At 43.7% G+C, this 57,671-nt stretch carries 52 protein-coding genes, 1 tRNA gene, 1 pseudogene and 1 other annotated feature (2 of these 55 cut by a window edge); of the genes and pseudogenes, 14 read left to right on the top strand and 40 right to left on the bottom strand.

All coding sequences use genetic code 11. From position 1 onward, the window contains the following. On the top strand, positions 1–221 hold the 3' end of the coding sequence (locus tag V3C97_RS02180; protein WP_338434368.1) for a VTT domain-containing protein. Its footprint begins 418 nt before the window's first position; 221 of the gene's 639 nt are visible here — the last part of the coding sequence; its start codon lies beyond the left edge, outside the window; it ends in the stop codon at positions 219–221. Positions 222–269: 48 nt separating this feature from the next. Here V3C97_RS02180 and V3C97_RS02175 read toward each other — a convergent pair whose 3' ends face one another. From V3C97_RS02175 to ccpA, 17 genes are all read right to left on the bottom strand, one after another. Beyond that, complete coding sequence (locus V3C97_RS02175; protein ID WP_338434367.1) at positions 270–899, bottom strand: TIGR01906 family membrane protein; 630 nt, start codon at positions 897–899, stop codon at positions 270–272. A 13-nt stretch (positions 900–912) separates the two neighbouring features. Continuing rightward, entirely contained in the window at positions 913–1,686 is a 774-nt protein-coding gene (locus V3C97_RS02170; RefSeq protein ID WP_009552993.1) for a TIGR01457 family HAD-type hydrolase, read from the bottom strand. An 11-nt stretch (positions 1,687–1,697) separates the two neighbouring features. Next, positions 1,698–2,252, bottom strand: coding sequence for a YutD family protein (locus V3C97_RS02165; protein ID WP_338434366.1), 555 nt, complete (start codon positions 2,250–2,252; stop codon positions 1,698–1,700). Between the two features lie 67 nt (positions 2,253–2,319). Next, on the bottom strand, positions 2,320–2,922 hold the full coding sequence (locus V3C97_RS02160) for a metallophosphoesterase family protein (protein ID WP_338434365.1): 603 nt from the start codon (positions 2,920–2,922) through the stop codon (positions 2,320–2,322). 118 nt (positions 2,923–3,040) lie between these two features. After that, on the bottom strand, positions 3,041–4,405 hold the full coding sequence (locus V3C97_RS02155; protein ID WP_027826674.1) for an amino acid permease: 1,365 nt from the start codon (positions 4,403–4,405) through the stop codon (positions 3,041–3,043). A gap of 354 nt (positions 4,406–4,759) precedes the next feature. Further along, positions 4,760–5,767, bottom strand: a complete 1,008-nt coding sequence (locus V3C97_RS02150) for a class I SAM-dependent methyltransferase (RefSeq protein WP_338434364.1) — start codon at positions 5,765–5,767, stop codon at positions 4,760–4,762. Positions 5,768–5,985: 218 nt separating this feature from the next. Continuing rightward, entirely contained in the window at positions 5,986–6,270 is a 285-nt protein-coding gene (locus V3C97_RS02145; protein WP_216543568.1) for a hypothetical protein, read from the bottom strand. Continuing rightward, positions 6,257–6,736 carry a prepilin-type N-terminal cleavage/methylation domain-containing protein gene (locus V3C97_RS02140; RefSeq protein ID WP_268889048.1) on the bottom strand — a complete coding sequence of 160 codons (480 nt, stop codon included), beginning with the start codon at positions 6,734–6,736 and terminating at the stop codon, positions 6,257–6,259. The genes V3C97_RS02145 and V3C97_RS02140 overlap by 14 nt, the downstream gene beginning before the upstream one ends. Beyond that, the gene (locus tag V3C97_RS02135; protein ID WP_180849393.1) at positions 6,705–6,938 is read right to left on the bottom strand and encodes a hypothetical protein; all 234 of its coding nucleotides are present in this window, start codon (positions 6,936–6,938) and stop codon (positions 6,705–6,707) included. Before V3C97_RS02135 ends, V3C97_RS02140 begins: the two co-directional genes overlap by 32 nt. Then, entirely contained in the window at positions 6,919–7,347 is a 429-nt protein-coding gene (locus V3C97_RS02130) for a prepilin-type N-terminal cleavage/methylation domain-containing protein (protein WP_027826677.1), read from the bottom strand. The genes V3C97_RS02135 and V3C97_RS02130 overlap by 20 nt, the downstream gene beginning before the upstream one ends. Next, the gene (locus V3C97_RS02125; protein ID WP_338434363.1) at positions 7,337–7,639 is read right to left on the bottom strand and encodes a prepilin-type N-terminal cleavage/methylation domain-containing protein; all 303 of its coding nucleotides are present in this window, start codon (positions 7,637–7,639) and stop codon (positions 7,337–7,339) included. Before V3C97_RS02125 ends, V3C97_RS02130 begins: the two co-directional genes overlap by 11 nt. Further along, positions 7,636–8,754 (bottom strand): competence type IV pilus assembly protein ComGB, encoded by a 1,119-nt coding sequence (gene comGB, locus V3C97_RS02120; RefSeq protein ID WP_338434362.1) that lies wholly within the window; start codon positions 8,752–8,754, stop codon positions 7,636–7,638. Before comGB ends, V3C97_RS02125 begins: the two co-directional genes overlap by 4 nt. After that, positions 8,690–9,661, bottom strand: coding sequence for a competence type IV pilus ATPase ComGA (comGA, locus tag V3C97_RS02115; RefSeq protein ID WP_338434361.1), 972 nt, complete (start codon positions 9,659–9,661; stop codon positions 8,690–8,692). The genes comGB and comGA overlap by 65 nt, the downstream gene beginning before the upstream one ends. Positions 9,662–9,786: 125 nt before the next feature. Next, the gene (locus V3C97_RS02110) at positions 9,787–10,515 is read right to left on the bottom strand and encodes a YebC/PmpR family DNA-binding transcriptional regulator (protein WP_009553016.1); all 729 of its coding nucleotides are present in this window, start codon (positions 10,513–10,515) and stop codon (positions 9,787–9,789) included. Between the two features lie 94 nt (positions 10,516–10,609). After that, entirely contained in the window at positions 10,610–11,116 is a 507-nt protein-coding gene (locus tag V3C97_RS02105) for a VanZ family protein (RefSeq protein WP_338434360.1), read from the bottom strand. A gap of 190 nt (positions 11,117–11,306) precedes the next feature. After that, positions 11,307–12,497, bottom strand: coding sequence for an RNA-guided endonuclease TnpB family protein (locus tag V3C97_RS02100; protein WP_338434359.1), 1,191 nt, complete (start codon positions 12,495–12,497; stop codon positions 11,307–11,309). Positions 12,498–12,665: 168 nt separating this feature from the next. Continuing rightward, on the bottom strand, positions 12,666–13,673 hold the full coding sequence (gene ccpA / locus V3C97_RS02095) for a catabolite control protein A (protein ID WP_338434358.1): 1,008 nt from the start codon (positions 13,671–13,673) through the stop codon (positions 12,666–12,668). Positions 13,674–13,855: 182 nt separating this feature from the next. Here ccpA and V3C97_RS02090 point away from each other — a divergent pair, with 182 nt between their 5' ends. After that, positions 13,856–14,959, top strand: a complete 1,104-nt coding sequence (locus V3C97_RS02090; RefSeq protein WP_009553022.1) for a M24 family metallopeptidase — start codon at positions 13,856–13,858, stop codon at positions 14,957–14,959. A gap of 176 nt (positions 14,960–15,135) precedes the next feature. Here the strand turns inward: V3C97_RS02090 and V3C97_RS02085 are convergent, their stop codons facing one another. Both V3C97_RS02085 and V3C97_RS02080 read right to left on the bottom strand, forming a co-directional pair. Continuing rightward, positions 15,136–15,588 (bottom strand): hypothetical protein, encoded by a 453-nt coding sequence (locus V3C97_RS02085; RefSeq protein WP_027826683.1) that lies wholly within the window; start codon positions 15,586–15,588, stop codon positions 15,136–15,138. Between the two features lie 5 nt (positions 15,589–15,593). Beyond that, complete coding sequence (locus tag V3C97_RS02080; protein ID WP_338434357.1) at positions 15,594–16,028, bottom strand: DUF948 domain-containing protein; 435 nt, start codon at positions 16,026–16,028, stop codon at positions 15,594–15,596. Between the two features lie 132 nt (positions 16,029–16,160). Here V3C97_RS02080 and V3C97_RS02075 point away from each other — a divergent pair, with 132 nt between their 5' ends. Continuing rightward, positions 16,161–17,042, top strand: coding sequence for a mechanosensitive ion channel family protein (locus tag V3C97_RS02075; protein WP_338434356.1), 882 nt, complete (start codon positions 16,161–16,163; stop codon positions 17,040–17,042). Positions 17,043–17,229: 187 nt separating this feature from the next. Here the strand turns inward: V3C97_RS02075 and V3C97_RS02070 are convergent, their stop codons facing one another. Next, complete coding sequence (locus V3C97_RS02070) at positions 17,230–18,387, bottom strand: N-acetyldiaminopimelate deacetylase (protein ID WP_216543581.1); 1,158 nt, start codon at positions 18,385–18,387, stop codon at positions 17,230–17,232. 154 nt (positions 18,388–18,541) lie between these two features. Beyond that, positions 18,542–18,774, top strand: a binding site (T-box leader). A 49-nt stretch (positions 18,775–18,823) separates the two neighbouring features. On the opposite strand from V3C97_RS02070, the gene V3C97_RS02065 reads away from it, so the two are divergent. Genes V3C97_RS02065 through V3C97_RS02055 form a run of 3 tightly spaced genes read left to right on the top strand, consistent with a single transcriptional unit; the run spans position 18,824 to position 20,980 of the window. Beyond that, positions 18,824–19,471: an amino acid ABC transporter permease gene (locus tag V3C97_RS02065; protein WP_009553033.1), complete on the top strand. Its 648-nt coding sequence runs from the start codon at positions 18,824–18,826 to the stop codon at positions 19,469–19,471. Positions 19,472–19,483: 12 nt separating this feature from the next. After that, positions 19,484–20,119, top strand: a complete 636-nt coding sequence (locus tag V3C97_RS02060; protein ID WP_338434355.1) for an amino acid ABC transporter ATP-binding protein — start codon at positions 19,484–19,486, stop codon at positions 20,117–20,119. A gap of 12 nt (positions 20,120–20,131) precedes the next feature. Beyond that, positions 20,132–20,980 (top strand): amino acid ABC transporter substrate-binding protein, encoded by an 849-nt coding sequence (locus V3C97_RS02055; protein ID WP_338434354.1) that lies wholly within the window; start codon positions 20,132–20,134, stop codon positions 20,978–20,980. 312 nt (positions 20,981–21,292) lie between these two features. Here the strand turns inward: V3C97_RS02055 and dapD are convergent, their stop codons facing one another. From dapD to V3C97_RS02040, 3 genes are all read right to left on the bottom strand, one after another. Continuing rightward, a complete protein-coding gene (dapD, locus tag V3C97_RS02050; RefSeq protein WP_009553038.1) occupies positions 21,293–22,006 on the bottom strand; it encodes a 2,3,4,5-tetrahydropyridine-2,6-dicarboxylate N-acetyltransferase in 714 nt (237 codons plus the stop codon). A 13-nt stretch (positions 22,007–22,019) separates the two neighbouring features. Beyond that, a complete protein-coding gene (cbpB, locus tag V3C97_RS02045; protein WP_278838434.1) occupies positions 22,020–22,508 on the bottom strand; it encodes a cyclic-di-AMP-binding protein CbpB in 489 nt (162 codons plus the stop codon). Positions 22,509–22,634: 126 nt separating this feature from the next. Further along, positions 22,635–23,987: a glucose-6-phosphate isomerase gene (locus V3C97_RS02040; protein WP_009553045.1), complete on the bottom strand. Its 1,353-nt coding sequence runs from the start codon at positions 23,985–23,987 to the stop codon at positions 22,635–22,637. Positions 23,988–24,251: 264 nt separating this feature from the next. Here V3C97_RS02040 and V3C97_RS02035 point away from each other — a divergent pair, with 264 nt between their 5' ends. Further along, a complete protein-coding gene (locus V3C97_RS02035; protein WP_338434353.1) occupies positions 24,252–26,414 on the top strand; it encodes an LTA synthase family protein in 2,163 nt (720 codons plus the stop codon). A gap of 41 nt (positions 26,415–26,455) precedes the next feature. On the opposite strand, the gene V3C97_RS02030 is transcribed toward V3C97_RS02035, so the two are convergent. The 3 genes from V3C97_RS02030 to map form a co-directional block, all read right to left on the bottom strand. Continuing rightward, positions 26,456–27,967, bottom strand: coding sequence for a sensor histidine kinase (locus V3C97_RS02030; RefSeq protein ID WP_180849379.1), 1,512 nt, complete (start codon positions 27,965–27,967; stop codon positions 26,456–26,458). Between the two features lie 3 nt (positions 27,968–27,970). Next, complete coding sequence (locus V3C97_RS02025) at positions 27,971–28,693, bottom strand: response regulator transcription factor (protein WP_009553052.1); 723 nt, start codon at positions 28,691–28,693, stop codon at positions 27,971–27,973. A 166-nt stretch (positions 28,694–28,859) separates the two neighbouring features. After that, on the bottom strand, positions 28,860–29,663 hold the full coding sequence (gene map, locus V3C97_RS02020; RefSeq protein WP_027826690.1) for a type I methionyl aminopeptidase: 804 nt from the start codon (positions 29,661–29,663) through the stop codon (positions 28,860–28,862). A gap of 161 nt (positions 29,664–29,824) precedes the next feature. On the opposite strand from map, the gene V3C97_RS02015 reads away from it, so the two are divergent. The 4 genes from V3C97_RS02015 to V3C97_RS02000 all read left to right on the top strand — a co-directional run bounded on the left by V3C97_RS02015 (position 29,825) and on the right by V3C97_RS02000 (position 35,217). Beyond that, complete coding sequence (locus tag V3C97_RS02015) at positions 29,825–30,274, top strand: flavodoxin (RefSeq protein WP_027826691.1); 450 nt, start codon at positions 29,825–29,827, stop codon at positions 30,272–30,274. Positions 30,275–30,281: 7 nt separating this feature from the next. Next, complete coding sequence (locus V3C97_RS02010; RefSeq protein WP_009553058.1) at positions 30,282–30,704, top strand: GtrA family protein; 423 nt, start codon at positions 30,282–30,284, stop codon at positions 30,702–30,704. 70 nt (positions 30,705–30,774) lie between these two features. Further along, entirely contained in the window at positions 30,775–33,693 is a 2,919-nt protein-coding gene (locus V3C97_RS02005; RefSeq protein ID WP_338434352.1) for a YfhO family protein, read from the top strand. Positions 33,694–33,984: 291 nt separating this feature from the next. Further along, entirely contained in the window at positions 33,985–35,217 is a 1,233-nt protein-coding gene (locus tag V3C97_RS02000) for an aminopeptidase (RefSeq protein WP_338434351.1), read from the top strand. 58 nt (positions 35,218–35,275) lie between these two features. On the opposite strand, the gene V3C97_RS01995 is transcribed toward V3C97_RS02000, so the two are convergent. The 7 genes from V3C97_RS01995 to ppsA all read right to left on the bottom strand — a co-directional run bounded on the left by V3C97_RS01995 (position 35,276) and on the right by ppsA (position 42,005). Beyond that, positions 35,276–35,911 carry a class I SAM-dependent methyltransferase gene (locus V3C97_RS01995; RefSeq protein WP_338434350.1) on the bottom strand — a complete coding sequence of 212 codons (636 nt, stop codon included), beginning with the start codon at positions 35,909–35,911 and terminating at the stop codon, positions 35,276–35,278. A gap of 76 nt (positions 35,912–35,987) precedes the next feature. Next, positions 35,988–36,061, bottom strand: a tRNA-Arg gene (locus V3C97_RS01990). Positions 36,062–36,133: 72 nt separating this feature from the next. After that, complete coding sequence (locus tag V3C97_RS01985; protein WP_338434349.1) at positions 36,134–36,532, bottom strand: DUF3284 domain-containing protein; 399 nt, start codon at positions 36,530–36,532, stop codon at positions 36,134–36,136. A gap of 76 nt (positions 36,533–36,608) precedes the next feature. Then, positions 36,609–37,844 (bottom strand): DEAD/DEAH box helicase, encoded by a 1,236-nt coding sequence (locus V3C97_RS01980; protein WP_338434348.1) that lies wholly within the window; start codon positions 37,842–37,844, stop codon positions 36,609–36,611. An 11-nt stretch (positions 37,845–37,855) separates the two neighbouring features. Continuing rightward, a complete protein-coding gene (locus V3C97_RS01975) occupies positions 37,856–38,863 on the bottom strand; it encodes a Gfo/Idh/MocA family oxidoreductase (protein ID WP_338434347.1) in 1,008 nt (335 codons plus the stop codon). 89 nt (positions 38,864–38,952) lie between these two features. Further along, complete coding sequence (locus V3C97_RS01970; protein ID WP_338434346.1) at positions 38,953–39,486, bottom strand: methylated-DNA--[protein]-cysteine S-methyltransferase; 534 nt, start codon at positions 39,484–39,486, stop codon at positions 38,953–38,955. A 128-nt stretch (positions 39,487–39,614) separates the two neighbouring features. Next, a complete protein-coding gene (gene ppsA / locus V3C97_RS01965) occupies positions 39,615–42,005 on the bottom strand; it encodes a phosphoenolpyruvate synthase (protein WP_278838425.1) in 2,391 nt (796 codons plus the stop codon). 350 nt (positions 42,006–42,355) lie between these two features. On the opposite strand from ppsA, the gene V3C97_RS01960 reads away from it, so the two are divergent. Next, positions 42,356–44,308, top strand: a complete 1,953-nt coding sequence (locus V3C97_RS01960; protein ID WP_338434345.1) for a fructose-1,6-bisphosphatase — start codon at positions 42,356–42,358, stop codon at positions 44,306–44,308. Positions 44,309–44,369: 61 nt separating this feature from the next. Further along, positions 44,370–44,963, top strand: coding sequence for an ECF transporter S component (locus V3C97_RS01955; protein WP_278838423.1), 594 nt, complete (start codon positions 44,370–44,372; stop codon positions 44,961–44,963). A gap of 80 nt (positions 44,964–45,043) precedes the next feature. Here the strand turns inward: V3C97_RS01955 and V3C97_RS01950 are convergent. The 5 genes and pseudogenes from V3C97_RS01950 to V3C97_RS01930 form a co-directional block, all read right to left on the bottom strand. Continuing rightward, a pseudogene (locus V3C97_RS01950) lies at positions 45,044–45,545 on the bottom strand (GNAT family N-acetyltransferase). A 320-nt stretch (positions 45,546–45,865) separates the two neighbouring features. Further along, positions 45,866–46,222, bottom strand: coding sequence for a DUF1304 domain-containing protein (locus tag V3C97_RS01945; protein ID WP_268889066.1), 357 nt, complete (start codon positions 46,220–46,222; stop codon positions 45,866–45,868). Positions 46,223–46,286: 64 nt separating this feature from the next. Beyond that, positions 46,287–50,324: a mucin-binding protein gene (locus V3C97_RS01940; protein ID WP_338434344.1), complete on the bottom strand. Its 4,038-nt coding sequence runs from the start codon at positions 50,322–50,324 to the stop codon at positions 46,287–46,289. Positions 50,325–50,630: 306 nt separating this feature from the next. Next, entirely contained in the window at positions 50,631–51,416 is a 786-nt protein-coding gene (locus V3C97_RS01935) for a hypothetical protein (RefSeq protein WP_338434343.1), read from the bottom strand. A 106-nt stretch (positions 51,417–51,522) separates the two neighbouring features. Next, a complete protein-coding gene (locus V3C97_RS01930; RefSeq protein ID WP_009553091.1) occupies positions 51,523–51,975 on the bottom strand; it encodes an ASCH domain-containing protein in 453 nt (150 codons plus the stop codon). A gap of 243 nt (positions 51,976–52,218) precedes the next feature. Here V3C97_RS01930 and V3C97_RS01925 point away from each other — a divergent pair, with 243 nt between their 5' ends. Next, positions 52,219–55,728 carry a Cna B-type domain-containing protein gene (locus V3C97_RS01925; protein WP_338434342.1) on the top strand — a complete coding sequence of 1,170 codons (3,510 nt, stop codon included), beginning with the start codon at positions 52,219–52,221 and terminating at the stop codon, positions 55,726–55,728. Positions 55,729–56,003: 275 nt separating this feature from the next. Here the strand turns inward: V3C97_RS01925 and V3C97_RS01920 are convergent, their stop codons facing one another. Then, a complete protein-coding gene (locus V3C97_RS01920) occupies positions 56,004–56,570 on the bottom strand; it encodes an NADPH-dependent F420 reductase (RefSeq protein ID WP_009553094.1) in 567 nt (188 codons plus the stop codon). A gap of 171 nt (positions 56,571–56,741) precedes the next feature. Then, positions 56,742–57,671, bottom strand: the 3' portion of a protein-coding gene (locus V3C97_RS01915) for a hydantoinase/oxoprolinase family protein (RefSeq protein ID WP_338434341.1). 642 nt of this gene lie beyond the right edge of the window; 930 of the gene's 1,572 nt are visible here — the last part of the coding sequence; its start codon lies off the right edge, out of view — the gene reads right to left on this strand; the stop codon is at positions 56,742–56,744.

The raw sequence follows: 57,671 nt of genomic DNA, 5'->3' as shown, positions 1-57,671 counted from the left end.
TTCCGTTTGTAGCTGCTAGCAGCGGTTTCCCCTACAAAACCTTCCTTCATTACAATCTTTTAGGGAACGTCCTGTGGGTAATCATCTGTTGTAGCGGAGGTTACTTCTTTGGTAACTTCACGATCGTTAAGGAACATTTTTCCCTGATCATTTTGGGCATCATTGTTGTTTCCTTAATTCCAGCAGTGGTTGGTGCGCTCAAGGCGCGCTTGAGTAAATAATTGATATAAAACAAAAGGATCGCGGTTTGAAGCCACGATCCTTTTTTCTTATTCACGTTGTCGTTGAGTAAATAACACCCAGATTCCCAGCAAGATCCCCCCAATAATGAGCGCAAAGAATAATCCAAAGCATATAGCAAAATAATAGCTCGGCAATAAATTAATGATCTGATCTCGTCGTGGATCAAACAGCCAATCCTGATTACGGAACAATAGTTGATGAAAAATGACAAAGAAATCATTAAAATCAACTATTGCTAAACTTGCTAAACAAATGCTAATACCAGCAACACCACGCAATACCAGCCGGGCGAGCCACAGCGAGTATGCATCATGACTCCACCGCCATACTGGTTTAATGAGCGCTGTCATCCCGATAAAACCAATATACACTCCCCAAACTAGGTGTTTAACATCCTGAAAATGGGTCTGTGCTGGTACAGATAAAGCCAGGTGACCGCCGATTGTTGTCCGGGTAGGAAAGTTAAGGAATTGCCACACCCGCAAGTATTCTCGGAAAGCAGCTTGGTCATTAAGTCCCAAGCTTTGGCCCCAGTGATAGTGGCGAACCAAGACCCAATATAAGGGCAGACAATTTACCGTAATAATAATTGCCCCTAGTAATATCCAGCCACTAATAACTAGACCACAGATTATTCCCCGCTTTTTACTTGGCATAATCTGGTCATCCTTATTCAATCACCCAATCATCCAGCGTATCCAACTCAATCGTTGGCTGTTGCGGCTTTTGGGCTACCTGCTCTTTAGTAGAAACCCCGGTATAAACCAACATCGTGTCAATCCCAAAATTGATCCCTGCCGAAATATCCGTCATGTAGTTATCACCAACCATTACTACTTCGTCTTTGGCTAACCCTAACCGCTTCAATGCTTTTTCCATAATAATGGTCTCAGGTTTGCCAATATAAGTTGCTTTTTGTTGGGTAGCTCGTTCTACCAAGGCGATGATTGAACCTGCTCCTGGAACTAAGCCCCGTTCATTGGGCAAGTTAGTATCTGCATTGGTTCCGATAAACTTAGCCCCACGCTTGATTGCTAAAGTAGCTAGTTCAAACTTGTGGTAAGTCACATCATAATCCAAACCTACCACTGCATAATCTGGGGTAGTTTCTTCAAACTGAAAACCCTGGTCCAACAAAGCCTGTTTTAGGCCTAATTCACCAATTGCGTATACAGATCGTTTTTTAGGATCCAAGTCAGCCAGATAATCCGCTGTTGCTAATGCACTAGTATATACCTGGTCAGGGGTAACATGGATATCGAAGTTGTCCCCTAAGTTAGCAACCACCTTTTCTGGTGTCTTGGTACTATTATTAGTCACAAATAGGATCTGCTTACCTTTCTCTTGAAGTCGTTTAATAAACCGTTGGGCCGCCGGGATCTTTTCTTTTCCCCGATACATCGTCCCATCTAAATCAATCATATATCCTTGATAACTCTTCACTATCTCTTACCTCACTTCTGCCTAATTGTAAAACCACGATTTGTCTTATTATCGTGTGAACGCTTTTTATTATAATTTTTATGCTTAGGGTTCCGCCGCCGGGATCGGTACGTTTTTTCGCCATTAGCATTCCGCTTTTCTGCAGAATGATAACCTCTTTTGTTATTGCGCCGGGGTTTACGTCCTGGTTTGGATTCTCCAAGGTTTTGGAGGATAAAGTATGCACAACCGAAATTACAGTATTCGTCCAGGTAATCTTGAATGTGGTCAATGTTTTGTCCTGAACTTCCCTGCTTACTATTGCTGGCATAAAATCCCCGCAACCGTAATTGGTCATAACCCCAATCACCCAGAATATAGTCGTATTTGGTTAAAATACTGCTAAACCGTTCTTCCAATTTTTCAATATTAAACCCCTCACGGTAGTTACTGATTAACCGATACGGATGACCATCAATCGTTAGTTCCGTCGCATTTTTCATCTTAATATGACTAGCAAAAGCCTTGATCGTTTCGGCCTTTTTAGCCAATTGTTCTTGACGTCGCTCTTTTTTCTCGCTATTCACTAGCTCCCCTCCATCAAACAATATACTTCAATTATAAACAGAAATCTTATTTCAATGCTATTTTTCTTTATCGCCGCTTTTGATAATCAATTTTCTTTTCTGTCACCATCATCACAATATCATCCCGGCTAAAAGGTGTGCCAAAAGGGATGGACCGGTGCAGATAATCCTTCTCAGGGCTATCCACACCAACGTTGATATTTTCTGCCATGTTGACAGCACGGTTATGAATATGCCCGTGTAAATTGATCCGATTTTTGGCCGGGCCCACGATCATTGGGTAGTGGGTCAAAAAGAACTGATACTTGGCAAATTTAAGACGAATCCCTACTTCATGAAAGGTAAACTTGGGCTTACCATTGACAGTTATATTATGCTTGGCAAGATACTTAAACAGTGTTTGGTTGTCATGGTTTCCCTTAATAAAGCAGATGTTACCATTGAGGCGCAATAACAAACTTAATAACCGGGCTAATTCCGCTGCCTTAGTACTAATGAGAGCAATATCGCCCAAATGATACACCTGATCAGTTGGTGCTACCGCAGCATTCCAGCTATTAACAATTTGCTCATTCATCTCGCCAATAGTCAAGAAATGGCGGTCAGCAAACCTGGCATTATGCACGATCCCTGGATGAAAGAAATGAGTATCCGCAGTAAAAAAGTCCATTTTTTCACTTCCTTGTTTATTTGACAAATAATAAAGAGGTGGGCCACACCAACTAGATTAGTTAGCACTTCCCACCTCAGATTAAACGACCAGGTTCTCCTATTCCCGGTCAATGATATTAATTATTTTCACGATGACGCATCCGGATGGCTACATAAAGGGCAATAAACCAAATGATCGCAGCAATCAGTGCGTATAAGGTGGTCTTTTCCAAGCATAATACTACCGCAATAAAGACCAAAAATGCCAATACCAAGTAGTTGGAAAGAGGATACAACGGCATTTTGAACGTTAATTTTTGTTCTGCTTGCGCTGAGAGTGACTTCCGGTACTTGATATGGGCAACAACAATTGCTCCCCAAATGAACAAGAAGCACGTCGTTGCGACACTCGAAACAAAGTTAAATAAGGATGTATTAGGAATGATGAAGTTAGCAATAACTGAAATTGCGATTACCATTGCAGAGAAGATCAAGCCGTTAGCTGGGACCTGGGTCCGTGAGAGCGTGCTCATCTTCCGGGCAAATTTTGATTTGCCATGGTAATTCAAAGAAAATAACATCCGTCCGGTTGTAAACAAGGAACTGTTAGTTGCTGAAGCAGCAGCCGTCAGGACAACAAAGTTGATGATTCCTGCAGCCATAGTCACCCCAATATTTTCAAACACCTGAACAAAGGGACTGGAAGAAGCAGTAATGTAATTCCATGGATAAATACACATTAATGCCAGCAACGATCCAACGTAAAACAAGATTACCCGCGTAGGAATCTCGTTGATTGCCTTAGGAATAACTGTTTCTGGATCTTCAGCTTCAGAAGCAGTTACCCCAACCATTTCAATCCCAATGAAACCAAACGTTACCATTTGGAATGAAAGAACGAAGCCTTTCCACCCCTGGGGTAAAAAGCCCCCTTCGCTAAAGAGGTTACTCAAGCTGGCATGTCCCACTGGTGTTTGGTAGTTGACTGCAACTAAAACGATTCCCGCGATGATGAGCGCAACAATCGCAACAATCTTGATCAAAGCAAACCAAAACTCCATCTCCCCGAATAACCCGACCGTGATCAGGTTAATTAACAGCAACAACCCGATCAATATCAGCCCGGGTAACCACTGGGGAATATGGGGGAACCAGTATTTGATATACATCCCACTCGCCGTAACATCAGCCATAGCGATGGTAATCCAGCACACCCAATAGGTCCAACCGGCAATAATACCGACATCTTTCCCGAGGTACTTGGCGATAAAATCAATAAACGAATGCGTATCCAGGTCAGAGAGTAGCAACTCCCCCATGGCCCGCATCAGTAAAAAGCAAATCGCACCAGTGATCAAATACGCTAGGACAATTGCCGGCCCCGCTGAGTGAATCGACTTACCAGACCCTAGGAATAACCCAGTTCCGATCGTGCCCCCCAGCGCAATCAACTGAACGTGACGACTTTTCAGACTTCGGGCATATTCTTTTTTCTCGGACATATCGTAACTCCTTCAATAATGTTTGACACTGTTTCTAATTATTACATAAATGTGTTTCAAATGTTACATTATTTTTAATTTATAGTAAATTCATCGTTTGCCCTTTAAAAAAACTTTAATAAGTGCACTTCTTTTTCATGAAAAAAAGCAACTAAGCACTCCCCAGGGCAAAGTTCGTTTTTATGAGCATAAAATGTGAATAATATGAATACGGACGGAAAAGAATGTTCAACTCATGCGGTCATTCTTTTCCGTCCGTATTCCTGCTAGCGTCTGCGGAAGAAAAAATCCTTCCCAGGCACTATCAATCCTGCGGCAAGTTCCCCTAGTAACTATACCGCCTAAAAAACCACACTATTTCACTACAACATTGGCTACCAGAAATGCTTCCAATTCATGCACAAACTTGGCAAATTCGTCTTGATTCTTAATCTCAGGGAAGTCCCCCAACAAAACTTGGCTAGCTTGCTGGGCATTGCCCCCCTGCTTTTGTACTAGCAAAATAGCTTTGCGTGCTTGCGTATTTCCAAATAAGCCTTGAGGTAAATTTAGTAATGCTTGCAAATATCCAACCTGTTGGATGTACTTCACTAATGGGAGTCCGGCCGGTGTCTGGAATAAACCAGCTGGAACAATAAACACCCCTACACCACCGGGTTTGAGCGTATTCAAACTTTGCTCAATCAGTAAGTGATGCGCAAACGAATGCCCTTCTTGGTTATGAGTTGCAAATTTTTGTGCTTTTTCATCAATCGGATAGTACCCAACCGGTAAATCACTGACAACAGCATCGACCGCTGGAACCAATAATGGATCCAACCCATCCTGGTGGAATAAGTCCACTTTGATTTGTTGTAACTGGCCACTCAAGCTTGCCAACGTCAACAGTGTATCATCGTTGTCAACTCCCATTCCCGTTACATCTTGGTCAGGCAGGTGGTTCAACAAGGTAAACAATAAATTACCTGTTCCTACCCCCATATCCAGCAAGCTGAGCTGGTGATGATTACGGAAAATCACTGTTAGGATATTAGCCAGTAACAACCCGATTGTATCTGGCGTCATCTGGTGGTTAGGTTGAATTACTTCTTGCTTATAACCTTTAAGAATCAATAATTGCACTAACAAACGAACATCATCCGCTGCTAAGGTAGTTAGATCGACTTGGTCATACAGGTCCTGTAATTTAGCAACAGTCGCTGGCTTGGGATGCCCATCTTCAACCTGGATCTCCCCTGTCAGGAGGTTGTCCCCTGTTTCAATCAAGGCATCAAAATAATCGAGGTCCATATCTTCTTGCAGTAAAGCAATTGTTTGCCCTAGGACCTGCAAATTAGGTTCAACTTTGGGATTAAGTGCCATTTTCCTTCCTACTATAATAGTTGCTTGGCCCAGATGTGGCTTTAAATGAGCAACTATTTAGCTTTTCCTTTCTATATCTTCTTACCGTGGATACTACTTGGTCCAATAAACATCCTGCTTCAAGGCTGCTATTCCGGTAAGCTCAACTAAAACTAGTCCTTTTATGGATCACTTTTTCAATTCTATATAGATTTAAGCATGATTTCAAGCTACCCGCCTTATTTTTCAAAGCAATACTGCTGGTTATTGGACAAAGTTACAACATAATGTCCCCCTTGCCAGACAACCTTTCCTTCCGGATAAGTCCCTGCATGGCGCTGGTCGTAACGCAAGCGGTTCATTACCGTTTGTGCTTGGTTGGTATTGATCATTTCCTGATAACTCATGATTCGGGCGTAATAACACAAACTCTGTCCGACTGCCACCATTCCCAAAATTCCCAACAACAATAAGCATGTAACCATCGTATAAGCCTTAGTCCGCCGGTATCTAACTTTCAGCATATGGAGCCATCACCACCCTTCGTTGGTACTGCCTGCCACTGATGGTGGCTTTTATAGTCAAAATGCCCGCCTGGTATGTATAGTGAATTTGATCGACATGATATAACAACGGAATCCGTCCCTTAAAGTCACTTGGTCGGGCAGGCGTGAGGGCTTTTTTCATAATTAGTTCTTTTTTATCAGGTTTATGAAGTAAACAGTAATATGCTTTTTCTGGCGGCGAATAAAATACCATTAACGAATCTGACTCAGAACAAGGTTGTAGCTGCAGGCGGTCCATTGTCAGAACTGTAATCAGGTGTTCCCACATCACTCTGTCTTGTTGCTGCGTAGTCCGTTGCGGTGAATAGAGTATCTGGGCTAATCCATTAATCAAAAGAATAGTCACAGCTGTAATCCCTAGGGCAATGATCGTTTCAAGTAAAGTGAATGCTTTACTCTTGGGGGACTTTTGGCGGTAGTTCATCTTCTTTCACCTCATACAAGCGCTGACGACTCCAATTGAGCTGCTGGTAAGACTGGTTTAATTGAGCATATACTTGCCGTTCACGGCGGACTAAAACCTGTTGATTGCATGCAACAAGCATGATCCCTAAACTGATGAAAGTTAGGCCTAACAAAGCTTCAGCTAGCACAAAAGCTTTATGTTTAGGTTTGATAAATTGCATAACGTCCTCCTACTCCCAACTGAAAAGCCACACGATAACCGGGTCCTGGTTGCCTAGCGTCCAAGTATACTGACTGAGGCATCACATTGCCGGTCGCGGTCAGCTTGATTTCATAGTAAGTCCGCGGTCGGAGACGGTGGGGGTAGGGCAAATGTCCCCAACTATTACGCTCCCCCCGCATAAAAACAACTTCATCGCGATAAAAACATAAGCGCGCACTTTTATTAGCAGTCATGTATTGGACAGTTCGATCCCACTCCGTATCGAAGCGGTGCCAAAATATTCGTTCCTGCGTACTTTGCCACGTCTGGCGTGCCGGCGGAAACCCCAAAAGTATTAATGCTGCTGTTATCGCCAACACGACGAGCATTTCGACCAAAGAAAAGGCCCTATAGCGTTTATTTTTCATGGCTAATCTCTAAATGTTCCCGCTTGATTGCTTCTACCTGACTAGCAGTAAGATACTTAGCTTGTTCTAAGTCAGCAACCGTCACACTATTCACGTTATGGTCATTCATATACAACTGCGCCTGCGTATTAAGCTCAGTTTGTAATGCATTACGGTTAATTTTACTGGCATTTTTTCGTTGGGCAGCCACATTGGGGAGAATGATCAACACCAGTAGCGAAATAATAAATAACACCACTACCATCTCTAACAAGGTAAAAGCCGGTACCTTTTTAGCCAAATATTTCTTCATTTATATACATATACTCCTTCCAAACTATGATATAGGGGTAATAGAATCGCCAAGTAAGTGCCAATAATCAGGCAAGCAATAATAACAAAGAGGAGAGGTTGAATGTAGTTCATCATCCGTTCACTCTTTTGCAATAACTTCTTGTAGGCTAGCTTGGAATAAACTAAAAGTTCTGTCCCCAGTTGAGACAAAGTCTGCCCCTTACCGATGAAATAAGTCAACTCTGGCGGTAAAAAAGGATAATGCCGAATAAATGTTGATAAGCTCTGACCAGAATTGATATGCCGTTCTAACCGTTCCCCTAACTGATAAAACAATGATGCAGGGTCAAAAACCAAGAGATATTCCCTAATCTGCTTGAGGTCCATCCCACTTTTCAGCAGCATTCCGATATTAAAGGAAAGATAATAGTAACTATATTGTGAATACAGTTTACCGATAATTGGTAAACTCACATACCAGCTGCTCCGTACTACCGCTCCTTGTTTCCGCCACCACCAACCGACCCGCAATAAATACACCACTAAAACGCTTAGTAACACTACTCCTATATACTTGAGTACTAACCACCAACTGATAAAGTTGGTTTGGTCAAAATTGCTAAAATGAGTTAACTGCGGAAATAACCATATTTTGACCGCCACAATAATCCCACCAATCACAACAAACAAAGCCACTGGGTATGCTAATAGTGCTCGCAAACGGGCCTTTTGGCGTGTTCGGGTAGTCAGCAATTGTCCCAGCTGTTGTAAACTCTGGTCCAAAAAGCCATGCTTTTCTGCAATCATGATCTGACTATAAGAATTAGTAGCAATCCTACCTGCCAATGCCTGCCCTAAACTTTGTCCTGCTTGCAATTGTGTATTAATTTGCGTCAAAAATGATTTTAGTTCCGGTGCTAATCTCTGCATCATAGTAAGTGCTGTTTGCAATTGAAAACCTGCCTGTAATAAGTCGGCCAACAATGAGAAAAATAACACTTGCTGGCGCAACGGTAAGCGTGTTTTGGGTGGGCGTAAATACTTAGCAGCCTGGCGGTTAGCCTTAGGATTAGCCTTCTTGGAAAGCGGCCACTGTTTGTGGGGTGATCCACCCCGCTTGTTGACATCGCGCAAGGTTCTCCCTCCATTCCGTCGTCATTCCTGCCTGGGGCCTTCGCAGTGCTTCTTGATCCCAACCAACCACTTGATCGAAAAGGACTCGCTGGTCACCTTGAATAGTTGGCAGTAACCGCTGGTATGAAATTAAATTCAATACCTGGCCTAACTCCTGCTCGTCGACCCCCAAATTTACTAAGCGCTGGTATACCCCATACACGTTACGGGCATGGACCGTGCTCAAGACTAAATGCCCACTCAGAGCTGCCCGGACAGCAATCTGAGCTGTGCCTGTATCCCGAATCTCACCAATTATGAACACATCTGGATGGTGACGTAATGCTACCCGCAATAGCTGTTCATAGGTCATATCCGCCCGGTCATTAACCTGGATTTGGAGAAAACGCTCTTCTTGAATCTCGATCGGGTCCTCAATACACAGCACCATCTTACCCGTCAATTGGCGGGCAAAATGATACATCGCTGTCGTCTTACCACTCCCCATCGGCCCGGCAAATAAAACTAAGCCTCGTTGTTGGCACGCTTGGCTAATCCGCTGCCACTGGTCAGCAAAGAAATACCCCTGCTTGAGCTGGGCATAGGGATACAGCAGGCGGATTACCAGGGACTCCCGGTCACGGTAGTCCCCAACCGCCGACAAACGACAGTGAATAGTCTGGTCCGCATGTTTAAACTGCCACGCTCCCAACTGGGGGCGACGCTTTTCCGTCAAGGACATATCACTATTAAACTTCAGGTAGTTGATCATCTTTTGCCCCTCTGTATGGGGAACACGTCGGTATTCATAGTGTAGCCCCTGACAGTCAAAGCAAATCAAATATTCCCCGTGGCGAGGAAGAAAATAGATATCCCCCGCTACCATCTCCGCAGCTGCTGTGAGTACCTTGTGCGCTGCTCTTTGCATAAAAAATCCCTCCTTTACAATCTAAATACGAAAGGAGGGGGAATTCTAACAAAAAAGACCCGGAAGAAAGTCCGGGTCTAATCTCGATTCTATGTTACTGGGTTGTCCCACTAACTGGTATTGAATTAGTCTTCAGGGTATTCAGCAGAAGTGAACACTTCGGAAACGTCGTCTTCATCTTCAAGCTTTTCAATCAGGCGGTTAAGCTGTTCAACCTTGTCTTCCGGTACAGGAACAGTGGTTGTTGGAATCATTGTTAATTCAGCAGTAGCTAAATCATACTTCTTTTCCAATTCAGCCTTAACATCAGTGAATGCCTTTGGATCAGTATAGATTTCAAAGACTTCATCTGCTGATTGTAAATCTTCTGCCCCAGCTTCGATAACGTCTTCAAACATTTGGTCTTCATCAACGTCCAAACCTTCACGAGCAATTGCAATGTAGCCCTTACGGTTGAACATGAAACTAACGGAACCAGTTTCACCAAGACTACCACCATTACGGTTGAAGTCACCACGCACAGCAGATGCTGTCCGGTTACGGTTGTCAGTCAAAGCGTGAACTAAGATAGCAACACCTGCTGGGCCATAACCTTCGTAAGTGATTTCTTCGTAGTCTTCACCACCAGCACCAGAAGCCTTATCAAGGGCACGCTTGATGTTGTCCTTTGGCATGTTAGCGCTACGAGCTTTGTCGATCATTAACCGTAATTGCGGGTTAGAATCTGGGTCAGGACCGCCACTCTTTGCAGCCACATAGATCTCTCGTGATATTTTTTGGAAAATTTTTCCACGTTTAGCATCTTGAGCAGACTTTCTGCCTTGGATGTTATGCCATTTTGAATGTCCTGACATTTTTACTACCTCTTTCCAATCTTGATAACTGGCAATATATAGCCAAATTAAATATTACCAAAGAAATTTGAATTTTACAATCCTATCCGCCTAATCAATGCGACCGTTTTCTTTGCCGAATGCCAAAGTAAATCACCAAGATCAAAATGGCAGTCAAGGCTCCGGTACCATCTAGCATAACGTCTTGAAAAAGCGGCGTCCGCCCACCCGTCAGCATCTGGTGAAACTCATCGCTGGCAGCATAACCTAGACAGGCCAGGTAGCAAACTACTCCAGTCAACCCGAGATTTCGGAGGCGGTCCTTGAGGCCAAGGACCATAAACCATCCCATTAAAAAATATGTCCCATAGTGGGCACACTTTCGGATGAAAAACTCTACCATTTTAGCGTAGCCTAAAGCAGATAATGATACATGTTCTCCGGCATACGTAAAATCAATTCCTTGGAGGAGCTTCAATCCCGGCCGGCCTGACAAAAAGTGATGGAGCTGGGGCACAATCGTCTGCTGGTGGTAAGTCTGGGCCGAACTATAAAACAGCACTACCATGATTACAACCACGATTCCAAGGTAGATATTAGGATTAAGCTGACGTTTTTTCATTCTTTCCCCTCTTTACTAGTACTATAAGTCGAAGCTAGTTATTGAACTACCCCAACTTATCCTAAAACTCCGTTTCTTAACGATTTGAAGCTGGGGATTCTAGGAACACCCATAACTTGCTATTTAAAACGTATTTTAAACAGTAGAGGTTCAGGCTATTTTACTAAGGTACGTTCCATACCTTTTTTGTTTAAGCTAGAGTTTTTAAACCTCTAGCTAAGATATTTTTAGCGGCATTCACATCACGATCGTGATGTGTTTGACAATTAGGACAACCCCATTCACGAGTATCTAGCCATTCTTGTTGTGTTAACTTATCAAAATTATGATTTTTCTTACCACAATTAGAACAGATACGACTAGTATTTTTAGGGTCAACAATGATTAGTTGTTTTCCATACCAGGTACATTTGTAGTCTAAAAGACTAACCAACTTAGACCAAGCTGCATTGACAATTGATCTGGATAGACGATGGTTTTTTAACATACCGTTGGTATTTAATTTTTCAACTACGATTACATCGTAATCTTTAACTAATTTCGTGGTGATTTTATGTAAGTAATCTAAGCGTTGGTTAGCTACTCTATTTTTTAATTTAGCCACTGTTTTTCTCTCAGCTTGATAGCGTGGAAATTGTGTTAATTTTGTTCTAGGAAAAAGTACTTTTTCGTGTCTATCAAAAGCAATTTCAACTTTAGCCTTGTGTAAACGACGTGCTAATTTACGTTCATGTAATCTTAATTTAGCTTGCATGTCTTTATCAAAACGGATTGTATCATGTTTAATTCCATCAGAAGTAATGATTAAATCAGACAAGCCTAAATCAAGTCCAATTACTTTTCCTGTCTTTTTAAAAGTTTGATTTTCACTTTCAGTTAGAACAGAAATATAATATTGACCTTGACTGTTAATTCTAAGGGTAACAGCTTTGATTTTACCTGTAATTTTCCTACCAGTACGATACTTAACTACTCCTAGTTTAGGTAACTTAATGTGATGATGATCTAAAACTTGGATATTATTTTGAATAGCTTTACTGGTATATGCTTGAGCGTATTTTTTGCGTTTAAATCTTGGAAAACCATTTCTTAGTTTCTTGTTGAAAAAGCGTTTAAATGCGTCATCTAAATTACGGTTAACTACTTGAAGTGAGGTTGATTCTGCTTGTTTTAACCATGGATATTCTAACTTCATGGCTTTTAACATATTATTCATAGCAAAATGATTTTGATACTTTGCGTCTTTATTATTTTTATGACGTTCAATCTGCATATTTAGCATTTGATTCCATACAAAACGAACACAGCCAAAATTAACTAGCAATTGTTCTTTTTGTGTTTGATTAGGATAGATTCTAGCTTTGATTGCCTTAAGTACCATGTTTTTTAACCTCGCTTTCCTTAGAATTATGCCTTTATTTTACCAAAAAAGAAACACGAAGTATTTAAAAAGGCGATTCATCTGCCACTTATAGAAGTGGCAGTATTCTCGCCCTCTTGGGATAAAAAATAAGAAGAGCTGGTTATATGGCTCTCCTTATTCAATAACTTATTTAGTTGATGCACGTTTAACGTACCCGTAAGGTAAGAGAATTGTCTTGTCTTCTTCGACGTTTTCTTCTTTATTCATCATCTTCGTCAAGTACCGCATGGATACTGCCCCAATATCATATAGGGGTTGGGTAATTGAAGATAACTTTGGCCGTACCATCTGGGTAATCTCGGAGTTGTTGCTAGTAACCAATTCAAATTCTTCTGGGACTTTGACCCCAGCATCCAGGGCACTATTCAAAACTCCAGCCGCTAACCGATCATCACCCACATAAGCAGCAGTAACCCCCGCTGCAGCCAATGCTGGCCAGATTGTTTCCCCAGCATGGTAACTGTAATCTGTTTCAAAAATCAAATTCTCGTCAAATTCGATGTTGTTTTCAGCCAGAATTTCTTTATAACCCTTCAACCGGTATTCACCGTTAATTGGGTCAGATAGTGGACCGGAAATGAAAGCAATGCGGTCGTTGCCATGGGAAATCAAATCACGCACAGCTTCCTTAACAGCAGCTACGTAGTCGATGTGGACACTTTCAACTTCGTTTTCAGGATCCACTGACCCCGCCAAAACGATTGGGGTCCGCGTCCGTTTGAATTCTTCCCGCAACTGGTCGTCCATGTGGTTTCCCATGAAAATGATACCATCAACTTGCTTAGCTAATAAGGTGTTTAAAACTTGAATTTCTTTTTCTTTATTATCGTCAGAGTTGGCCAAGATGATGTTGTACTTGTACATCGTTGCCACATCATCAATACCCCGGGCTAATGTTGAAAAGTAAACATTAGTTACGTCAGGAATGATTACCCCAACAGTAGTTGTCTTTTTGCTAGCCAGGCCCCGAGCAACCGCGTTAGGACGGTAGTCTAAGCGGTCAATAACTTCCAGCACTTTTTTCCGGGTTGCTGGTTTAACGTTAGGATTACCATTAACCACCCGTGACACAGTCGCCATCGACACTGCAGCTTCACGCGCAACATCGTAGATTGTTACAGTTTGTTTTTCCATAATGTAGCCTCCCATTGTTTAGTTTTCATAACGATTTTCATCCGTAATGCTTAATCACTCTAGCAGATTTCATCTTTCATTGCAAGCGTTTCAATCTGTTTTTTCATTTGGTTTTCATAAAGGCTTGGAACCGTGTGCTATAATTAATATTAGCTTTAATTTTTATAAAGGAGTACATCATTATGTCACATATCACTACTGTTCAAAATTGGCTAGCAACCAATAATCTTGATATTGCATATGTCAGTGATTGGAAGAATATCGAATACTTCACTGGCTTTAGCAGTGACCCAGTTGAACGGGTCTTAGCCTTGTTTATCTTCCCGGATCAAGATCCATTTATCTTTGCGCCAGCCCTAGAAGTCGGCTCAGTCAAGCAAGCTGGCTGGCAATATCCTGTTTATGGTTATCTTGACCATGAAGATCCTTTTGCATTGATCAAGCAACACATCAATGACCGGAAAAACAACCCCACCCAGTGGGCAATCGAAAAGGGATCATTAACAGTGGAACGCTATGAAGCAGTGCGGCACCAATTCCCACAAGCTGAATTTGCTGGCGACCTGACTCCTGTGATCCAACAAGAAAAGTTACTGAAAACACCAGATGAAATTCAAAAATTAATTGTGGCTGGTCAATACGCAGACAAGGCCTTTACTGTTGGTTTCAATGCACTAGCTCAAAATATGTCCGAACAAGATGTCGCAGCTGAAATTGATTACGCAATGCGGAAGCAAGGCATCATGCACATGAGTTTCGATACTATTGTCCAATCAGGTGCTAACGCTGCTGACCCACATGGCGCACCAAAGACGGACCTAATCCAACCAAACGCCCTTACCCTCTTTGACCTCGGGGTAGTTTACCAAGGTTATATCTCTGATGCTTCACGGACTGTGGCCTTTGGCGAAATCGATGATAAGCAAAAAGATATCTACAATGTTTGCTTGGAAGCCCAACTTACTGCGCAAGCTAAAGCTAAGCCAGGGATGACCGCAGCTGAACTGGACCAAATCGCACGGGATGTGATCTCCAAGGCTGGTTATGGCGAATACTTCATCCACCGCTTGGGTCATGGGATGGGACAAAGTGAACACGAATTTCCATCTATCATGGAAGGAAACAATATGGAACTTCAACCCGGCATGTGCTTCTCCATTGAACCTGGGATCTACATTCCAGGCTTTGCTGGGGTCCGCATCGAAGATTGTGTTCACGTTACTGAAACTGGGGTGGAACCATTTACTCATACTTCCAAGGAATTGCGGGTTATCCCCCTGCGGTAATTAAGCTTACGCATTTAGGTTAGTTGCTAACATTCGAATAAGATACTAAAGAAGAGCTCCACTTAATTGTGGGGCTCTTTTTCATGGCGGTATTTGGCAATAAAAAATACCTATTGCCTGTAAGGAGCACTCGTTCTCCTTAGTAGGTAATAGGCATCAGTCTTGTTTAACCCATCCTAGTCTTCAGTGTGGGGATAGAAGACTTGCACCCGTGGTTCATCTTCTTCGGTAAAGATCCCACTGTCAACAACGATGTCATCTTGGTAAGCTTCTTCTTCAGCAGGAGTTTGCATATCTTCTTTGACCTGGTTTAACCGGTCCTTGAGGTCAGCTGTACTCTGCTTCAGTGAGGCTAAAGTTGCTTGCATGTTGTCTTGTTGGTCTGCAAACTTCCCCTTCACTGTTCCCACTTGGTCCTTCATCCATTCAGAAAAAGTTTGTTCAGTAGTGGTTTCATCCATATATTCTGCAAAATACTTGTAGTATTTGAGCGCTGTTTGTTTGCCCTGGTCAACTGACTCGTCGAGTTGACGCTTGAGTTGCGCCCGTTTTTCAGTGCTCATCTTAGCAACATAAAAAGCTGTCCCAGCAGCTGCTGCACCCAATCCTAGTAACCACTTGTTTTTCATAATCACTACTTCCTTTCTGAATCTGTTGTTTGCTTGCGTGCTTTAAAGGCACGATAAACCTTAAAAGCTTTACGTCCAGTATTGTACGCCAATGACATCTTGGTCGTCTTTTGAACGGAATCTTTGAGATGCCCAGCTAGATCTTGCCCTGCAGTGTTAAGGTCTGAAACGCTCTTGGCCAAATCAGCGGCAGCGTCAAATACTGGGTCAATCTTGGCTGACTTCTGGTTGATGTCAGCCATTAACGTATTAGTCTTTTGTACCAAATCTTCTACTTCGTGGGCGATCCCATCAGCATCATCGGTAAGCGTCTTAATACTTTTATTCATTTCATTAATCGTCTGCGTTAGTTTACTCAAAGAAACACAGATGAAAACAACTAAAAGTAAAAAAGTAAAAGCTGCGATCAGCCCGGCAAGTTGACCAAAAGTTAAGTTCATCCTAGAGACCCTCCTTGTTAATCTAAGAATATCATCAATATTTATAAACTTCAAATGTAAATGGAAACTGTTCCAAGCCTGATTGTTTGGTATCATTGAGATAGTCAATCACTATGTAACGAGGAGTCAATTATGCTTTTAAGTCCAATCATTAACCACCAACTCAACAAAGATTCACACTTTATTACCAAGTACATCACTAATCTCAACTGGGATGAAATCTTTGCTAAGATTGTTAACACAATTATCATTATTCTTGCTTTAAGCTTGCTCTTTTTCATCATCAATTCGGTCGGTAAAAAACTGATTAAAAATGCTTTTCGCCGGGCTCGCAAGGGCAATGACTACACCAAAGGGCGGGCTGGTTCAATCTACACCTTGAGCTTAAACATCTTTCACTATACCGTCTTGTTCTTTTACTTCTATGCCGTCCTCTCGGTGATGGGAATCCCCGTTGGCACCCTGATCGCTGGGGCGGGAATCGTCAGTGTTGCGATCGGCTTGGGGGCCCAAGGTTTTGTTACCGACGTTGTCACCGGCCTTTTCATCCTAATGGAACAACAATTTGCTGTCGGTGATGCAGTCAAAATTGGTACTATCACCGGGACAATCCATGCTGTTGGTCTTCGAACTACCCAGGTCAAAGGTTATGATGGAACACTGACCTATATCCCTAACCGTAGTATTACTATTGTCAGCAACATGTCCCGCAATGATATGCAAGCACTAATCAATATTCCCATCACGCCCAATATGGACATTGAAAAAATGGAAGAGATCATCATGCAGGTTAATAAAGATCTGACGCCGCAGCTTGATGCAGTGACCCAAGCTCCGGCCTTGATCGGGGTTGTTGAACTCCCCAGTGGCCAGTTAGTCCTCCAAACATCGGTCTTTGCCCAAAATGGCCAGCAGGCTAAGGTTAAACAACAGTTTTTAGCAGCCTACTTGGCAGCTTTACAGCAAGCAGGAATCGAATTGCCGGTAACTACCCAGCAAAAATTAAATAGTTAGCAAATGAAGAGAAAAGAACTCTTGTGTCAAGCCGTTCATCTCAAATCAAAGGATGGTTGGCGCAAAGTGCAGCCGTCATCGTTCGCACTTAGGTACTAGACTGACTGTTTTTTCCACAATGCATAAAAAATAGGGGCTAAGAGAAAACAAAATTTTCTCCTAGCCCCTAGTCATATTAATCGTTCAATTATTCATACTGGGCTGTAAAAACTACGTGTTGCCGGTGTTCCAAGAAGCCCACCATTGCAGTAACTCCCTTCATGATAGCTTCTTCCTTAGGTGCTAAGTGTTCAGAATGAAGGGAATATGGACTCTCCACCCCCAACCAGAACATTGTCCCGGGGATTTTGGAGATCAAAAAGCCAAAGTCCTCCCCCGTCATGGCCGGAGCCGTCTCAATAAATTCGACTTCCGGCTTTTGTTGCATATAGGCGATGAAATCTGCCGTGGTTTGGGGATTATTTTCTACCGGCAAATATCCTCCCTGATGCAAATCTAAGTCCAATTCGCAAGCAAAGCTCTGGGCGACTCCTTCCGCAATCGCCCGCACCCGCTTTTGAATCAGCTGGTTATTAACCTGGGTCAAAGCCCGAATTGTCCCGTCAATTTGGCATTCCCCGGCGATAACATTCCCTGTCGTTCCGGCACTAAAATGCCCCAGGGTCACTACCCCTGACTGAATCGGATCAACGTTGCGGCTGACAATGGTCTGAATCTGGTTGACAAACTGTGCACCCGCTACCACCATATCGTTGGCCTGGTGAGGATAAGCAGCATGCCCACTCTTGCCCGTAAAATGAGCGTGAATCTCACAGGTTCCGGCAAACAGCGTCCCCTGTCGACAACCAATTGCTCCTGCTGGTAGTTGGGGATTGTCATGGAAGGCATAGATTTCATCAGGCATCCAAGCATCCAGTGCCCCACTTTCATAGAGTTGCTTGCCCCCACTAGCGTTTTCTTCGGCAGGTTGGAAGATGAAAGTCAAATTGCAAGCCGGCTTAACTTCTGCAAAGTGACTCAAAATCCCCAAAGCTACTGTCATATGAATGTCATGCCCACACGCATGCATCCGCCCTGGGTGCTGGGAAGCATACGGCAGGCCCGTGGCTTCCGTTACTGGCAAACCGTCAATGTCAGTCCGATAACCAATCGTCTTGCTTCCATCTGTCCCTAAAACATGGACCATGATTGCTGTTTTCCAGGTTTTGACCTCGAGGTGGTCCTGAGGCATGGCCTGGATAATCTTTAATAATTCCTTTTGCGTTTCAAATTCTTCCATCCCGATTTCTGGGATCTGGTGTAATTTACGTCTAATCTGAATCAGTTCTGGCTCGCTTAATGCCATTTTATCCCGCTCCTCATCTCAATTTTAATCTCCCCCTTATGATACTCTAGTCACGATAGTTTGGGTACCCGGGGAAAATTTTCTGCAATGATAATGAAAATTCCTTGACATGGTCTTATGGTAATGATAAATTCTAAACTACATTAAAAACGAATTAAAGACAACGACCAGAAGATTAGGTTAGGTAGTTTGGGCAGAGATTTCTCGGCTGGTGGAAAGAGAAAGCAAACTTCCTAGCTGAACCACATCTGCCAGTTGCCCCGTTGAACCCTTAATAGTAGGCGGGGCCGGGTCTGCCCGTTAGCAGGAGAGTTTTTAACTCGCTGAGGTTAACTTTGTGAGAAGTTAACATATTTGAGGTGGGACCGCGTTATCAACGCCCTCTGAGCATAATGCTCGGAGGGCTTTTTGTTTTGGATCAAAAAGGAGGGATTCCATGACTTATATCTTAGAAATACTTCCGTCGCTTTTGGCGGGGGTCAAATTAACTCTAGCTGTTTTTGCTTGGACTCTAGTGGGGGCTTTACCCCTCGGTTTACTCGTCGCTTTAGGCTTGCTTTCCCGCTGGCACCCCTTACGCGCTAGTTTGCATTGTTATGTCTGGCTGATGCGGGGGACCCCTCTTCTCTTACAACTGATCTTTGTTTTTTATGGCCTCCCGATTCTAGCTAGCTGGCTGACCTTACCCCGCTACGAAGCGGCGCTAGTAGCATTTATTCTCAACTATACTGCTTATTTTGCTGAGATCTTCCGAGGTGGACTGCAGGCAATTGACCAGGGCCAATACGAAAGTGCCCGCGTTTTACGCCTTACTTACTGGCAAACAATTAGTCGGATCGTTGCACCTCAGGTCATTAAAATTGTCCTTCCCGCCGTGGGAAACGAAGTCATCAACCTCGTCAAAGATTCCAGCCTGGTCTACGTGATCGGGTTAGGTGACCTCCTGCGGGCAGGAAACATCGCAACAGCACGGGACGTGACGCTAGTTCCCTTGCTTTTAGTAGGGTTGATTTATCTGGTATTGACCGCCCTTTTAACTTTGATCTTGAACAAGGTTGAACAGCGGTTTAGCTACTGGCGTTAAGGAGGGGTTACCATGTTAGAATTACGCAATATCAACAAGAGCTTTGGCAGTCGCCAAATCATCACCGACCTCAACCTTCAGGTGGAAGATGGCAGTATCCTATGTATTGTCGGTGAATCCGGGGGTGGGAAAACCACCCTCCTCCGCTGTATCAGTGGTCTGGAAACCATTGATAGTGGTCAACTTTTGGTTGATGGCCACCCCTTTGATCCCCAAGCAACGACTAGTGAAGCCGTCATCGGGGTCGTCTTTCAAGACTACAATTTGTTTCCTCACCTAACAGTTTTAGAAAATATTACCTTAGCCCCACACTTGGTACTCAAGCAGGATATGCCGACTGCCCAAAAAGCAGCCCGAACTCTCTTAACTCAGCTTTCCCTAGCAGATAAGGCTGACCTTTACCCTTACCAGCTATCCGGGGGACAAAAGCAACGCGTCGCTATCGCGCGGGCTTTGGCGATGAAACCACAATTTTTGTGCTACGACGAACCAACCTCAGCCCTTGATCCCACCCTATCCCAGGCAGTTAAAGAGATCATTCTGTCCTTAAAAGCTCAGGGAATGACTCAAATTGTTGTCACCCACGATTGGGACTTTGCAGCTGCAATTGCTGATCAGACTCTGACTGTTACTCCGGTCCAAGCGTAAGGGGGTCTGGTTATGAAAAAGATCAAACTATGGGCTTGGGGCATGGTACTCATTGGGCTATTGGTAGCGCCACTAGCTGGCTGCCAGCACCAAAGTGTAACTAGTCGGGCCAACCAAACCGATACTTGGAACAAAATTAGCCAACGAAAGACACTCGTCGTTGGTCTAGATGATAGCTTCGTCCCGATGGGCTTCCGCCAAAAAGACGGAACACTTGCTGGGTATGACATCGACTTAGCAAGGGCGGTGGGAAAACGCCTCGGTTTGCGGATTAGTTTCCAAACAATCGACTGGTCTATGAAAGAAACCGAACTGCGTAACGGGACAATCGACCTTATTTGGAATGGTTACACCAAGACCCCAGCCCGGGCTAAAACCGTTGCTTTCAGCCACACTTATCTCAAAAATAAGCAAATTCTTGTTAGTAAAAAAACTACTGGCATTACCAGTCCCATCCAAATGCAAGGTAAAGTCGTTGGCTTGCAAAGCGGCTCATCTGGCTATACAGCCTACAACGACTACCCGCAGTATTTAAAGCGTTATCCCCGGCAAGCCATTCAGTATGACACCTTTACCAACGCTTTTTTGGATTTGAACGCTAACCGGATCCAGGGAATGGTAATTGATAGTGTTTATGCCAATTATTATATTGCCCACCAAAAAGATCCCCAAAGTTACCGCACTTTAACCGTTGGCTTTCCCAGTGAGGACTTTGTCGTTGGTATGCGCAAGGGGGACCGAACCTTACGGCGTAAAATCAATCAAGTGTTCACTCAGATGGCCCACGACGGAAGTCTAGACCGGATCAATCAAAAATGGTTTGGTAAACCAAACCAAATTTCCTTTGCGGCTAAAAAATAGGGAGGCAACTCATTTGGTCGTTAAGCCAAGAAAATTTTTTAGGCTGCTGGTGTTTTTAATAAGTACACCCGACCTATAAAAAAATATGTGCAGCATTGAAACCGCGTGACCACGCGGTTTTTTCTAATGTAAGCAGCGCATATTGTTCAATATGTCCTGTATCAGTTGTTCCAGGTGTGTTTTCTTGTAACCTAGCGTTTAAAATAAGCTATGCTTTCGTTTTAAAATGAACTTAAACAAATGATTAAAAAGACTGCAAACTAAAAATCTAGTTTGCAGTCTTGCTGTACTTAAATAATTATTTGCTTGTTGTTAGTCGTTATTGACGTTCCGCAAGTCTTCGACAATTTCCTTCTTGCCATCAGCTACTTGAGCCACGTCCTTGATCTTCTTGGCCGGCATCCCAACTACTACCGTATATGGGGCAACATCCTTGGTTACCACGGCACCAGCACCAACAATCGCACCTTTACCAACGCGAACACCCTCTAAGACAACGGCATTAGCGCCAATGATAACATCATCTTCGATCACAACTGGAGTTGCAGAAGGTGGTTCTACCACTCCGGCTAAGACTGAACCAGCCCCGATGTGGCAGTTCTTACCCACGATCGCACGGCCGCCAAGTACAGCCCCCATGTCGATCATTGTCTTGTCACCAATTTCAGCTCCGATATTGATCACAGCACCCATCATGATTACAGCATTATCCCCAATTTCAACTTGATCACGGATAATAGCACCTGGTTCGATCCGGGCGTTGAACTTCTTTTTGTCAACCATTGGTACACCAGTGTTGCGACCATCATTTTCAACGTGGTAGCCAGTCACATGCGCATCAGCCAAGACTGGTTCCACGTCTTTCCAATCACCAAATAATACTCCAAACTTATCGTTGATATATGCATCAACTGTGGCTGGAATCTCTAATCCAGCCAGGTCCCCCTTAACGTGAACCTTAACTGGGGTTTTCCCCTTTGACTCAGCAATTGTTCTGATAATATCGTTTGCATCTAATTTAGCCATTTAATATGACCTCCTATTTTTTATCATCTTGTTGTGCAGGGAGTGGCGTTACCATATACTGGCGCTCGAGATCATGCGCAATGTAGTTAACACATTTCATCACTTCCCGTCGCGTCACAATCCCCGTGAAGGTTTGGTGCTGGTCAACTACCACCAAAAATGGTTGGTCAACCAACAAGTGCAGGATCTTCTCCATATCGTATGGGAGGGTAATCGTTGGTACATCCTTTTCCATCACGTCTTTGACCACCATACTCCCCAAATGACCTGGGTCAATCCCGTTCAATCCCATCATCTTGTCCGTAATCATCGCCAATGATATTAGTCCTTTGAAGCGCTGCTCATTGTCCAAAACTGGGATCTTCGCATAGCGAACCTTGGTGAGCACCATAAAGGCATGGTCGAGATGATTATCTTCTTGCACATTAGCAACAATCGAAGCTGGAATCAAGAAGTGTGCTTGTCTTTCTTCCAACATAGCTGCCACTGCTTTTGCTAGCATTATTAGTCCCCCTCTAGTTCACTACTTCTATTTTAGGGTATTTATATAGAAATGCCAATACTTCCCCCAAAGCAAAAATAACGGACCAAACCACCCTGGTGGTCCGATCCGTTATTGGTACTATGCTTATTTGTTCAAGCGTTCGTTTAATTCCTTAGTTAATTCTTCAAAACCAGGCCGACCCAAGAGGGCAAACATATTCTTCTTGTATGCTTCTACCCCTGGTTGGTTGAATGGATTGATCCCGTTCAGGTAACCGGAGATTGCCACAGCAATTTCGAAGAAGTAAATTGTGTAGCCTAATGTGTAAGCTGTTTGGTCAGGAATGTTCACAATCATGTTTGGTACATTACCATCTGTGTGGGCCAAAACAACCCCTTGGAAGGCTTTAGTATTTACGAAGTCCATTTCCTTGTTGCCAACGTAGTTAAAGCCATCCAAGTTCTTTTCGTCCATTGGGATCACTACATCGTTAGTTGGCTTGCCAACCTTGATAACAGTTTCCATCAAGTTCCGGCGCCCTTCTTGGATGTATTGCCCTAATGAGTGCAAATCAGTGGAGAAGTTAGCAGATGAAGGATAAATTCCCTTTTGATCCTTACCTTCTGATTCACCCATTAATTGCTTCCACCATTCAGAGAAGTAAGTCAATGTTGGTTCGTAGTTTTCTAAGATTTCAGTAGTGTAACCCTTGCGGTACAAGATGTTCCGCAAAGCAGCATATTGGTATGCTTCGTTGACCTTCAAGTCAGGGTTGGAGTATGCAGTCCGTGCATCTGCAGCCCCTTGCATCAGGTCATCGATATTTGCGCCAGAAACGGCGATTGGTAACAAACCAACTGGTGTTAAAACAGAGAAACGACCACCGACATCATCAGGAATAACAAATGTTTCATAACCTTCTGCATCTGCTTCTGTCTTGAGGGCACCACGTGCACGGTCAGTAGTAGCATAGATCCGTTCCTTAGCAGCTTCTTCACCATACTTCTTGATCAAGACTTCCTTTAATACCCGGAAGGCGATTGAAGGTTCAGTAGTTGTCCCTGACTTAGAAATCACGTTGATCGAGAAGTCCTTGTCCCCGATCAAGTCGATCAAGTCGTGGAGGTAGTTCCCAGAGATTGAGTTCCCCGCAAAGAAAATTTGTGGTGCGTTGCGCTTTTCAGCTGGTAAGTAATTGTAGAAAGTGTGGTTCAAAAAGTCGATTGCGGCCCGTGCTCCTAAATAAGAACCCCCGATCCCAATCACAACTAAGATGTCAGAATCAGATTGGATCTTTTTAGCAGCTGCTTTAATGCGGGCGAATTCTTCCTTATCATAATCAACTGGCAGGTTCAAAAAGCCCCGGAAATCGTTACCAGCACCAGTACCTTCGCGTAATTCGCTATCTACGGCGTTAACGAGTGCTTGCATTTCGTTAAGTTCGTTATCGTTAACAAACTTAGTTAAGTTTGAGCTATCAAATGAAATATGAGCCATCGCTTGTATCTCTCCTTTAAAAACTTGAATTGTTATTATTGTAATCCTCTTCATTATACAATATTCCAGCCTAAAATGGGAAAATTTAACGACAAATTATTATGTTTGCTGAAAAATACTTACAAAAGTTGATTGTCTTCCCATTTCTCCAATAAATTATTTCTAAGTCTTTCCTAAAATTGTGATAATCACATAGCCTTTTACCGCCATTCGGTTTATCATAAATTAGATAATTCATACTTGTACGAAAGGACGACTATGATCGTGGCTTGGCAAAAATTTAGAAACTTCATTAATACTAGGTGGGGGTTTTTCACTCTCATCTGTACATTATTTTGGATTAAGACTATTCTGGTATATCTGATCGACTTCAATCTGGGAGTGTCGTCGGCCTACCAGTTGCTTATTCTCTTGATCAATCCGATCGCCACCACTCTCCTGCTTAGCGGGATAAGTCTTTACACCAAACGGACACTTCCGTTTTATATCACGGCGGTTCTCATCTATATTGCCAATACCGCCCTTTTATTGTTCAACGTCATTTATTATCGGGAATTTACCGACTTTATGACAATGAATGTTATCTTTGGCTATTCAGCAGTTTCTCAAGGGCTCAGCACTAGTTCCCTTTCCCTGTTAAAGCCGGCCGATATCATTATTGTAATTGATGTTATTTTGGTTTTACTCGGCTTAGTAACTCGGTTCATCAAACTTGATCCCCGGCCGTTGCGGACTAGGGAAGCCGCTGCTGTTTCTTCATTAGCAATTATGCTCTTCTTTTTTAACTTAACCTTAGGCGAAATCGACCGGCCCCAGCTTTTAGTTCGGACCTTTGACCGCAATTACCTGGTTAAGTATTTAGGGATCGATGCTTTTACGGTTTATGATGGTCTCAAAACTGCCCGAACTAACCAAGCTCGGAGTAAGGCCAGCAGCGCTAACCTCAATCAGGTCATTGATTTTACCCAGCAAAACTATGCCCAACCTGACGCCAAGAAGTTTGGGATTGCCAAGGGAAAAAATGTGATCATCATCCACCTAGAGAGCTTCCAGCAGTTCTTGATTAACTACAAGCTCAATGATAAGGAAGTAACGCCTTTCCTCAATAGTCTATACAACGACAAGTCAACGTATAGCTTTGCCAACTTCTTCAACCAAGTAGGTCAAGGAAAGACCTCTGACGCAGAAAATATGCTGGAAACCAGCACCTATGGGCTTCCCCAGGGGTCACTTTTCTCAGCTTTAGGGACAGACAATACGTTCGAAGGCGCCCCTGCCATCCTCAACCAAACCCAGGGGTATTCGACGGCTGTCTTCCATGGTAACAAGGGATCATTTTGGAACCGGGACAATGTTTATAAAAATCTTGGTTACCAATACTTCTTCGATGCGAGTTACTACAATACAGACGCCAATAACCTCACTGAATATGGGCTCAAAGATAAACTACTGTTCCATGATTCTGTCAAGTACCTGGAACGACTCCAACAGCCGTTCTACGCCAAGTTTATTACCGTCAGCAACCACTTCCCGTTCGAGCTGGATGAACAAAATACCAGCTTCGACAAGGCGGATACCAGTGATAACTCAGTCAATAATTACTTTGTCACCGCGCACTATCTTGACCAGGCAGTCGAAGAGTTTTTCAACTACCTCAAGAAGTCCGGACTCTATGATAACTCTGTGATTGTGCTCTATGGTGACCACTACGGGATCTCCGACTCACGTAATCTCAAGCTTGCTCCCCTCCTGAACAAGTCCGCGGATACTTGGAATAGCTTTGATGATATGCAAATGCAACGGGTTCCGTTCATGATCCATATTCCAGGTGTTACTGATGGTGGGGTGCAAACCCAATACGGGGGTGAAATCGACGTCTTGCCAACCTTGCTCCACCTGCTGGGAATTAATAGTCAGTCCTACCTGCAGTTTGGAACCGACCTGTTTTCACCACAGCACAAACAAGTCGTCGCCTTCCGCAATGGTGACTATACTTCACCGGATGTATCAGTTATTAGCAATAAGATTTATGATAACGGCTCTGGCCAAGAGATTACCCACCCTAGTGCCAAACTCCAAAAAGAAGTCAAAGCCAACCAGGAATATACCGACCATGCCTTGTCCTTGTCAGATTCATTAAATGACAAGAACCTCTTGCGCTTCTACGTTCCTAACGGCTTTACGCCGGTTGATCCGAAGAATTACGACTACAAGAATGATTTTGCAGCCATTACCCAGATCCAAAGTATCTTGCAACGCAAGTCAACTAGCTTGTGGTCCAAAAATGATAACCATACAACGATCGACGATTACAAGTCGGATGCCCCTGAGCTCAAGACTACCGATAAGAATGACAAGAGCGTTGCCCAGGCTGAAAGCAAAGCTAGCAGCACCCCGACTTCTACCGGTAACAAGACCCAACAATAGCTACTAAAAACCTGATGGCGAAATTGCCACCAGGTTTTTTCTTATTGCTCTACTGGTTTTTCATCCGGGAAGATGATCGTAAAAGTTGAGCCTTTACCAGGCTTGCTGGTTACTTCGACTTTACCGCCATGGAGCTGCATGAGCTCTTGAACGATAGCCAGGCCCAAGCCGGATTCCCCATACTTTGTGTTGGTTCGCGACAAGTCCGCTTTATAGTAACGCTCCCAAATATTTTTAACTTGATCTGGCGTCATCCCGATCCCTTCATCTGTAATCCTAAAAATTGATTGCTGGTAACCGCGTTCTGCCGAAACATAGATCTTACCGTTACTAGTAAACTGAACTGCATTTTGCATGATATTAAACATGACCTGGATGAAGCGGTCATAATCGGCATATACTGGCAATTCACTAGGTAAGTTCAACTCAAAGTGATCCCCTGCTTCCTGGGCTTTCTGGTCCAATTGTTCGACAATATTTTTGAGGACTGCCACACTGTCGAAGGTTTTCTTGAACATAATGATCTGGCCAGCCCGAATTTTTTCATAGTCCAGGTTTTCATTGACCAATCTGATCAAGCGCTTAGTTTCATTGCGCATCAGCTCTACACTTTGCCCCTTACTTTCCTCTGGGATCGCATCATAGGCCAAACCTTCTAACAAACCGTTGATCGTTGTCAGGGGTGTCCGCATTTCATGGGCGACATCCGCCATAAAGCGTTTGCGCCGTTCTTCTTGGCGCGTAATCTCTTCTTGGGATGATTTAAGGGACTGGACCATCTTGTTAAAATCCTGGGTAAGATTATCCAATTCTGAGCCCCCAGTGGCATTTTTTACTGGGAGACGTACACTGAAGTCACCATTAGCCACCTTGCGGGCAGCAATTCGCATCTGGTCCAACCTTTTAGTCGTGAGGTAGGCCAGTACATACGAAACCGTCACGCTCAAGATCCCCATTACCAAGAGGATAAAGATCAGGTTTTGCTGGACCTGTTGAAAGTTGGCTTCCACATTGGAAACCATTGTCCCTACCCCGATCACAGCCAGCAAGCGACCATTGCGATCACGGTAAGGATAGAAAACATCTGTCATCTCGCCAGAAACATTTTGGGTCACTTTGTTAACCAAGTTATCCTCCAAGGCTGGCTTCTTAACCACCCGCGTATTAAGCTTAACCCGCTGACCGTTGTCCCGTTTCCGGCGGATTATTTCTCCTTTTTTCAACCGTTGCCAGTCTGCTTGACCGATCGGAAAGCGGTAACTCCGCACAGGAAAGATCACTGTCTTAGGACTCTGGTAGATCGTAATGTTGGTGTGCTGGTCGCGCAAAAAACGGTCTGTAGTCACCAAACTGGTGGGATCAATTTCCAAGTCACCATCAGGATCAACCCGTAATGACTGGGTAGCAATGCTTTTAGCGTAGTTTTCGAGTCGGTTCCAGGCTTCCTGATAAACTACTTGCCGCGAAACATGGAAAAAGGCGAAGAGCACTATTGACAGAATCGCAAAGATTACCGCAAAAAAGATTAGCATGTTTCGATAAAGGATTTTCATAGTTTATTCCTCAGTATCATCAAACTTGTACCCCACGCCCCAGACGGTCTTGATAACTTGGGGGCCAACGTTTTCAATCTTCCGTCGCAACTTCTTGATATGGGCATCTACCGTCCGCTCATCTCCATAATATTCATAGCCCCAGACCAGTTGCAGGAGTTGTTCCCGTGAAAAAACCTGTTTAGGTTTTTGGGCCATCGCCTTGAGTAAGTCAAACTCTTTGGGAGTTAGGTCGGGGATTTCACGCCCGCCCAAGTAGGCTTCCCGCGTTTTGCTGTTGAGCTGGAAGTTGGCGGTAGTAACATCAAAGGCAACACTTGCCTCCGCACTGCTGCCTCCTCCCTCGCTAGTTCGCGGTAATTCAGCCCGACGGTGGAGCGCCTTAATTCGGGCAATTAAAGTAATTGGCGAAAATGGCTTGACCACATAGTCATCTGCCCCCATCTCCAAGCCCAGCACCTGATCACTATCAGTATCGCGGGCTGTGATGATAATCAAAGGAACTGTCTGCGACACCTTGCGGATCTCGGCTGCAACTTCCATCCCATCTTTGCCCGGTAAGTTAAGGTCCAGGGTAATAATATCCCATCCCTGCGGATCTTTATTGAATTCTTCAACAGCAGTGATCCCATCATAAACATAGGTTACTTCCCACTGTTCTTTCTTGAAGAAGATTGCCATCATCTCAACAACGGACTTATTGTCTTCAATCATTAATAATTTCATAGCCAGCCTCCATTGTTCCGCTATTTTCCTAGTTCGATTATAGCAGAGATCTCCCAGATTTTTAGGGGAAGTCTGCCCCAAACAATATAAATTACCGAGACAAACAGTACGCACAAAAAAAGGAAGATGCTAACAATTCATCTTCCATTCTGTATTACCTATCTTTTTAGCCCAACTGATCAAAATCCATTAGGTACTTGGCATCTTTAACCTTGTCGCGTGAAGTCAAGATCTTAGGACCATCCTTGGTAATCACAATCGTATGTTCAAACTGGGCTGACAAGCTGCCATCCATCGTTTTGACGGTCCATCCATCCGGAGCACTGGAGTCAGCCCGCCAATCGCCAGCATTAACCATGGGTTCAATAGTGATCGTCATGCCCTCACGGAGCCGGACCCCATGCCCAGCTTCACCAAAGTGAGGAACATCTGGGGCTTCGTGCATTGTTGGTCCAATCCCGTGGCCGATGTATTCCCGCACATCACCAAAACCGTTCTCATCTTCAACATAGTGCTGGATAGCTGCTCCAATATCACCGATCCGGTTACCAATCACTGCTTGGTCAATCCCGATATAGAGTGCTTTTTCCGTCACTTCTACTAATTTATCGATTTCAGGAGTTGATTCTCCGACAACATAGGTCATGCAAGAATCACTCATTGCTCCGTGGTAGTCCACCACTGTATCCACCTTAACCACATCGTGGTTTTTAAGGAGCAAATTTTTCCGTGGGAAACCATGGCAGATTTCATCATTGACACTGACACAGGTTGCATATTTATAGCCTTCAAACCCCATCTCAGCTGGGATCGCATCGTGTTCTTTAAAATATTTCCGAGCAAATTTTTCAATTTCCCAACTAGAAATCCCCGGCTTAATAATGTCTTTCAATCCATTTAACATTCCCGCCAGGATTGCCCCTGACTCAGCCATCGCTTTAATTTCACGCGGTGATTTCAAAGTAATCATTAAATCGTTGCCTCCATTTATCCAATATATAACACGCCCTATTATATCCTAATTCGCAACAAATAGTTAGTTTTACACATTAGTTACTGAAAATTAACCAGAAAACTATTCTAAACTATGCTACTATAATAGCAGCATAAATACTGGAAGGAAGGGATACAATGGCTCAAGCCAAAGTCCTCTTTGCATCAATTACTGGTAATAATGAAGATATTGCTGATATTGTTGCAGAAGCACTAGAAAATAACGGGATTGCCACTGAGGTCGATGATATTTCAATGGTTGAAGTAAGTGAGATCTTAGATTATGATATCTGCGTCATCTGTCCATACACTTATGATGAAGGTTCACTTCCTGATGAAGGATTAGACTTTTATGAAGAACTAGCCGACACGGACCTCAACGGATTAGTTTTCGGGGTAGCTGGATCAGGCGACACTTTCTATGGCGATGACTACTGCAAAGCAGTCATTGATTTTGACCAACAACTCGCCCAAGCCAACGGGACCCGAGGCGCAGCCCCAGTCATGATCAACCTCGCACCTGATGAAGACGCGGATATTCAAAAACTCGATGCTTTTGCTGCTGAATTGGCTGCCAAGGTACAATAATTAATCCATGGATAAAATCTTAACCTTAGTTCATAAGTATCGGGCTATCCTCGCCTACCTCTTTTTTGGCGGAGCCACGACCGTAGTCAACTTCGGAGTGTATGCCTTGTTTACAACTTGGATTCCGCTCCATTACCAAGTCGCCAACTTCTTAGCCTGGCTTTTGTCCGTGCTCTTTGCCTTTTTTACCAATAAAGTCTGGGTTTTTGGGTCACACTACACCACGGTCAGCAATTTTTTTACTGAATTGGGGGCGTTTTTCTTTTACCGAGCTCTCTCCTATGTGCTCGACGCGGGGATTATGTTTGTGGGGATCTCTTTACTTCATGCCAACGGACTACTCACGAAGCTGGTTGACCAAGTAGTGATCGTTTTGCTTAACTACCTATTTAGCAAATATCTTATTTTCAATAATAAATTAAAGAAGTAATACAAATACCGCTTTATCCTATCCAATGACTATTGATCATTGTATAATTGCTGGGTAAGGGGGTTTTTTTGTGTCTATTTCTTTTGATAAGCAGACTAAATCCAGGATAAAAAAGATTCTTTTTTACTATACTTTATTCTTTATCTGCACTGTGATCGCGTACTACGGTGTCTTTTTTATCACTGGTCACACGCTTATTCGTTCGACAGATGCCGCTACCCAGCATCTTCCGCTTCTTCAAAGTTTTAGATCATCTGTCTTAGATTTTTTCAAACATCCACTATCAGCTGATCAGTGGTCATGGAAGTTTGGATTGGGGGCTGATGTGCTTTCAATCTATGCTTATTACAATATTGGTGATATTTTTTCTTATCTGATCTTATTATTTCCTGCAGCTAAAGTTGCTGTTGGGTACCAAGTTATTTTAGGCATCCGCCTTTATTGTGCGGGGTTAGCTTTTTGTTATTTTGCTGCTCACCTCACCTGGAAAAATCGTCCTTTCGGGGTGGCATCAATCACAGCTGGGAGCCTAGTTTACCTCTTTAACTCCTACCTCGAGTACGCCTCACTCGCCCAACCGATGTTTACAACGGCGTTTATTCTCTTCCCATTGCTGGTTTTAGAAATTGAACGTACACTTCAAACACGGACTTACCGGCGGTTGACTTTCGTTTTTACTTGGATGTTGATTAATAACTTCTATTTTGCCTATATGCTTGGAATTGGGGCAATCGTGTTCTTGGTTCTTCGTTACTGGTTATACTACCGGAAACAACGTCCCCTCCTGGCAACAATCTGGCAGTTTGCCAAGGCAACCCTGATTTCCTTGTTACTATCAGCCGTTGTGTTACTGCCGGAAATCTATGATGTCTTACACTCAACCAGAAGTGAATCAAGCTTCGCTAACGGGTTAAAAGTCTACCCGCTATATTATTACTTACTCTTGCCAAGTAAGCTGATCGAAGGAACAACCAATAACCAACTGTACTGGACTAGTTTGGGGTTCGCAGCGATCGCTTTCTTTGGTTTTGCCTACGTCCTCCTTAACTACAAGCAACTCAAGCTCCTCACAATCAGCATTATTGGTAGCCTGATCGCCCTCCTCTTCCCGGCGGTAGCAGCTGTCTTGAATGGGATGATGTCCCCGTCTAACCGGTGGACTTTTGTTTTGTACCTCATTGGGGCGGTCGCTACGATGCTTTTAGTCCATAACGTTCGGGCACTGGATAGCCAGACCCTGCGCCGGCTAACCCTGATCACCAGTGGTTATACCGTCATTTTGGTGGTCCTATTCTTTATTCAAAACGCTGATGAACTGTTTGTACCGATCATTTTCCTTTGGGGGACCCTGTTTATCCTATACTGGGTTAACTTCCACCAAGTGGTTCATGGACGCCGGTTATTGGTGGGAACAGTTCTTGCTAACGTTATTTTAAACTGTGTTTATTTTGCTGCTCCGTTTAACAATAACTTTGCTACCAGCTTCCTCCCTATTGGAGGCTACGAAGCTTTGACAACTGATTTTTACAAGGGCTTGACGACTGATCTGGATCAAAAGAGTTTTTACCGGTCATCAACGATCAGTGATAACTACTTGCTAGGGGGACCTTCCAGTAGTACTCCCCAAAACTTAGCCATTGCTAATCCCATCTATACGGGAATCAATAGCATCAATTCTTTTTATTCGCTCCAGAATAAATACATTGGGCAGTTGATGCAAGAATTGCAAAACCGGCAAACTTTGGGAAATATTCCAGTAGGACAGGCAGACGACCGTACTATCCTCACCAATCTTTTAGGGACTAAATACATCTTTGGCAAAACAAATAATCCTAACAGTAGTAAGATTCCATATGGGTTCTCAGCAACCGCGCAAACACCGCTATACACTGATCTTTATGGGAACCAATTACCAGGGCAAGTTGTCCGCTACGACAGTGCCAACAACTTTCCGCTGGTCTACTGGCAAGGAAAGGTAGTCACCCCTAAAACTTACCACCAGCTGAATGCAACTGCTAAGGAAGCCCAACTTACGACTGGGGTAGTCATGCCTTCCACCAAGTCTGCCCAGGGATTACCGCGGGCCAAAAAAGCCCCCGTGGCAGATGTGCCTTATAGCCTGTACACGACGATCCCTACTGATCCACAAAGTGATGACCCAGGAAACATCACTGGTCAGGCAATCGTCAAGCAAAATACGAATGAACAATACTACATCACTATCCCCGACTACAAGAAATACAAGAACATGGAAGTGCACCTTGAGCTAACGGACATCAAATTTGAACCCCTGACCCGGAGTGAAACGATTCAAGCTAACAATGATTACCATGCTCAAGAAAACTTAACCAATACCATTCCGTTCAATACACTCAATGATGAGATCAAGGGCACACGGAATTACATCACTAAAATGAAGTCCGACCACAACTTCACGTTGACGGCTACTGCTAAAAAGAATACTGTCGCAGTCCGCCAGCTTCCAACTAGCGACACGTCGTTTTACTATCCACTAACAAAAACAACCCTCAACCTGGGGTATTTCACGACGATGCCCAACAAAATCATGCTCAACCTATCCCGAATCGGGCGGTACAACTTCAAGCTCAAGGTGTATGCTGAACCCCTGGGTAAGACTTACCAAAAGCATGTTCAAACCATCCAAAAGAATCAGCTATCCCACCTCAAGGTCGGACGGGATACAGTCACAGGAATTAGTAACCACTCCCAAGCCGGTGTGCTTACTTCCTCCATCCCATATTCTGATGGCTGGACCACTTATATTGATGGTCACAAAGTTTCAACCTTACGGACTAATCGGGCCTTTGTCGGGGTCAAAGTTCCCCAAGGCAAACACAAAGTTCGGTTTGTTTACCACACTCCATGGCTCAAACTAGGCACATGGATCTCATTGGGAACTACATTGGTCCTCCTCAGCTGGGGCTTGATCCGATGGGGCTTTTGGATATTCCGTAGACGTAATGCCTAACTTGATTACTTTTTAGCTATTCCAATGATGCAGGGAGAAAACAATGTTTTCTCCCTGCATCGCTCTTTATTGACTAATATTTCTCAGATAACGTAAAAAATAGCTGTGAGTCTAATATCTAAGCATGAATAAAAGTCATCGCATTTCGGCTAACCTTCGCTCAAGTTTAGCGTAACAACTTACTGTAAAGGTTATCTCCCATTCACATTTTTTCTTGCAAACTTTTATCCTCCCGCAAAAAAGACGAATGTGATATACTGCAATCAATCATAATGTAAAGGAGCGTTTGCAATGGCTGAAGATTTGCATACTAAATTAGAAAAATACGCCAACTTGATCGTCACAACTGGGGTTAACGTGCAACCTGGACAGACCGTGGTATTAACCATTGGCATTGAACAACAGGAACTGGCCCACCTTATCGTCGCTGCTGCCTACCAAGCTGGGGCTGCTGATGTGATTGTTAAATGGCAAGATGACTTCTTAATGCGCCAATTTATCGCACATGCGAGCGCAGACCGGCTGACCAACATTCCCGATTATATTAAAAGTGAAGCCCAGTATATTGCCGATAAGCGAGCGGCACGAATCTCAGTTATTTCTTCTGACCCCGAAGCCTTAGTCGGGTTAGATAATCAACGAATTGCTGCGCACCAAAAGGCGATGAGTTTGGCTAAACGTCCGATGATGAAGGCTACTACCGACAATGATTTAACTTGGACCGTTGTAGCAGCTGCGAGTGCTCCTTGGGCAACTAAGGTCTTCCCTGAACTAGATGAAACAGCAGCTGTCGCCAAGCTTTGGGAAGAAATCTTTACTACTACCCGGATCAATACGCCTGATCCAGTTGCCGCTTGGGACCAGCATGACCAAGTCTTGCATGAGAAAGCTGCCTGGCTCAACCGCGAACAATTTACTGCCCTCCATTACACTTCACCAGTTACGGATTTGACCATTGGTCTTCCTAAAAACCACAACTGGGAAGGGGCAAGTAGTTTAGATGCTGCGGGGACCCGTTTCTTTGCCAACATGCCAACCGAAGAAGTATTTACCGCACCTGATTTCCGCCGTGTTAATGGCTATGTCAGTGCGACTAAGCCCCTCAACTATGGAGGAACGGTACTGCGCGATTTGCGTTTTGAATTCAAGGACGGTCGGGTAGTCAAGGCTACTGCTAGCAGCGGTCAAGAAGTGATCGACCATCTCCTTGACAGTGATGATAGTGCTCGCTTCTTGGGAGAAGTTGCTTTAGTCCCTGATCCTTCACCAATTTCCCAATCCAAGATCACTTTCTTGGAAACACTTTTCGATGAAAATGCCAGCAACCACTTAGCCCTCGGTGAGGCATACTCCTTCTCGATTCAAGGGGGAACTAAGATGTCCGAAGAAGAACTCCGGGCCCATGGTATCAATACCAGCCACACCCATGTTGATTTCATGGTTGGCTCAGCTGACATGAATATTGACGGGATCAAAGCTGACGGAACTGTGGTTCCAGTCTTTAGAAATGGTGATTGGGCCTAAATTGCCCACACAAAAAGCTGTGCTTATTAGCTTTCACAAAGCTAGTAAGCACAGCTTTTTATTTGTTCCGCCCTAAGTAATAAAAACCGTTGGATTGATGTCCATTCATTGTGGTAAAAGTTAAGGGGTGGTACTCAAGTTGGGTAAACGAATGCAATAAATGCTTTATCCACTGCGGATCATGGTGCCGACAAACAGCTCCTTCCGGCAACTCAAAAACCCCATAAGGCCCCCCATGTTGGCTTTTATACTGCTGGTAGCGTTGCTGGTTACGAACATCAGAATTCAGCAAAAAGTCATTGACGTACAAGATCCCCCCAGGCTTGAGAACCCGCTGAATCTCTGCTATGAGTTGTTCTTGCTCCTGATCATTTGCGATACAAGTCAAGACAGCAAACAAGATCACTGCATCACAACTAGCAGTTGCTAACGGCAACACACCTGGCGCCATAACTCGCAAGTCAAGGTCTGGATACTGGGTCTGGCCCAGTTGGATCATCTCCTCGGCAAAGTCCACTCCGAGCAGGTTAGTAAAACCAGCGGTTGCTAGTTGGTGTAACGTTCGTCCGTATCCACAACCAACGTCTAAAATTTGGGCGGATGGCTCAACGTACTGAGCAAAAACATCTGCTTGAAAGGGAGTTGTAAACTGTTTTGTCGCTGCTACCTGGTTCCAATAATCATGTTGCTTCATCTTGAGTCCCTCTTTTCTCTTGTAAAAAACCCGCTAGCTCAGACCAAACCTGTGCTAACGGGAATCATTGTACTAATGTGCTCGATCGGAATTGAACCGATGACCTACTGCTTAGGAGGCAGTTGCTCTATCCTGCTGAGCTACGAGCACAAAACAACTATTTAAGTATAGATGCCCCTTTTTTGTTTGTCAAACTGGTCATCTTCCTTAAACAGTCGCTATTTAGTAACCATATTCAAATGTTCGTAACATCTTTTTAAGATTGTGGCGGTACAGGAGTTCTTGCCCCCACCGTACCGGGTTATACCAGGTAGTAGGAGTAGCTTTGGACAACTGAACTTCGACTTGGTCTGGGCGTAAGGCCCGCAGTTTCAACCGTTCGATGAATTTGACTTGCCCTTGACTATCCCGCATGTCGATACGATAACCCCTGCCGGGTTGCACGTTACTGATCCGGGTAACAACACGTTCAGTCCCATAATCAGTTTTATATTCAAAGCCTTCCAAGTCATTCAGAGTTAATGCACGGTTAGTTTGTCGCAAAATATCATACAAAAGAACATCGACCAACCGCGTAAATAAATAGTCAGCTGAAACATTGATTCTTGTAGTTAATTTCATCCTAACCGCCTCTTTTCAATAGGTTAATTTAACTATAACCTCTGCGTTCATTTTCTGCCAAGCAATCCTGAACTCTTTACTTTTTCTTTCTCTTTCCCTTATTCTTTTGATCACGTAAACGGCGTTTCTTTTTAGGTTTTTTAGCGCCATTATTGTTAAGTCTAGAACGGTAACCTTGGCGTGGAGTCCGTTTTTTTACGGGTGTTTCTGGTTTGGTCGTCACAATTTGATTTTCAAAGATATATGCTGTAACTGGTTGCACAGCAGCTGGTCGCATTAACTGTTTGAACTGCCGCAGGTCATGTTCATTCCCTAAGTTAACTACCATCCCGGAAGCACCCATTCGACCTGTTCGCCCTACCCGGTGAATATAAGTATTCATATCCTTAGGCAAATCAAAGTTGATAACTGCCGGCAGGTCTGGAATATCCAATCCCCGTGCTGCCACGTCAGTCGTCAAAAGAAACGTAATCTTGCCCTGGCGAAGTTGCTTTAAGGCCTGCACCCGTTGGGCTTTATGTTCATCCCCAGACAATAATGCCACCTTGACATGGCTGTGCAATAATTTTTGTGTTACTTCATTAGCCACCGCTGCTTGGTTGAAGAAGACTAGCCCCCGCATTTTTTTGACGTGAGCTAAGCGCCGTAACATGTCAGCCCGCTTGCGCGTCGGTGTTTCAATCAGATAGTGATCAACGTGCCCTTGTGAATCATCGCTAGTGCGCACATCAATAATCTGGGGTTCGACCCCAAACCACTGGTGGATTTTATGCAAAATCGGTGCATCAGTGGCTGAGAAGAATGCTAGTTGGACATCGGCCACAGTGTGCCCGATAATCTCCCGGCAAATCGGCATTTTTTCTGAATCTAACATCTCATCGGCTTCATCGATCACGACCGCTTGGACCTTGTGCATCTTCAACTTACGTTGGTTAATTAAATTCAAAATCCGTCCTGGCGTCCCAACAACCACTTCAGGATGTTTTTTGAGTTTTTCGATCTGCCGTTTAAGGTTTGCTCCCCCGATCAATGGTGTAACTTGCAGATCAACCAATTTGACCCACTCCCGCAGGACATCCGTGATTTGCATTGCTAACTCTTGTGAAGGTGCCATAATGACTAACTGGACACCATCATGTGGCAGCAAATTTTCCAGCAAAGGCCAAGCATAAGCCAGGGTTTTGCCTGAACCGGTTGGCGCCAATCCTAGAACACTACGTCCTGCTGCCAAAGGCTGATAAACTGCCTCTTGAATGGCAGTTAACTGAGTAAAGCCTTGACGCTCAAATTCTCTTTCAAAATTACTATTCATTTTTTCTCCTTTTACTTATTATCTGTTGGAAATTCAATTTGGGCACTCTGCCGCAAATCATACATTACTTGATTAACCTGAACAGCTAGTTGGAACCATGCTTGTTCCTTTTGCTGGTTAGCCAAAGCAGTTGGATTTTCTAACACATCCGCAAAATCATTGATTTCTGCTGTCATCGGATTATTAGGACGGTTATTAGCCAAAACATGTACTTGTCCCTGGGCATCCACCAAGCTGATCTTTTCCATATCAGCTGCATTATTAGCTAAAATCAATGTCTGTTTGCCCGCATAAATTTCACCCGGGAGGTACGAATTATTCATCTTCCCCATATTGAGCACTACCTTAAAGTCCCCATAATCAAGGATTGCAGTTCCTTTTCCATCCACGCCACTTTCCAGTTTTTGGGCAGCATACGTGCTAGCCTGGGGCATTCCAAATAAAGCCACTGCTTCATAAACCAAATAGACACCTAAATCTTGCAGGGCGCCGCCAGCAAACTCTAGGGTAAAGACGTTAGGGTTATTACCTGCCAAGTAACTATCAAACTTAGATGAATATTTCTCATAGGTTAGGTTGGCCCCTTGAACTTGGTCAAACTTTACTACTTGTTCTTGGACAACCTTAAAGTTTGGTTCATGAATGTGCCGGGCTGCTTCAAAGAAGTGCACTTGTGGATGAGCTTGAAGTAAGTCCTGAATGACTTGCATTTGGGCAGGTGAAGTTGTCGCTGGTTTTTCCAAAATAACATTTTTTCCCGCAGTAATTGCCTGGCAGGCCTGGTCAAAGTGCAAACTATTCGGTGAAGCAATATAAACCGTTGAAAAACTGTCATCAGCCAAAAAATCTGCCAAGTCATCATGGATCACTGTTACATACCGGTAAGCAGAAGCAAACATCTGTGCTTTAGCTTGGGTACGCGAATATACAGCGGTTAACCGCATCCGTCCCGTATTTTCTGCGGCCACAATGAATTGCTTGGTAATGAAATTAGTTCCAATAATTCCAAAGTTGATCATAGAAGTGCCACCTTTCTGTCTTCGTGTTACTTTAATTTTACCAGAGTTGGTCTGACTAGATCGCTTTTATCTTTATAGCCGGTGAGTTCCTATTCAGCTTTGTCCTCTGCTTTTGTCCATACAGTAGCTTCCCATTCCAATAAGGCCCGCTTTTTATCCGGTCCAGCTGCATATAAAAAGCGTTTGGCACCTGTCCTTTGCCCCACAACCCGGTGACAGGGCACGAATAAGCTCACGTGGTTCCGCCCAACTGCCGTTCCCACAGCCTGTGCTGACATTGGTTTCTTTCGTCTTTGCTCCAAAACATGAGCAATCATACCATAAGTCATAGTTTGCCCATAGGGAATCGTCAACAACACCTGCCAAACTTCCCTTTGAAAAGGTGTCCCTACCAGGTGGAGCGGGGGAAGTTTACCAGGAATTTCCCCTGCAAAATATTCTGTCAACCACACTTGCGCGTGCCTGAGAAAAGTATTGGCTTGGGGTGAAACTTGGCGCGCATTAGCTTCCAGTATATCACCATAATAACGATCTGTATCCCACCAAGTACCTACTATTCCCTGGTCATCCGCTGCAACTGTTAAGGGACCAAAGGGACTGGTGTAGTACATCAATTCTTGCATTGCTTTACCACCTCATACCTAGTTTACCTTACTGACTAGAGAACAACAAAGGCCCAGACCCTGGCATTGCCAGCTTCTGGACCTTTATTATTTGGTAGCATTAACTGCCACCAGTATTTAATTATTGATTACCATTCTAAGTCTTCTGCTTCTTGTTTGCCCAGACCTGTTGCCTTGTCTAACATGATCCGTTGTTCGAAGTGGGCGACATTACGCTTAGTCAACTTCACCATATCTGGGTTAACTGAAACATAATCAATCCCGCTTCTAATCAAGAATTCAGTAAACTCTGGATATTCAGATGGGGCCTGCCCACAGATTGAAACCGTCTTGCCATCCTTATGTGCTGTCTGGATTAAATGCCGGATAGCCCGCTTAACTACTAAGTTCCGCTCATCAAAGAGGCTAGCCACTGTATCATTGTTCCGGTCACAACCCAATAATAGCATAGTTAAATCATTGGAGCCGATTGAATACCCATCAATGTACTTGTTGAACTGGTCAGCCAAGATAATGTTAGCTGGAATTTCAGCCATCATGTATACCTTAAAGTCAGCAGAACGAACCAAGCCTGCATCACGCATAATAGCCGTAACTTTTTCTGCTTCAGCAACTGTCCGGACAAATGGGATCATAACGTGCAAGTTCTTTAAGGAGAAGTCTTCACGAACCCGCCGAACTGCAGCCAATTCTAACTTGAAGGCTTCAATATACTTCGGATCATAGTACCGAGATGCTCCCCGCCAACCAAGCAGATCTGATGGTTCGTGCGGTTCATACTTGTCCCCACCCTTCAAGTTCCGGTATTCGCTGGATTTGAAGTCAGAGAACCGCAGTACCACTGGCCGCGGAGCCATTGCCCGGGCCACTTTACTGATCCCGTTAGCTAACATATCTACTACTTTTTCTGGTTGTCCTTTTTCTAAAAGGTACAATGGGTGTTCGTGAATGTATGTTGTCCAAATGAACTCTTCACGCATCAACCCGATCCCATCAGCAGGTAGGGAAGCATACTTGTTTACCAAATCAGGATCGCCTAAGTTCATCATTACCCGGGTAGCAGTTGGAGCAAAGTATTCTGCTACTGCAGTTTGTTGTTCTTTTTCTTCTGTATGTGGAGCAACAATAGCTTCAACATGACCCGAATAAACAACCCCGTTCTTGGCATCAACTGTTACTTGATCGCCGGTCTTGAGAACGTCCATGGCAGCTACACCACGACTATTAGTCCCCACGATACATGGAATCTGCATCTCCCGCGAAACGATTGCGGCGTGGCAAGTCATCCCCCCATTGTTGGTAATGATTGCTTTAGCTTTCTTCATCGCAGGAACCCAGTCAGGTGAAGTCATCATAGTAACCAGGATTTCGCCTTCATTGAATTGGTCGATATCATCCGGACTAGCAATCACGTGCACTGTCCCGGAAGCCACTCCTGGACTAGCTGGTAGACCTTTTACCAGTACCTTAGCATCACTGACATCAGCTACTTGTACGGCTGAGTCTTCCCGTTTAACTTCCTTATTCTTGATGGACCATACAGTCTCTGGCCGCGCCTGTACTAACCATAACTTCTGGGTGTTCTTGTCTAAAGCAAATTCCATATCCATGTAGCAACCGTAGTGCTCTTCAATTTGCTTTGCATAGCCAGCCAGTTCGATGATTTGTTCATCAGTTAATACTTGTTTACTTACCAATTCCTTTGGCACGGGAGCTTCTACTACCCCACCATCTTCTTTCCGTAACAATTGTACTTGCTTGTCGGTAACAGACTTGGAAGTAATCTTCATTGTTTCTTTATCTACTAAATAATGGTCAGGGGTTACTTTCCCTAAAACAATATATTCACCCAAGCCCCAGATAGCATCAATGGTGATCTTGCTGTCATCCCCATTGGCAACGTTAACTGAGAACATAATCCCGGATGCTTCAGAGAAGACCATCATTTGGACTGCAGCTGACAAAGCGACCTTTTCGTGTGGGAAGCCTTGCTTTTGCCGATAGTATGTTGCCCGATCAGTAAACAAGGAAGAATAACATTCTTGTACCTTCTTGACCACATCGTCACGTCCCACAACATTTAAATATGATTCTTGTTGCCCGGCAAACGAAGCATCTGGTAAGTCTTCAGCAGTGGCACTAGAACGAACCGCTACGAATGGGTTCTTTTGCCCCATCTTTTTACCCAACTTATCGTAGGCATGCTTGATATCATCCGCTAAATCTTTTGGCATTTCAGCTTCTACAATCATCCGCCGAATTTCCACACAAGTTTTATGTAATTCATCAGAATTTTCGTAATCCTTGATGCTAGCAAGGAGTTCATTAACCTTGTCATTGATCCCTGTCTTTTCCATAAAGTAGCGGTAGCCACGTGCGGTGGTTGCAAACCCATATGGAACTGGGATATTGGTTGATGAGGTCATTTCCCCTAAGGAAGATGACTTCCCACCAACAAGATCAACATCAGTACGATGTAAATCATCAAACCAAAGAACATTAGCTTTTTCTTTATTCATGTTAAATTAACTCCTCTTTCTGAGTAGACTTTCTTGCATTTGAAAGCGGTTACTTTCAACACCCCTATCATTAATCAAACTGAATAAATAGTCAACCTTTTAATTTTATGATTAGTTTTTTCTGATAAAAAAACGATGAGAAATATTTTCATTGATATTTTGCTAATGAGAAAGCTTAATTTTTGCTGGCAACGTGCATCTGCTTGGCATAATTCTGCATAGAAGTGCACACTAATGCACTTTTCATTACCTGTTTTTGACATTTCATTATTTCTATGATAAAAATCGCTTATAAGCTGTATTTTATAAGAATTTTATTTAAGCATTTGTAAGTATCAAGGTGAAAGAATATGGAACAACCAAGTATTAATTCGCACATTGACGCATTTTCAGCCCGTTTGATCAGACAAAAATTCCCGACCAAACAGGCGGTCATTACTGAAATCATGAACTTGAAGGCTATCCTCCATTTACCTAAAGCAACTGAACATTTTGTCAGCGATTTGCACGGCGAATTCGATGCCTTCGACTATGTTTTGCGAAATGGTTCCGGCAGTATTAAACAAAAAATTCATGCTCACATGGATGGTTTTTTAACTCCACGCCACATCGAAGATCTCGCAATCCTCGTTTATTATCCCGAAGATGAAATTGACCATCAAAAAAAGCATCTCCATGGCGATGCCCTTGATCAATGGTATCTGGATGTTGTTTCTCGGCTTCTAACCCTACTCCAGGCAGCCGCTAGCAAATATACGCGGTCTAAAGTGCGGAAGGCCCTCGATCCTAACTTTGCCTATATTACCGAGGAGTTCCTCTACAATGATGCCCGTGATTTTAACAAGCATGAGTATTCAAGCCAACTCTTGACCGACATGCTGTCTTTGCACCAGGCAGAACCATTTATCATCGCTACTTGTTATAGCATTCAACGCTTAGTCGTTGACCACCTCCACGTTGTAGGTGACGTTTACGACCGTGGTGATCAGCCCGATAAGATCATGGAACGCTTGATCGCCTATCCTTCAGTGGATATCCAATGGGGAAATCATGACATCTTGTGGCTAGGAGCAATGGCAGGCTCTAAGCTGTGCATGTTAACTTTGTTGCGGATCTGTGCCCGCTACAATAACTTGAATATCGTTGAGGATGCTTATGGGATCAATCTCCGCCACCTGGTAGCATTTGCCGAACAACACTATGGTGAAAATCCTAGTTTTTTCCCTAAACTTGTTCCCGGTGACAGTTATTCCTTTACTGGGGAAAAAGAGCAACTAACGCGGATTCACCAGGCAATTGCCATCATGCAGTTCAAGCTGGAAGGACAAACGATTGAACGCCGACCAGAGTTTAAAATGGACGCCCGCAATCTACTCCGGCAAATCGACTATAAGCAGCAAACTCTAGCCATCGATGGCAAGACCTATCCCTTGGAAAATACTTGTTTCCAGATGATTGATCCAAAAAATCCTAACAAACTGACACCGGAAGAAAACGAGATCATCAATTCGTTATTGCTTTCATTCCAAAACTCAACTAAACTTAAACGTCATCTTGATTTTATGCTCCACAAGGGAAGTTTGTATAAATGCTATAACGGTAATCTTTTAGTCCATGGTTGCCTCCCTGTCACTGCGGATGGAAAATGGCAAAAAGTAGTTTTCAACGGCCACACCTATGCTGGTAAACAGTTGCTTGATTTTTGCCAAGAACAAATTGAAACGGCCTATGCCCATCCGGATCAAACTGACGATTTTGCTACTGACTTACTCTGGTATCTTTGGGAAGGCGAGCATTCCCCCCTATTTGGTAAAAAGAAAATGACCACCTTTGAGCGCTATTTCATCAAAGATAAGAAAACGCACCACGAAGAAAAAAATGCCTACTTTGACCTGCGTAAAGATGAAAAATTCTGCCAAAACATTCTGGTTGAGTTCGATCTTGATCCGCACAGTGGTCATATTATCAATGGCCATACCCCGATTAAAAAAGGGCAGAGTGGGATCATGGCCCACACCAAGATGCTTGTTATCGACGGTGGTTACTCTAAAGCCTATCACCATACAACTGGAATTGGTGGCTGCACTTTGCTCTATAACTCATATGGTTTGCAATTGGTAACCCACCATCCATTTACCTCAAAACAAGAAATCATTGAAAAACGGCACGATAATCTCTCTAAAATAAAAACCGTTAACCAGGTCGAGCGCCGTAAAAAAGTTGCCGATACTGATACCGGTAAGGCCTTACAACACCGGATTGAAGTTCTCCGGGTTCTCTTAAATGAGGATGATGCTATTTGATTCGCATTTCCCATAATTTTATGGTATCGTACCTAAAAAAGATAAAGGTACGATACTACTAATGACACAACAATTACGCATTAAACGCTTAACCCGGCGGGGATTACTAGTAGCTTTGGTCCTCCTACAGGACTTTCTCCCCCTGCTGGGAAACATCCCTTTAGGGCCACTATCAATTACAACCTTACCAATTACCGTAACCGCTGTTGCGATCATCCTTGGCCCTGGGGAGGGCGCTTTCTTAGGAGGATTCTGGGGTGTTTTGACTTGGGTCCGGGCTTTTACCTATCCCTCTAGTCCCCTCGCACCCCTGGTCTTTACTAACCCTCTAATTGCAATTTTGCCACGGATTTTAGTTGGGGTAGTTGCCGGCTATACCTTCCTGTTTTTAAAGAACCGTTTTCCCCGGTGGGGAGCGATGTTAGCCGGTGGCCTAGGAGCTTTAACTAATACGGTTTTAGTCTTGGGCGGGATTTACATTTTTGCCCGGACTAGCTCAGTTGCTAGTTTCTACCATACCGATGTAACTGCTCTTGGAACCGTATTAATGACAATTGCTGGTTCCAATGGCTTGATTGAAATGATAACTACAGCTATATTGGCACCTTTGATCGCTTTACCTGTCCGTCAGATCGTTATCAAAGGTCAACATTAGACAAAGCTAAAAAATAATTTCTAGCCCAAGAGGCGGGGAGAACAATAAGATTCTCTCCGCCTCTTTGGCGTTCAATTAACTTAATCTGTGTCAGCAAAGCGATAGCCCAAAATATCGAGATCCCGTTCTTGACCATCCAAAACCGCCACACCTGGTAAGTGCCCCCATGGTTTGAACCCAAAATGAGCAAATGGTTTTTGACTAGGTAAGTTGTGTCCAAAGACATATGCCACTAAAGCGGTTAAGCCCAAGCGTGGCGCTTGTTCTAATGCAAAAGCCACTGCCTTTTTTCCTAGACCATGGTGGTGGTAATAACTATCAATATAGATTGCTACTTCTGCTGTATGTTCATAAGCAGGACGCCCGTAAAAGGGTTCCAACCCGATCCATCCCGCAATCTTTGCCTCCTGCTTTATCACCCACAATGGATGGGTGGCTGTACAATGAAGCAAACCAATCCTTTTTCTGGTCAACCGTCACTGGTGTAAGGTCTGCAGTGGCCAACCGGGTTGGAATACTTTGATTATAGATCTCCACAATACGGGCTAAATCTGGGGCTTGCGCTAAATAAAATTCAACCATGATCATCATCCCTGAAATATTTTAAAAATTCTGTCTTATCATTTAGTAATATACTCACTTTTCTCCCTATTTTAGACCTAAATTTTGGTTAATTTAAGCACATCCGTAAGGCATATTGCAAGCCATTTGCGGGATTAAAAAAGTTATTTTTTGTCCCTTTATGAGGAAAAAATACCGCACTAGGGGACATTTTTTCGTTATTCTCTCATCTATTTTTTATTTCATTTTATCTTGGTCAGAGAATATTTTCTCCTAACAAAAAAGAAGATACCACAAGTCACATCACACTTTCTGGTACCTTCTTTTCCAATGTAAATATCTTATATAAGGCCGGCAATCAAAGTGAGGATTGCTAAGCCCCCTTGCATCATAATGATTTTTGGATTGCTAGTAACACTGCCGTATAGTGCCACTAGGATGATATATCCCATAAGAATCATTACGGCAACCTTACTTACAAAGACATATAAGGCTAACAAGATCAATACTGCTAATAAACCATTGTAAATCCCCTGGTTTTTGAACAACGTATTTACCGTTGGGCGCTGCAGTTCACTGACTTCCATCTGAAAAACTTGCGCCGTTTTGGCTGAAGTGGTCGCAAACGTCTCCAAGTACATGATGTAAAAGAATTCCAGTGCAACCAATGTCCCGAGGATTTTCACTAAAATCGTCATCGTTTTCCTCCCCATATCCATTAATCTTCATCTGCAATTATTTTACCACTCTGCATATTTCAGTTTAACGATCATGCTTCTTTTGGCTTTGCTTCCAACTAAACAGTCCCCAAATAGTTCCAATCATCGCCATTGCTAAGCCGTAAACGGCCGTCATTGTATTAGTTTTAGCACCCGTTTGTGGCAGTGCCACTCTTGCTCTCACTGCTTGCTTAACTTGTTTGGTTGGTTGTGGTGCTTCTGTGGTAACCACCTGTTGTGGTACTACGTTCCTATTAGTTGGTGTTACCTGGGTCTGCTTAGCAATTGGTGTATAAGTTACAGTAACTGCCATATCAGTTGGGACAACCGCTTGGTTAGCAACTGCTAAACGGTCAGGCATATAACCGGTACGGTTCGGCGTGACCACCGTAGCATATTCTGTTGTAGTTGGTTGCCATGATGTCTGTGTTACTACCTGTCCAGTAACTAAGTCCACAGTAACTGTGCGGGTCCAGGTTGAGGTTTGAACCACATCTTGCGGAGCTTCTGTTCCATCTGTTGTTTGATAGTGAACTGTTCTGTGGTGGTAAGTCATCTCTGTCGTCGTTTGACGCTGGTGACGTAAATGCACTACTATTTCTGGGTTTTCCGTTGCAGTAAAGGTGTATGTTGCCTGCTTTCCACCAACATATTCATAACCAGCCGGAATAGCATAATGCGGAGTGATTGTTTCAAGCGTCCGCCCCACTAGCCGAACCTTAGCCCCCACTTGTTCACCGTTATTATCATCATCCACATATTTAATGAAAGTTTCCGGATCAGTAGCCGTATATGTCACTACTACTTCATTACCATCTTGCGGCTGTCCAGCCAAGCTTTGAACTTCTGCAGGATCAACAAATGTCTGGTCAGCAATGTAGCCTGGTAGTTTTGGAGAAGTTTGGCCTGCAAATTGGTCAGCTTCAACTTGCCATGGCGTATATGTGATCTGGCCAGTTACCAAGTCCTGTTGCCCGTCACGATATGTTACTAACGTTTGAACAACAGTTGGTGCCGCCATGCTCCCAGCTCGCTTTTGGGGAACATCAGCTCCATATACGTACCGAATTTGACGGCTAATTTGTCCATGAAGATCAGATCTTGTGTCTAGGTTGTGATCCAGATTTTGGCTTCCATGAACAAATTCTAGGTCAATATACTGTGGTTCTTGGTCACCTGTCCCAGTATTAGTGGTATTATCAAAAATTAACTGCGCAGGTTGCGTTTGCTTTACAAAAACATAGCCGGCCTGAGTCAAGGCGGACTTTATGGCTGTAACAGTGGCATCCACAGTTATTACTTCCCCCGTATGCCCTGCAATCTTGGTTGCTAACCCTGCCGGGACAGTGATCATCGTTACATGTTCTGGGTTATTAACATCGTATGCCCGAATGATTACTTCCTGATAATCAGGTGCATAATTTACGTGTGCAGAAACTTCTGGTTGCTCAGCCGTGGCCGTTCCCGCACCAGCTTGCGTTTGATCAGCTGTATATCCTGGGATCTTCGGACTGGATACATTACTGAATGTATACGTTGACCATGGAGTAGTTTGTACTATTTCACCAGTCACTTTATCCACTGTTACTGTCCGCTTCAAAGCCTCTGGTACTGTCGTTACCTTATCAGAAGGTGTTGCTGTTCCAGCCCCACTATATGTGATCCGCTGACTAACTGGTCGCATTACATCTTGGGCTGCTGTTGGATAGGTTGGTGAGTTAGGATCAGCTGGGTTGATCAGTTGACCGGGAGTTTTATTATTGGTTACTACTTCATTACCATGAACCAGGTGTAAGTCAAGGTATTGAGCTTGTTGCGTGTTCCGATCAAAATAACCCGTCCCATCCGGAAGTGTTCCGTGTAAAACATATCCTCGCTCTTGGTAGTATGCCAGGAGTCGTTGTAAATTATTAGCAACATCAGTCGTCGGGAAAGCAGCATCGCTAGCTCCAATGAACTTATTAGTTACCATTGTACTGTCTAATTGCTGATGGGTTTGGTCATCAAAAACACGTAAATATAATTCTTGGTTGTCAGCTACATAAACCACTGGCGTATCCTGTCCCGGATCCCACGGAGTCACACTCGTTCCACTAAGGGGATGATACCCTGGAATCTCGGGGTATGGAGTATTAGTTGCCTTAGTCGGGTCTGTTGGATCATTATTATATGGTGTCCGATAATTACCCCCATCATTAGTAGGAATTTCGTGTCCATTCTTAGTTTGAGGCACAATGTTTCCTAAAGCGTGGTAAGTCACCACTTCATCTTCAACCCCAGTTGTATTACCAGCGTTGTCTACACTAACCGCTGTATCAGCCACTGCTCCTACGCTTACTCGGTCAGCATAATACCCTTTTTGAATGGGCGTATCTACTTGAGTAAATTGCTTTGGCGTTGTATTTTGCCATGCCGTTGTCACAACTCCCGTTCCGTCCTGGAGGTATTGTGCATAGTCAACCGTAGCTGTTCTTTGGTAGGAACTTGTCTGTGTGACTGTGGCAGGTAATTCAGGAGTAGATCCCGTCACTTCGGGAGCATATTGATAGCTAACTTTGCGTTGTGCGACTGCTGTTTCTGGTGTCTGTAACTCATCGTAATGGTATGTGATCGTTGGTTTAACATCGCTTTGGAAGACTGACTTATCTAAAATACCAAAGCCCACTTGAGAGTAATCACGCCAAACAAAATCTAACTTTTTAGGATCGTCTGGTCGTGGAATATGGACTGTATCAGCATCATTATTAGTAACCGGGTTAATTGTTCCCAAGATAAAGGATGCCTTTCCCTTGGTCAAGAATACAATTGATTCTGCACCTGCAAGATACTTATCGAAACCTTCAGAGTAATAAACTGTATTGCTCAATTGTTGATCCGCTGGTCGCGTTTGGTTAATCTTGGCAATTAATTCCTTAGCTCCAGAATTACCACTACTTATATCTTGGGGCGTTGCCATAATATGTGAACCCTTAGGAATAAAGGCTGCCAGACTACCATCAATCGGTTTAACAAATTCTGCTCGCGCAACATCAGGCGCATCATATGGCGTTACACCTGCAGCTGGAATCTGGCGGTTCAATGTGTCCTGGGTAAAATAATCTTCCCCTTCGTAAACATTATTAGTTCCCGTTTCTACCAAATACTTGGTTAACTTCAAGGCTGTAATTCGGTCAAAAACAATCCCACTGTTAACATCGCGATAAATTTCATAATAACCGGTACCTTCACGATAACGTTTGTCCAAAATTGGGTCGGACAGTTCGATAATCATATCATAGTGCTTACCCGTATTAACGTCAGTCAGCACATCCGTCCACTTAATCCGAATTACAGTATTAGCTGTTACGTCATTCACTTGTAGACGAACTGGGTTGTCGTTCTCGCCAAAGTTGCGCGGTTGTCCACTTTGATCTGGCAAAACATTGAAATTTGCGTCCGTCAGGGAAATAGGCCGTAACTTTTCTTGCCCATTTTCCTGTTCAACATAATACGCATCGACATCCTTGGCATGCGAATTATATTCGAAGGTATTTTCCACGTGGGCAACATCTGTCGCTGGAATGGCCTGGTTAGGATCATAATGTTTTTCCTGCTCAGCCCGTTCTTGTTCCCATTGTGCCAACTTGGCTTTGTCTGCTTCAACTTGTTGCTGGATCATTGTTGCTTGATCGTTATAGTCCTTGGTAGTGGTAGCAACAAATTGCTTGCCAGCACGTCCATCACTGACATCTCCAGTAGTGATAGTTGGATCATCTTTTTTGACTACAAAACCAGCCTGTTCGGCTGTTGCTACGGCTTGGTCCAAATTTTGCTTGGCATCTTTGAGTGCTTCCCGATTTGCAGCTGTTGTTTGGGCTTGTAAGTCATTTACTGCTGGCGTTGATGTCGTGGTTGCCGTCTTTGCCACAGTGCTCGTAGATTGAATACTACTATCTGCATGAACGACCTGATTACCACCAAAATATAAGAGTGTTGCCACAGCAATTGAAGCCACACCCCATTTAGTCTTCCTAATAGCAAAGTGTTTAGTCCGATAACTATTTTTTTCACGACGTAGATTAATGTTACTCTTACCTACCATATTTTCCCCTTCATTTTTTCTCTATCTCTCTAACTTTTTCTCTAACGCAAGTGCCTTGTTTTTAAAATACATGTTTCAGGTAACCATGATCAACAACTTGATATATAAGCATTTAAAAATAAGACATGCTAAACGTATGACATAAAAATAATATATCAGAGGTCTAGCAAACGCAAGACCAAAATTATGTTCTTTCTTATCGTAAAATAAATAAAAATTACTATATTGTTATCCAAGTGTTTATATACAAATAAAAAAATCAACACTGGTTAACAATGCTCTGCCATCCCAATATTGATTATAAAGTTAGATTATTTCTTCATTAATGTTGTGCGCATAATATTGCAAAACCCGCGCCATATAAGTCACATCGTTTTGTGCTTGATGAAATGGCAATTCGTGGTTGATCCCCAATAGTCCCACTAAACTTTGTAACGAAATTCCTGTTTTTCCCGCTAATGCGTCCTGACGTAAGATCGCTTCTAAGTCTAGGTCTTGGGGCTTCTTCCAAAAGCACTGGTCAGGCGTCCAATGATAGCGTTTGGCTTCTTCATTCAAGATGCGCCAGTCCAGATGATTGTCGTAACTCAAAATATAATCAATTTGTTGGCGGTGCATAAACTGGTTGACCCGTTCTGTGACCGCTGTAAGATCTAACTTAGTCGCATCTAAGTACGGTAAGTTGGTCTCTTTCAAAAATTTTAATTGTTGCGCATCTGTCATGGCTTCCGGAGCAAACACTAAGTAGTTGAACCTTTCATGACTTCCGTAGACCTGCCCAGCCAACTGAGCAACGCGAGTTCCCTTTCCCCCATAAAATTCCAGGTCAAGAATCAAAATTGGGGCTGTGCTATTAAGTACTTGGCGGAGTTCAACTAGCGAAGTAACCTCTGGTTGGGGCGCAGGTACCGGTTGTGATAAGACCTTGGCGGCGGTTTGTTCGCTCATCACTGTTTGCGCCTGGTGTCGTTTTTGAGTTCGCAATTGATACAGGAGCTGATTAAGTTTAGCATTGTTAACTTCTCCCAGTCCGGTTTGTTCTACTTCCGCCAAGCCTATCCTCTGTTCACGTTTCATTTGTGCATGACTCATTGGAGCCTCTCCTATCATTACGCAATTCATTACTCTATATCTTGTTTACTAAATATAAATAAAAATCTCCCCTTGATGGGGAGATTTTTGGGACAGTTCTTTTCACCTAGTCAATTTTCTTAAAAACTTCACACAGCATCGGTGCCTGTTCATAAAACTCTTTTCCAGCTTCTTCGCGGAATTCGCGTTGGAAGAATTCAGTATGTACTTGGCGCCAGTAGGCTAATGACCGGTCGCCTTCACCTTCATGGTAAGCATGTTCTGGTGTCACTTGGTTATAAGGGACAATATAGACCACTTCTGTCCGCGTCACACACACTGGGTGGTCGCGCCCATCAAGAATGATATTGTATTCCCCCACTGCTGGCACATGTTCTCCTGGTTGATAAAGCTCAAACGCCGATGTGGTTGCTGTTTTAATCCCTTGATCCACCAATTGAGCTAGGTCATCTGCCATTGCTTGTGAATCGCCAAAGGCCCACGCTTCAACCGGGGTGTCTAGGGCTAAATTATGCTTGCGACAAAACGCTTGCCAAAATTGCTTGATCTCATCTGTCATTTTTCCACCTCTTTGCCCCATATTATACCAAAAGATATGTTAGCAACTTCTTGCTCCTCTCAGCACCAGCTTAAGCTTTATTTTTATTTTTTAAAAATAAAGCAATTTTTATTAAAATAACATAGATATAGTGGCTAAAGTGTGTCAATCCCCGCTATAGCAATCAAAAAAGTGCTACCTAAAAAGCGTAATAGTGTTATGGTTAACTTATAATATATGTTTATTTTAAAGGGGAGGATCACTATGTTTTCACGTAACAATCAGTTTGAAAAAAGCAAGCAAACAGCTAATCAAAAGCCACGTTATGCGCTTAGAAAATTGTCAGTTGGTGTGGCTTCAGTATTAATTGGGACTGCCTTTTATCTCGGCAACAGCACTACGGCTCACGCTGCTACTACTTCAGCTCCAACTAATGCTGATAATACGGAACATGCCACTGCTGATGCAACGACAACTGCCCATCTGGAAAAGCAGGTCGTCCTGCACAACTCATCTGCAACAACCGCTTCTTCAACGGAGACAAACAGTGGTGAAAATGCCACTCCATCCCCAACTGATCAGACAGCCACTCCTGAACCCACAACCAATACTTCCACGGTTTCAGCAACTAAAGATCCTAGCAACTCTGAAGTAAAAGCAACGAACACTCCTAGTAATTCAGTAACTACTTCTAATCAACAAACTCAAGCGTCAACTGCCAATCCAGAAAATAAATCTACATCTTCCTTATATACAGCAAATAAAGTGCAAACGGCAACCCCCAAAGCTACCGCCCGCTTAGCGGCAGCTACAACTGCGCAAGATATTAACGACGCAGATACCTTCATCAACGCGATTACCAACGCTGCTACCGATGGTACCGAAACTGTTCTCCGCCTGGTTAACGATATCAATCTTGGTAACACAACTGTGGTCATCAAAAAGGGACAAAATATTCATATTACTAATGATGGTCAACGGCGGACGATCTTTTTAGGTGACCAATGGTTCGTCCAAACAGGAGGTAATTTATACTTAGATGGGAGTTATGATCCAACTACTGGGTTGGCAGGAATTGCTTTGACACGGCCAAATGGTGAAAATCCAAATCCGGCCACAGAACAACCCGGTATGCAGCTCCCCCCTAAAAATAGTGGTTGGGTAACGTATCTAGATAGCAAAAATCCTAAAGCTAACATTGCTATTTATGGTCATGCTACGTTTAACAACGTAGATGTCCACGACTTCTATACTGCCGCTGGTTTTGGCTTTTACCCATATATTCCTGGCGGAACGGTCCTTGTGGTTGGGGGTCAGTCCCGATTAGACCTAACCGGACATACTTCAATTCGGAACAATACTTTATTTGCTACCGGGATCACTTATATTACTACCTATAATTACTCAGCTGGGGTCACTTTCTTCACATATCCTGGAACAAGCGGTCAAGCTCAAGGTAGTATGGGGGCTGACGTTGTTTTCAGTAACAACTCTATTCAACCAGGTTCTCTTCCAGGCCAAGTGTACGGATCAGCCAATAAGCAAGATCCACAAGTGCCACTAGCTGCCGGAGCCTTAGCTATCAATCCGGGCTGTAAGGTTGACATCAAAGGGACAACTTTTGAAGACAACATTGGGGGCTACTATGGTGCAATCATGATCGGAGGTCGCCAGATCGTCACACTTGGCAACTACGAAAAACTCCCGAACGCCCAAGTAACTATCAACGGGGCCAAGATCACGGGCAATACCGGTGCAGTCGCTGGTGGGGGGATTGCTATCATTGGACTAGCAAACGTAACAATCGATGGCAAGACGGAAATCACCAAGAATAAAGTCGGCTACATTGGCGATGAAATTCTAGACAACCCATATACTCGGATCAATGGTACCCGTGGTGGTGGTGGACTGGCTATTTACGAAGAACCAACCCCTAACAATGAAAAAACAAATAACACCCACGTTGTGCTTGATGACGTCCTGATTGATAAAAATATTTCTGCTGATGTCGGCGGGGGTATGTATATCAACACCGACGGGGTAGAGATTAAACGTGCTGTCATTTCCAATAATATTGCCAACATCCAAGGTGGTGGGATCTATGTAGGACAAGTACCATATAACTTGCGGATCTCAAACGCTGCGATTTATGAAAACCAAGCTAGTGACAATAGTAACGGAATGACGTTCAAGATCGGTGATACCATCTATAAGATTTCCCTCAATACAGCGGTTAAAGAAAGTCCTAACACTTATCAGGCAACAATTACAAATATTATTAGTGGTAAATCTACCACTGGGACCGTAACTATTGATGGTCCGGACATTCTCCACGGAAAATTAGTCTCAGTTACCAATCCAGATGACCCAACAACCGTTTTAAATAACAGCGGCGATACGGTCTTTAAAGATATCTTCGTTGGCGGTGTTGGTGGTGGGATCTGGGCTTGCCCAACTGGTGATACAACGATCAACATCACTAATGGCTGGGCCCTCTTTGATAATACTGCCCAAAACATGGGGGCTGATTTCTATCACGAAGAAAAGAATACTGGCGTTAATGTCGAAGTTCATAGCCGTGCGCTCGGTGGTAGTGATGCTAACTGGACCCACGACCGCGATACCCTGAACGGTGATCCATTAACAGATGCTACGATTCCGGATGATACTGGGCTCAAGAGCAATCTGAGTGAGGACGCAAAGAAGTTAGCCAAGATGCTGGCATCAGTCCAAATCCATAATAATATCGCCGCCTTTGGTGGTGGGATCGGTGGTAACGGTGGTATGTTCTCCGGTTTTGCTGCTGAAGATAGCCGCACCAAGGATATTGTTATTAAAAAAGTATGGCACAATGACAGCGAACAAGATCGCCCTGACCATGTCTTAGTTGATGTGACAACTGTAATTGACGGGGTAACTTATAAAGTAACTACTATTACTTTATCAAAAGAAAACAACTGGCAAGCCACCTTGAAAGATCTCCCAACTAACATCGACTACCAGTTTGCCGAAGAACCGGTAGACATTAACGGGGATGATATTCCAGACTATACAGAAGAGGTTGGTAACTTGACCAAGGTTGATTCGCCTGATCCACAAGTCGATGTGTATAACCTTACCTTAGCTAACACTAAGAAGGACAAGACGGTTACGATTAAAGTGGTAAAGCAATGGGATGATGACAACGAAACGACTAAGCGTCCACAGTCTATTACGGTTGATGTTTACCAAGAAGTTGATGGCCAACAAAAACTTGTCGGAACAGTGACCCTGGATGCTAGCCACGTTGATGAAAAAGGCAACTGGGTAGGAACTATTACTGGGTTACCAACTGGCGCACAGTTTAAGTTAGTTGAATCAGCTAGTGCCGGTTACCATGTTGAACAAATGGGACAGTTGACCAAGGTTGCTAGTGATGCAATGATCGATACTTACGAGATCCTCTTTGTAAATAAGAAAGATCAAATCATCGTTGTTCCTGATAAGCCTGATGAACCAAATAAGCCAAACGAACCAACTAAGCCTACTGAACCAAGCAAGCCAGAGCAACCAACCACTGAACCATCTACTAAAGTTACTGCAAAGGACACTTCCGTTAAACCACACGTGGTGCCTAAGACCTCTAAAGCACCAGTAACTGTAGCTACTCGCTTGCAAGAGCGGAAATTGCCTCAAACTGGTGAAAATGATCACTCACTATTGGCATTAGCTGCAACCATGTTCTTGGGTGCCTTGGGCTTAAGTGGCGTTGACCGGAAACGGAGAAAGAATTAATTTGATGGATTGATTAACTTTTGTTAATGCCCATCATGATCAATTTAAAAGCGGGAATAGAGAAAAATGTTTTCTCCATTCCCGCTTTTTATGCACTAAGGGTAACGATAACGTGGAAAATACCCGCAAGTCTAGTAGCTAAGTACGGATTCAGATTGCCGCGCTTGCGCCTTCCCTTGTCCTAGCTTAGCTCAACGACTTGCCACAAAGGTTATTTCCCACTCACCTTTCTTTTGCGTTAAGTCAGAATAATATTTATTCAAATTAGTCAGCTATTATTTATTAACCCCAAAACCACCATTCCAGGAAATTTTTTCTCCAGCAGCTAAGGTCATTTGCAAGAAGGCCATTGCTTCCATTTCCCGAGCCCGCTTCAGTTTCCCCGCGTCTAGTACTTGCAGTGGGCTAGCTGCTAGCGCAGTAAATAATTTTTCCTTGGCAGCCGCATCGTCTCCAGCTACCAAAACTGTTGTTGGGGTTGTTCCCACCTTACCACTGGTCAAAGTCCCAGCAAATGTTGTATTGAAGGCTTTAAGAACCTTGCTTTCCGGAAGTAGTTTTTGCAGTTCTTGGGCAGCTGAGCTATCTGCAGGCACCATCAATTCATCCCAAGTATCAAAGTTCAACGGATTAGTAATATCAACAACTACCTTCCCTGCTAATTCTTGATGATATTGGTCAGCAATTTTAGCCAAAGCTGGATATGGAACCGCTAGCACAACTAAATCACCAAAATTTGAAACGACGTCGTGAGATCCAAAATATTCAACTTCGTTCCCCATAGCTAAGTTCTTGCCAATCGCCTGACCCATATTACCTTTACCTAAGATAGTGATTTTCATTTTTATCGTCTCTTGTTATTTTATTATTTACATTATAATATGTTGTTTTATAAAACACAAGAATCCAGATCACACTTCCCTATATCCATTTTTAACTAGCACAGCAAAAAAGAAGGGCGTTAATCTCCCTTCTTTTCACAATGTATATAACATTTTATTTTTGATTGTACTTTAGCCCAAGGTATCTAATTCAATCTCACCCACAACCTTGGCTTTAACCCGGGTCGTATTCCCCGGTGCGTATGCAATCGCCGTTTCGGTCATTTCAACCAACTTAACCGTTTCAGCCCGTGCCCCGGCTTTCAAGGCTTGTTGTTTAGCAGCCTCTGTCGCATCCGCCAAAGCATCTTCTCGGTCAACTGCATCATAAGAATACATCTTCTCGTATTCGCCCCCAACTTGAGCAATAGTAGCCCCAATAGCGTTGGCAACTGCTCCTAATTGGTCCTGGTGAATTTGCTTAACCCCATTAAGGGTAGCTGGCGCTACGATCGCACCCCCACCAACGAGAACTAAATCAACATCTCCCGCTTGGGTCTTCATCGAATCAATCGCATCTTCCAACATCTGCTTGACTTGCTGCTCCACTTTTTGGGCTAAATCAAAGTCCACGTGGGCAACCTTTTCTGGATCTCCCAGGTTGGCCTTACCTAACCGCACAGCAACATCTGTTAAAGTCAAGACATCACCCCCAAAGACAAGGGCTTTTTCTGTAATCCGGTATCCAACACTATCCGGGCCAACCGTAAACGTCCCATCATCGTGTTGGTGGACAACTGTCCCACCACCGATCCCGATTGAGTTGATATCAGGCATTCTGAAATTCGTCTTTACTCCACCAACATTGACTGCAATCGATGATTCCCGGGGAAAACCATTCACCAAAACCCCTAAGTCAGAGGTGGTTCCCCCGATGTCTAGCACAATTGCATCCTTCAGCTCCGACAGGAACGCAGCTCCACGGATACTGTTTGTTGGCCCACTACCGATGGTAAAAATAGGATACTTTTGTACATAATCCAATGCCATCAAAGTCCCATCATTTTGACACAAGAACAAACTAGCATCAGTAACGCCTACGTCCCGCAATGAATTGGCAAA

The sequence above is a fragment of the Ligilactobacillus saerimneri genome, assembly GCF_036689625.1.
Lineage (GTDB): Bacteria > Bacillota > Bacilli > Lactobacillales > Lactobacillaceae > Ligilactobacillus > Ligilactobacillus saerimneri.
The sequence above is the reverse complement of the archived record's forward strand: the minus strand, read 5'-3'. Positions and strand labels throughout refer to the sequence as shown.

What these genes read in the sequence shown, in the direction of transcription:
- V3C97_RS02065 (WP_009553033.1), top strand. Translation starts at nt 18,824, where the DNA reads ATGACTTATATCTTAGAAATACTTCCGTCGCTTTTGGCGGGGGTCAAA.
- V3C97_RS01960 (WP_338434345.1), top strand. Translation starts at nt 42,356, where the DNA reads ATGGAACAACCAAGTATTAATTCGCACATTGACGCATTTTCAGCCCGT.
- comGA (WP_338434361.1), bottom strand. Translation starts at nt 9,661, where the DNA reads ATGCAAAGAGCAGCGCACAAGGTACTCACAGCAGCTGCGGAGATGGTA.
- V3C97_RS02015 (WP_027826691.1), top strand. Translation starts at nt 29,825, where the DNA reads ATGGCTCAAGCCAAAGTCCTCTTTGCATCAATTACTGGTAATAATGAA.
- V3C97_RS02110 (WP_009553016.1), bottom strand. Translation starts at nt 10,515, where the DNA reads ATGTCAGGACATTCAAAATGGCATAACATCCAAGGCAGAAAGTCTGCT.
- V3C97_RS01930 (WP_009553091.1), bottom strand. Translation starts at nt 51,975, where the DNA reads ATGACAGATGAGATCAAGCAATTTTGGCAAGCGTTTTGTCGCAAGCAT.
- V3C97_RS02135 (WP_180849393.1), bottom strand. Translation starts at nt 6,938, where the DNA reads ATGCAATTTATCAAACCTAAACATAAAGCTTTTGTGCTAGCTGAAGCT.
- V3C97_RS01920 (WP_009553094.1), bottom strand. Translation starts at nt 56,570, where the DNA reads ATGAAAATCACTATCTTAGGTAAAGGTAATATGGGTCAGGCGATTGGC.
- V3C97_RS02000 (WP_338434351.1), top strand. Translation starts at nt 33,985, where the DNA reads ATGGCTGAAGATTTGCATACTAAATTAGAAAAATACGCCAACTTGATC.
- ccpA (WP_338434358.1), bottom strand. Translation starts at nt 13,673, where the DNA reads ATGGAAAAACAAACTGTAACAATCTACGATGTTGCGCGTGAAGCTGCA.
- cbpB (WP_278838434.1), bottom strand. Translation starts at nt 22,508, where the DNA reads ATGCTAGCAAAAGCAGTGGCAGCTATGTTGGAAGAAAGACAAGCACAC.
- V3C97_RS01945 (WP_268889066.1), bottom strand. Translation starts at nt 46,222, where the DNA reads ATGACGATTTTAGTGAAAATCCTCGGGACATTGGTTGCACTGGAATTC.
- dapD (WP_009553038.1), bottom strand. Translation starts at nt 22,006, where the DNA reads ATGGCTAAATTAGATGCAAACGATATTATCAGAACAATTGCTGAGTCA.
- V3C97_RS02125 (WP_338434363.1), bottom strand. Translation starts at nt 7,639, where the DNA reads ATGAAGAAATATTTGGCTAAAAAGGTACCGGCTTTTACCTTGTTAGAG.
- V3C97_RS02085 (WP_027826683.1), bottom strand. Translation starts at nt 15,588, where the DNA reads ATGAAAAACAAGTGGTTACTAGGATTGGGTGCAGCAGCTGCTGGGACA.
- V3C97_RS01935 (WP_338434343.1), bottom strand. Translation starts at nt 51,416, where the DNA reads ATGAGTCATGCACAAATGAAACGTGAACAGAGGATAGGCTTGGCGGAA.
- V3C97_RS02160 (WP_338434365.1), bottom strand. Translation starts at nt 2,922, where the DNA reads ATGGACTTTTTTACTGCGGATACTCATTTCTTTCATCCAGGGATCGTG.
- V3C97_RS01940 (WP_338434344.1), bottom strand. Translation starts at nt 50,324, where the DNA reads ATGGTAGGTAAGAGTAACATTAATCTACGTCGTGAAAAAAATAGTTAT.
- V3C97_RS02060 (WP_338434355.1), top strand. Translation starts at nt 19,484, where the DNA reads ATGTTAGAATTACGCAATATCAACAAGAGCTTTGGCAGTCGCCAAATC.
- V3C97_RS02130 (WP_027826677.1), bottom strand. Translation starts at nt 7,347, where the DNA reads ATGAAAAATAAACGCTATAGGGCCTTTTCTTTGGTCGAAATGCTCGTC.
- ppsA (WP_278838425.1), bottom strand. Translation starts at nt 42,005, where the DNA reads ATGAATAAAGAAAAAGCTAATGTTCTTTGGTTTGATGATTTACATCGT.
- V3C97_RS02010 (WP_009553058.1), top strand. Translation starts at nt 30,282, where the DNA reads ATGGATAAAATCTTAACCTTAGTTCATAAGTATCGGGCTATCCTCGCC.
- V3C97_RS02155 (WP_027826674.1), bottom strand. Translation starts at nt 4,405, where the DNA reads ATGTCCGAGAAAAAAGAATATGCCCGAAGTCTGAAAAGTCGTCACGTT.
- V3C97_RS02090 (WP_009553022.1), top strand. Translation starts at nt 13,856, where the DNA reads ATGTCACATATCACTACTGTTCAAAATTGGCTAGCAACCAATAATCTT.
- V3C97_RS01970 (WP_338434346.1), bottom strand. Translation starts at nt 39,486, where the DNA reads ATGCAAGAATTGATGTACTACACCAGTCCCTTTGGTCCCTTAACAGTT.
- V3C97_RS02055 (WP_338434354.1), top strand. Translation starts at nt 20,132, where the DNA reads ATGAAAAAGATCAAACTATGGGCTTGGGGCATGGTACTCATTGGGCTA.
- V3C97_RS01975 (WP_338434347.1), bottom strand. Translation starts at nt 38,863, where the DNA reads ATGATCAACTTTGGAATTATTGGAACTAATTTCATTACCAAGCAATTC.
- V3C97_RS01995 (WP_338434350.1), bottom strand. Translation starts at nt 35,911, where the DNA reads ATGAAGCAACATGATTATTGGAACCAGGTAGCAGCGACAAAACAGTTT.
- V3C97_RS02175 (WP_338434367.1), bottom strand. Translation starts at nt 899, where the DNA reads ATGCCAAGTAAAAAGCGGGGAATAATCTGTGGTCTAGTTATTAGTGGC.
- V3C97_RS02025 (WP_009553052.1), bottom strand. Translation starts at nt 28,693, where the DNA reads ATGAAATTATTAATGATTGAAGACAATAAGTCCGTTGTTGAGATGATG.
- V3C97_RS02100 (WP_338434359.1), bottom strand. Translation starts at nt 12,497, where the DNA reads ATGGTACTTAAGGCAATCAAAGCTAGAATCTATCCTAATCAAACACAA.
- V3C97_RS01925 (WP_338434342.1), top strand. Translation starts at nt 52,219, where the DNA reads ATGTTTTCACGTAACAATCAGTTTGAAAAAAGCAAGCAAACAGCTAAT.
- V3C97_RS02080 (WP_338434357.1), bottom strand. Translation starts at nt 16,028, where the DNA reads ATGAACTTAACTTTTGGTCAACTTGCCGGGCTGATCGCAGCTTTTACT.
- V3C97_RS01955 (WP_278838423.1), top strand. Translation starts at nt 44,370, where the DNA reads ATGACACAACAATTACGCATTAAACGCTTAACCCGGCGGGGATTACTA.
- V3C97_RS02145 (WP_216543568.1), bottom strand. Translation starts at nt 6,270, where the DNA reads ATGCTGAAAGTTAGATACCGGCGGACTAAGGCTTATACGATGGTTACA.
- V3C97_RS02140 (WP_268889048.1), bottom strand. Translation starts at nt 6,736, where the DNA reads ATGAACTACCGCCAAAAGTCCCCCAAGAGTAAAGCATTCACTTTACTT.
- map (WP_027826690.1), bottom strand. Translation starts at nt 29,663, where the DNA reads ATGATTACTTTGAAATCACCGCGTGAAATTAAAGCGATGGCTGAGTCA.
- V3C97_RS02040 (WP_009553045.1), bottom strand. Translation starts at nt 23,987, where the DNA reads ATGGCTCATATTTCATTTGATAGCTCAAACTTAACTAAGTTTGTTAAC.
- V3C97_RS02150 (WP_338434364.1), bottom strand. Translation starts at nt 5,767, where the DNA reads ATGGCACTTAATCCCAAAGTTGAACCTAATTTGCAGGTCCTAGGGCAA.
- V3C97_RS01985 (WP_338434349.1), bottom strand. Translation starts at nt 36,532, where the DNA reads ATGAAATTAACTACAAGAATCAATGTTTCAGCTGACTATTTATTTACG.
- V3C97_RS02075 (WP_338434356.1), top strand. Translation starts at nt 16,161, where the DNA reads ATGCTTTTAAGTCCAATCATTAACCACCAACTCAACAAAGATTCACAC.
- V3C97_RS01980 (WP_338434348.1), bottom strand. Translation starts at nt 37,844, where the DNA reads ATGAATAGTAATTTTGAAAGAGAATTTGAGCGTCAAGGCTTTACTCAG.
- V3C97_RS02070 (WP_216543581.1), bottom strand. Translation starts at nt 18,387, where the DNA reads ATGGCATTAAGCGAGCCAGAACTGATTCAGATTAGACGTAAATTACAC.
- V3C97_RS02030 (WP_180849379.1), bottom strand. Translation starts at nt 27,967, where the DNA reads ATGAAAATCCTTTATCGAAACATGCTAATCTTTTTTGCGGTAATCTTT.
- V3C97_RS02105 (WP_338434360.1), bottom strand. Translation starts at nt 11,116, where the DNA reads ATGAAAAAACGTCAGCTTAATCCTAATATCTACCTTGGAATCGTGGTT.